55 protein-coding genes and 2 pseudogenes (1 of these 57 only partly in view) are annotated in these 55,014 nt (G+C 70.5%); 33 read left to right on the top strand and 24 right to left on the bottom strand.

Annotation, left to right across the window (positions count from 1 at the left end):
• Together ACZ5WE_RS34620 and ACZ5WE_RS34615 are read right to left on the bottom strand one after the other, a co-directional pair.
• A pseudogene (locus ACZ5WE_RS34620) lies at positions 1-468 on the bottom strand (SDR family oxidoreductase); its annotated part reaches 67 nt to the left of the window's first position; the annotation flags it as partial.
• 292 nt (positions 469-760) lie between these two features.
• Complete coding sequence (locus tag ACZ5WE_RS34615) at positions 761-1,930, bottom strand: hypothetical protein (protein WP_467694458.1); 1,170 nt, start codon at positions 1,928-1,930, stop codon at positions 761-763.
• Between the two features lie 417 nt (positions 1,931-2,347).
• Between ACZ5WE_RS34615 and ACZ5WE_RS34610 the strand changes: the two genes are divergently transcribed.
• The 3 genes from ACZ5WE_RS34610 (at position 2,348) to ACZ5WE_RS34600 (ending at position 4,525) form a co-directional block, all read left to right on the top strand.
• Positions 2,348-3,355: a hypothetical protein gene (locus ACZ5WE_RS34610; RefSeq protein WP_467694460.1), complete on the top strand. Its 1,008-nt coding sequence runs from the start codon at positions 2,348-2,350 to the stop codon at positions 3,353-3,355.
• Positions 3,336-3,659 carry a hypothetical protein gene (locus ACZ5WE_RS34605; RefSeq protein WP_467694462.1) on the top strand — a complete coding sequence of 108 codons (324 nt, stop codon included), beginning with the start codon at positions 3,336-3,338 and terminating at the stop codon, positions 3,657-3,659. Before ACZ5WE_RS34610 ends, ACZ5WE_RS34605 begins: the two co-directional genes overlap by 20 nt.
• Before the next feature lie 239 nt (positions 3,660-3,898).
• Entirely contained in the window at positions 3,899-4,525 is a 627-nt protein-coding gene (locus ACZ5WE_RS34600) for a GntR family transcriptional regulator (protein WP_467694561.1), read from the top strand.
• A gap of 103 nt (positions 4,526-4,628) precedes the next feature.
• Here the strand turns inward: ACZ5WE_RS34600 and ACZ5WE_RS34595 are convergent, their stop codons facing one another.
• Both ACZ5WE_RS34595 and ACZ5WE_RS34590 read right to left on the bottom strand, forming a co-directional pair.
• Positions 4,629-5,432, bottom strand: a complete 804-nt coding sequence (locus ACZ5WE_RS34595) for a carbon-nitrogen hydrolase family protein (RefSeq protein ID WP_467694464.1) — start codon at positions 5,430-5,432, stop codon at positions 4,629-4,631.
• Positions 5,433-5,487: 55 nt separating this feature from the next.
• Positions 5,488-6,852, bottom strand: a complete 1,365-nt coding sequence (locus ACZ5WE_RS34590) for an MFS transporter (protein WP_467694466.1) — start codon at positions 6,850-6,852, stop codon at positions 5,488-5,490.
• A gap of 156 nt (positions 6,853-7,008) precedes the next feature.
• Here ACZ5WE_RS34590 and ACZ5WE_RS34585 point away from each other — a divergent pair, with 156 nt between their 5' ends.
• The 3 genes from ACZ5WE_RS34585 to ACZ5WE_RS34575 all read left to right on the top strand — a co-directional run bounded on the left by ACZ5WE_RS34585 (position 7,009) and on the right by ACZ5WE_RS34575 (position 9,027).
• Positions 7,009-7,698, top strand: coding sequence for a DUF2848 domain-containing protein (locus tag ACZ5WE_RS34585; protein WP_467694468.1), 690 nt, complete (start codon positions 7,009-7,011; stop codon positions 7,696-7,698).
• A gap of 21 nt (positions 7,699-7,719) precedes the next feature.
• Positions 7,720-8,286 (top strand): class I SAM-dependent methyltransferase, encoded by a 567-nt coding sequence (locus tag ACZ5WE_RS34580; RefSeq protein ID WP_469157319.1) that lies wholly within the window; start codon positions 7,720-7,722, stop codon positions 8,284-8,286.
• Positions 8,287-8,373: 87 nt separating this feature from the next.
• The gene (locus tag ACZ5WE_RS34575; protein ID WP_467694470.1) at positions 8,374-9,027 is read left to right on the top strand and encodes a M15 family metallopeptidase; all 654 of its coding nucleotides are present in this window, start codon (positions 8,374-8,376) and stop codon (positions 9,025-9,027) included.
• A 287-nt stretch (positions 9,028-9,314) separates the two neighbouring features.
• On the opposite strand, the gene ACZ5WE_RS34570 is transcribed toward ACZ5WE_RS34575, so the two are convergent.
• Positions 9,315-10,244 (bottom strand): LysR family transcriptional regulator, encoded by a 930-nt coding sequence (locus ACZ5WE_RS34570; RefSeq protein ID WP_467694472.1) that lies wholly within the window; start codon positions 10,242-10,244, stop codon positions 9,315-9,317.
• A 170-nt stretch (positions 10,245-10,414) separates the two neighbouring features.
• On the opposite strand from ACZ5WE_RS34570, the gene ACZ5WE_RS34565 reads away from it, so the two are divergent.
• The 6 genes from ACZ5WE_RS34565 (at position 10,415) to ACZ5WE_RS34540 (ending at position 17,973) form a co-directional block, all read left to right on the top strand.
• On the top strand, positions 10,415-11,740 hold the full coding sequence (locus ACZ5WE_RS34565) for a cytochrome ubiquinol oxidase subunit I (RefSeq protein WP_467694474.1): 1,326 nt from the start codon (positions 10,415-10,417) through the stop codon (positions 11,738-11,740).
• Between the two features lie 5 nt (positions 11,741-11,745).
• Complete coding sequence (gene cydB, locus ACZ5WE_RS34560) at positions 11,746-12,774, top strand: cytochrome d ubiquinol oxidase subunit II (protein WP_467694476.1); 1,029 nt, start codon at positions 11,746-11,748, stop codon at positions 12,772-12,774.
• 87 nt (positions 12,775-12,861) lie between these two features.
• The gene (gene cydD, locus ACZ5WE_RS34555) at positions 12,862-14,628 is read left to right on the top strand and encodes a thiol reductant ABC exporter subunit CydD (protein ID WP_467694478.1); all 1,767 of its coding nucleotides are present in this window, start codon (positions 12,862-12,864) and stop codon (positions 14,626-14,628) included.
• Positions 14,625-16,337 (top strand): thiol reductant ABC exporter subunit CydC, encoded by a 1,713-nt coding sequence (gene cydC, locus ACZ5WE_RS34550; RefSeq protein ID WP_467694479.1) that lies wholly within the window; start codon positions 14,625-14,627, stop codon positions 16,335-16,337. Before cydD ends, cydC begins: the two co-directional genes overlap by 4 nt.
• A 62-nt stretch (positions 16,338-16,399) precedes the next feature.
• Positions 16,400-16,813, top strand: coding sequence for a VOC family protein (locus ACZ5WE_RS34545; protein ID WP_467694481.1), 414 nt, complete (start codon positions 16,400-16,402; stop codon positions 16,811-16,813).
• Positions 16,810-17,973 carry an FAD-dependent monooxygenase gene (locus ACZ5WE_RS34540; RefSeq protein ID WP_467694483.1) on the top strand — a complete coding sequence of 388 codons (1,164 nt, stop codon included), beginning with the start codon at positions 16,810-16,812 and terminating at the stop codon, positions 17,971-17,973. Before ACZ5WE_RS34545 ends, ACZ5WE_RS34540 begins: the two co-directional genes overlap by 4 nt.
• 67 nt (positions 17,974-18,040) lie before the next feature.
• Here the strand turns inward: ACZ5WE_RS34540 and ACZ5WE_RS34535 are convergent, their stop codons facing one another.
• Both ACZ5WE_RS34535 and ACZ5WE_RS34530 read right to left on the bottom strand, forming a co-directional pair.
• The gene (locus ACZ5WE_RS34535) at positions 18,041-18,385 is read right to left on the bottom strand and encodes a VOC family protein (RefSeq protein WP_467694485.1); all 345 of its coding nucleotides are present in this window, start codon (positions 18,383-18,385) and stop codon (positions 18,041-18,043) included.
• A gap of 81 nt (positions 18,386-18,466) precedes the next feature.
• Positions 18,467-19,084: a hypothetical protein gene (locus tag ACZ5WE_RS34530; protein WP_467694487.1), complete on the bottom strand. Its 618-nt coding sequence runs from the start codon at positions 19,082-19,084 to the stop codon at positions 18,467-18,469.
• A gap of 230 nt (positions 19,085-19,314) precedes the next feature.
• Here ACZ5WE_RS34530 and ACZ5WE_RS34525 point away from each other — a divergent pair, with 230 nt between their 5' ends.
• Positions 19,315-20,169, top strand: coding sequence for an alpha/beta fold hydrolase (locus tag ACZ5WE_RS34525; protein WP_467694489.1), 855 nt, complete (start codon positions 19,315-19,317; stop codon positions 20,167-20,169).
• A 75-nt stretch (positions 20,170-20,244) separates the two neighbouring features.
• On the opposite strand, the gene ACZ5WE_RS34520 is transcribed toward ACZ5WE_RS34525, so the two are convergent.
• The 4 genes from ACZ5WE_RS34520 to ACZ5WE_RS34505 all read right to left on the bottom strand — a co-directional run bounded on the left by ACZ5WE_RS34520 (position 20,245) and on the right by ACZ5WE_RS34505 (position 24,262).
• Complete coding sequence (locus tag ACZ5WE_RS34520) at positions 20,245-21,048, bottom strand: alpha/beta fold hydrolase (protein ID WP_467694491.1); 804 nt, start codon at positions 21,046-21,048, stop codon at positions 20,245-20,247.
• Positions 21,049-21,199: 151 nt separating this feature from the next.
• A complete protein-coding gene (gene ppk2, locus ACZ5WE_RS34515) occupies positions 21,200-22,153 on the bottom strand; it encodes a polyphosphate kinase 2 (RefSeq protein ID WP_467694492.1) in 954 nt (317 codons plus the stop codon).
• A 77-nt stretch (positions 22,154-22,230) separates the two neighbouring features.
• The gene (locus ACZ5WE_RS34510) at positions 22,231-23,370 is read right to left on the bottom strand and encodes an FAD-dependent oxidoreductase (RefSeq protein ID WP_467694494.1); all 1,140 of its coding nucleotides are present in this window, start codon (positions 23,368-23,370) and stop codon (positions 22,231-22,233) included.
• A 157-nt stretch (positions 23,371-23,527) separates the two neighbouring features.
• A complete protein-coding gene (locus ACZ5WE_RS34505; RefSeq protein WP_467694495.1) occupies positions 23,528-24,262 on the bottom strand; it encodes a TioE family transcriptional regulator in 735 nt (244 codons plus the stop codon).
• A 58-nt stretch (positions 24,263-24,320) separates the two neighbouring features.
• Between ACZ5WE_RS34505 and ACZ5WE_RS34500 the strand changes: the two genes are divergently transcribed.
• Complete coding sequence (locus tag ACZ5WE_RS34500) at positions 24,321-25,517, top strand: erythromycin esterase family protein (RefSeq protein ID WP_467694496.1); 1,197 nt, start codon at positions 24,321-24,323, stop codon at positions 25,515-25,517.
• Here the strand turns inward: ACZ5WE_RS34500 and ACZ5WE_RS34495 are convergent.
• Together ACZ5WE_RS34495 and ACZ5WE_RS34490 are read right to left on the bottom strand one after the other, a co-directional pair.
• Complete coding sequence (locus tag ACZ5WE_RS34495) at positions 25,472-26,071, bottom strand: hypothetical protein (RefSeq protein WP_467694498.1); 600 nt, start codon at positions 26,069-26,071, stop codon at positions 25,472-25,474. The two genes, ACZ5WE_RS34500 and ACZ5WE_RS34495, sit on opposite strands and share 46 nt — an antisense overlap.
• Before the next feature lie 58 nt (positions 26,072-26,129).
• The gene (locus ACZ5WE_RS34490) at positions 26,130-26,771 is read right to left on the bottom strand and encodes an acyl carrier protein (protein WP_467694500.1); all 642 of its coding nucleotides are present in this window, start codon (positions 26,769-26,771) and stop codon (positions 26,130-26,132) included.
• Between the two features lie 25 nt (positions 26,772-26,796).
• Between ACZ5WE_RS34490 and ACZ5WE_RS34485 the strand changes: the two genes are divergently transcribed.
• Positions 26,797-29,973, top strand: a complete 3,177-nt coding sequence (locus ACZ5WE_RS34485) for an ATP-binding protein (protein ID WP_467694502.1) — start codon at positions 26,797-26,799, stop codon at positions 29,971-29,973.
• Between the two features lie 31 nt (positions 29,974-30,004).
• Here ACZ5WE_RS34485 and ACZ5WE_RS34480 read toward each other — a convergent pair whose 3' ends face one another.
• From ACZ5WE_RS34480 to ACZ5WE_RS34465, 4 genes are all read right to left on the bottom strand, one after another.
• Entirely contained in the window at positions 30,005-30,802 is a 798-nt protein-coding gene (locus ACZ5WE_RS34480; protein WP_467694504.1) for an ABC transporter permease, read from the bottom strand.
• Positions 30,799-31,764 (bottom strand): ATP-binding cassette domain-containing protein, encoded by a 966-nt coding sequence (locus ACZ5WE_RS34475; protein ID WP_467694506.1) that lies wholly within the window; start codon positions 31,762-31,764, stop codon positions 30,799-30,801. The genes ACZ5WE_RS34480 and ACZ5WE_RS34475 overlap by 4 nt, the downstream gene beginning before the upstream one ends.
• Before the next feature lie 91 nt (positions 31,765-31,855).
• The gene (locus ACZ5WE_RS34470) at positions 31,856-33,562 is read right to left on the bottom strand and encodes an immunity 49 family protein (RefSeq protein ID WP_467694508.1); all 1,707 of its coding nucleotides are present in this window, start codon (positions 33,560-33,562) and stop codon (positions 31,856-31,858) included.
• A 108-nt stretch (positions 33,563-33,670) separates the two neighbouring features.
• Positions 33,671-33,949 (bottom strand): hypothetical protein, encoded by a 279-nt coding sequence (locus ACZ5WE_RS34465; RefSeq protein ID WP_467694510.1) that lies wholly within the window; start codon positions 33,947-33,949, stop codon positions 33,671-33,673.
• 159 nt (positions 33,950-34,108) lie between these two features.
• Between ACZ5WE_RS34465 and ACZ5WE_RS34460 the strand changes: the two genes are divergently transcribed.
• Both ACZ5WE_RS34460 and ACZ5WE_RS34455 read left to right on the top strand, forming a co-directional pair.
• Positions 34,109-35,194: a hypothetical protein gene (locus tag ACZ5WE_RS34460; RefSeq protein WP_467694512.1), complete on the top strand. Its 1,086-nt coding sequence runs from the start codon at positions 34,109-34,111 to the stop codon at positions 35,192-35,194.
• 2 nt (positions 35,195-35,196) lie between these two features.
• Positions 35,197-36,306 carry a WD40/YVTN/BNR-like repeat-containing protein gene (locus tag ACZ5WE_RS34455; RefSeq protein WP_467694514.1) on the top strand — a complete coding sequence of 370 codons (1,110 nt, stop codon included), beginning with the start codon at positions 35,197-35,199 and terminating at the stop codon, positions 36,304-36,306.
• Between the two features lie 83 nt (positions 36,307-36,389).
• On the opposite strand, the gene ACZ5WE_RS34450 is transcribed toward ACZ5WE_RS34455, so the two are convergent.
• On the bottom strand, positions 36,390-37,295 hold the full coding sequence (locus ACZ5WE_RS34450) for a LysR family transcriptional regulator (RefSeq protein ID WP_467694516.1): 906 nt from the start codon (positions 37,293-37,295) through the stop codon (positions 36,390-36,392).
• Between the two features lie 91 nt (positions 37,296-37,386).
• On the opposite strand from ACZ5WE_RS34450, the gene ACZ5WE_RS34445 reads away from it, so the two are divergent.
• Positions 37,387-38,715, top strand: a complete 1,329-nt coding sequence (locus ACZ5WE_RS34445) for an aspartate aminotransferase family protein (protein ID WP_467694518.1) — start codon at positions 37,387-37,389, stop codon at positions 38,713-38,715.
• A gap of 63 nt (positions 38,716-38,778) precedes the next feature.
• Here the strand turns inward: ACZ5WE_RS34445 and def are convergent, their stop codons facing one another.
• Positions 38,779-39,423 (bottom strand): peptide deformylase, encoded by a 645-nt coding sequence (gene def, locus ACZ5WE_RS34440; protein ID WP_467694520.1) that lies wholly within the window; start codon positions 39,421-39,423, stop codon positions 38,779-38,781.
• 62 nt (positions 39,424-39,485) lie between these two features.
• Here def and ACZ5WE_RS34435 point away from each other — a divergent pair, with 62 nt between their 5' ends.
• From ACZ5WE_RS34435 to ACZ5WE_RS34425, 3 genes are read left to right on the top strand one after another with little or no spacing between them, the layout of a single operon-like run.
• Positions 39,486-40,085 (top strand): winged helix-turn-helix domain-containing protein, encoded by a 600-nt coding sequence (locus ACZ5WE_RS34435; protein WP_467694522.1) that lies wholly within the window; start codon positions 39,486-39,488, stop codon positions 40,083-40,085.
• Positions 40,086-40,101: 16 nt separating this feature from the next.
• Positions 40,102-40,341 (top strand): hypothetical protein, encoded by a 240-nt coding sequence (locus ACZ5WE_RS34430; protein ID WP_344521400.1) that lies wholly within the window; start codon positions 40,102-40,104, stop codon positions 40,339-40,341.
• A complete protein-coding gene (locus ACZ5WE_RS34425) occupies positions 40,341-40,718 on the top strand; it encodes a toxin Doc (RefSeq protein WP_467694523.1) in 378 nt (125 codons plus the stop codon). The genes ACZ5WE_RS34430 and ACZ5WE_RS34425 overlap by 1 nt, the downstream gene beginning before the upstream one ends.
• 5 nt (positions 40,719-40,723) lie before the next feature.
• Here ACZ5WE_RS34425 and ACZ5WE_RS34420 read toward each other — a convergent pair whose 3' ends face one another.
• The 3 genes and pseudogenes from ACZ5WE_RS34420 to ACZ5WE_RS34410 all read right to left on the bottom strand — a co-directional run bounded on the left by ACZ5WE_RS34420 (position 40,724) and on the right by ACZ5WE_RS34410 (position 41,637).
• On the bottom strand, positions 40,724-40,846 hold the full coding sequence (locus ACZ5WE_RS34420; RefSeq protein ID WP_467694565.1) for a zinc-binding dehydrogenase: 123 nt from the start codon (positions 40,844-40,846) through the stop codon (positions 40,724-40,726).
• Positions 40,828-40,966: pseudogene (locus tag ACZ5WE_RS34415) on the bottom strand (NADP-dependent oxidoreductase); the annotation flags it as partial. The gene ACZ5WE_RS34420 and the pseudogene ACZ5WE_RS34415, both read right to left, overlap by 19 nt.
• Positions 40,966-41,637, bottom strand: a complete 672-nt coding sequence (locus ACZ5WE_RS34410) for an HAD family hydrolase (RefSeq protein ID WP_467694524.1) — start codon at positions 41,635-41,637, stop codon at positions 40,966-40,968. The pseudogene ACZ5WE_RS34415 and the gene ACZ5WE_RS34410, both read right to left, overlap by 1 nt.
• 204 nt (positions 41,638-41,841) lie before the next feature.
• Here ACZ5WE_RS34410 and ACZ5WE_RS34405 point away from each other — a divergent pair, with 204 nt between their 5' ends.
• The 10 genes from ACZ5WE_RS34405 (at position 41,842) to ACZ5WE_RS34360 (ending at position 50,939) form a co-directional block, all read left to right on the top strand.
• Complete coding sequence (locus tag ACZ5WE_RS34405) at positions 41,842-42,264, top strand: DUF2243 domain-containing protein (RefSeq protein WP_467694526.1); 423 nt, start codon at positions 41,842-41,844, stop codon at positions 42,262-42,264.
• A complete protein-coding gene (locus ACZ5WE_RS34400; RefSeq protein WP_467694528.1) occupies positions 42,261-43,079 on the top strand; it encodes a cytochrome c oxidase assembly protein in 819 nt (272 codons plus the stop codon). Before ACZ5WE_RS34405 ends, ACZ5WE_RS34400 begins: the two co-directional genes overlap by 4 nt.
• Positions 43,080-43,164: 85 nt before the next feature.
• Complete coding sequence (locus ACZ5WE_RS34395; RefSeq protein WP_467694529.1) at positions 43,165-43,815, top strand: dienelactone hydrolase family protein; 651 nt, start codon at positions 43,165-43,167, stop codon at positions 43,813-43,815.
• Between the two features lie 178 nt (positions 43,816-43,993).
• On the top strand, positions 43,994-44,947 hold the full coding sequence (gene ltnD, locus ACZ5WE_RS34390) for an L-threonate dehydrogenase (RefSeq protein WP_467694531.1): 954 nt from the start codon (positions 43,994-43,996) through the stop codon (positions 44,945-44,947).
• 19 nt (positions 44,948-44,966) lie between these two features.
• Positions 44,967-46,253, top strand: coding sequence for a 3-oxo-tetronate kinase (gene otnK, locus ACZ5WE_RS34385; protein ID WP_467694567.1), 1,287 nt, complete (start codon positions 44,967-44,969; stop codon positions 46,251-46,253).
• Positions 46,250-46,924, top strand: coding sequence for a class II aldolase/adducin family protein (locus ACZ5WE_RS34380; protein WP_467694533.1), 675 nt, complete (start codon positions 46,250-46,252; stop codon positions 46,922-46,924). Before otnK ends, ACZ5WE_RS34380 begins: the two co-directional genes overlap by 4 nt.
• Positions 46,925-46,973: 49 nt before the next feature.
• Positions 46,974-48,278 carry an MFS transporter gene (locus tag ACZ5WE_RS34375; RefSeq protein ID WP_467694535.1) on the top strand — a complete coding sequence of 435 codons (1,305 nt, stop codon included), beginning with the start codon at positions 46,974-46,976 and terminating at the stop codon, positions 48,276-48,278.
• A 35-nt stretch (positions 48,279-48,313) separates the two neighbouring features.
• Entirely contained in the window at positions 48,314-49,135 is an 822-nt protein-coding gene (otnI, locus tag ACZ5WE_RS34370) for a 2-oxo-tetronate isomerase (RefSeq protein ID WP_467694537.1), read from the top strand.
• Positions 49,132-50,172: a D-erythronate dehydrogenase gene (denD, locus tag ACZ5WE_RS34365; RefSeq protein WP_467694539.1), complete on the top strand. Its 1,041-nt coding sequence runs from the start codon at positions 49,132-49,134 to the stop codon at positions 50,170-50,172. Before otnI ends, denD begins: the two co-directional genes overlap by 4 nt.
• A gap of 17 nt (positions 50,173-50,189) precedes the next feature.
• On the top strand, positions 50,190-50,939 hold the full coding sequence (locus ACZ5WE_RS34360) for a FadR/GntR family transcriptional regulator (RefSeq protein WP_467694540.1): 750 nt from the start codon (positions 50,190-50,192) through the stop codon (positions 50,937-50,939).
• Positions 50,940-50,949: 10 nt separating this feature from the next.
• On the opposite strand, the gene glgX is transcribed toward ACZ5WE_RS34360, so the two are convergent.
• Entirely contained in the window at positions 50,950-53,055 is a 2,106-nt protein-coding gene (gene glgX, locus ACZ5WE_RS34355) for a glycogen debranching protein GlgX (protein WP_467694541.1), read from the bottom strand.
• Between the two features lie 105 nt (positions 53,056-53,160).
• Positions 53,161-53,679: a pep a2 gene (locus ACZ5WE_RS34350; protein WP_467694543.1), complete on the bottom strand. Its 519-nt coding sequence runs from the start codon at positions 53,677-53,679 to the stop codon at positions 53,161-53,163.
• A gap of 293 nt (positions 53,680-53,972) precedes the next feature.
• On the opposite strand from ACZ5WE_RS34350, the gene ACZ5WE_RS34345 reads away from it, so the two are divergent.
• Together ACZ5WE_RS34345 and ACZ5WE_RS34340 are read left to right on the top strand one after the other, a co-directional pair.
• A complete protein-coding gene (locus ACZ5WE_RS34345) occupies positions 53,973-54,176 on the top strand; it encodes a DUF5133 domain-containing protein (RefSeq protein ID WP_467694545.1) in 204 nt (67 codons plus the stop codon).
• Between the two features lie 71 nt (positions 54,177-54,247).
• The coding region (locus tag ACZ5WE_RS34340; RefSeq protein WP_467694547.1) for a maltotransferase domain-containing protein at positions 54,248-55,014 on the top strand (767 nt) is incomplete at its 3' end.

The following is a 55,014-nucleotide window of genomic DNA, read 5'->3' as shown; positions in this document are numbered from 1 at the left end:
AGTACGTCACCGACGACCGCCGCGAACATGCCCGCCTTCTCATCGGTGACGACGGTGCGGGGGTCCTTCCGGGCCGACAGCGTCAGACGGCCGAGGTCGCCGAGTGGGAAGACATCGGGCCCTGCGACGTCGAGCGTGCCGTTGAGGGGCTCGGCGGTGGCGACGTCGGCGAGGGCCTCGACCACCTCGGCTGTCGCGATGGGCTGAAGGCGCGTGGCGGGCAGCCGCACGGTCCGGTCGTCGGCGGTCCAGGACATGGCCGCGTCCATGAACTCGAAGAACTGAGTGGCGCGCACGATCGAGTACGCGGCGGGCCCCTGCCGCAGCAGGTCCTCCTGGAGGGCCTTCGCGCGGTAGTCAGTCCAGCTGCGGCACCTGGTCGACGCCGACGATGGAGAGAATGACCTGATGGCGGACGCCCGCACGCTCCCCCGCGTCTCGCAGGTGCCCCATGGTGGTGCGGAAGAAGTCGCCGATCTGGTCGGCTCGGTGGACAGGACAGCCGCCCGCAGGCTCTGCCGGCCATCGGAACGTGGCTCAACGCAGCGAACGGCTCCGGGCTGAGAAGCCGAGCGCGGAGCCGCTGGTGATGACGTCGACGTAGGACGTCAGGGAGCGCGGGGTCAAGGACCATCCTCGATGCGATGTGGTCCGGGACGACGTCAGCCGCGCCCCTCGGCCCTCGCCGCTGTGCTCGCGCTCTCCGGCTGAAGCCGGAGAGCGCGTGCACCTCGTCTCTTCGTCTTCTCCTCGTCCACGCCTAGAAGCGCGGGCCGGCCTTGCGGTTGGCCGCCGCTCTGAGGCCGGCGATCGTGAGCGCCAGGACCAGCACCGAGGCCAGCGCGGCGGCCACCGCCGCCAGGGTCGGGAGCGGCGCGGGCACCCCGTCGGGCCGCAGCACGTAGGCGAGCGTCCTGGAGTCGACCCGGTCGTCCACGAGGTGGCCGACGGTCAGCGCGCCGGCGACCAAGGTGCTCGCAACAGCCACGATCGGCGACCCGCTGAAGCACATCGCCGCGCCCGCCAGAGCACAGACGACGGAGGCGCCGAGCGCGGCGAAGAGACCGACGGTCGACACGTCCGACCAGTTCAGCGGGAAATGAGCCGCCGCACAAAGCAGAAGAAGTACGCCCGCCACGCGACGCAGCCACACCAGAGGTGTCTTGCCCTGCGCCTGCGTGGCCTCCGCTGCATCGGCGGCCGGGGCGGGCGAGGGGTGAGCCGCCGCGGCGGGCGGCGCGAGCGGCGGAGGCGGGGCCTCGACCTCGGGGTAGTCGGCGGCCCTGTGTTCCCTGAGGCTGCCGATCAGCTGCATCAGATCCTCGACAGATCTGGTCGTACCGGCGGCGTGCACCGCTTCGGCTCCGCTGTGTGGATCGTACGGAGGGCGGGACAGCAGATGGACGAGGCGGCCCACCTCCGGAACGGGCCGTTCCTCGGCGGCGTGCCGAATGGCCTCGTCCATGTGCTCGGCGGGGTGTTCCGGCGGGCCGAGCAGTTCCACCAGCCGGGTGACGTCGTCGACGGAGCGGGCCACGGCTGCCAGGCGGAGCACCGAGGCCGCGGTGGTCAAGCCGTCAGGTGACTGCTCCAGGAGGGTGACGAGATCGACGACATCGTCCAGGGGCCTGGACACCACGGCGACGCGTATGAGCTCTTCCACCGCGTCCTCGTCCGGGCCGGGCTCCGTCTGCGCCGATGGTTCGTCGTCAGTGTCGGGCGCCTCCTGCGGAGGCCCCTCATCGACACTGTCGGCGATCCGCTCCGGCGGAACGTCGTCGGCGTCGTGCTCGGCTGTCTGCGGCCACGGGGCGGGCTGATGGGCGGGTGGGGCGCCGAGCTGCGCGGTGCCCCAGTGAACCGAGGTCGCCACCAGAGGTTCGCCGGTACCGGAAGTGTCCCCAGCGGCAGAGAATGACTCAGCGGCCATTTTCGCTTCTCCATTTCAGCGGGACGTCCTCGCCCCGCACGTGATCGTGTCTCCCGTTCTATGCACGCTTCATGCGGCCCGCCACTGGAAGAGCCGCCCGGCGAGGCGACCAACCCCTCCGGGAACCTCCCGGGGGAGGCACCGGCGAATGCGTATTCCTGTACGAAAAATGCGTGACGGTGGGTCAGCCGCGTGCCGCGGTCATTGCTCCGTATGAGAAGGAACCGCCGCGTGAGCAAGGGCGGGCACGAACGGGGTGGCCGCGCACCTCCTGCCCGGCGTGCAATAGTCCAGCAAGCGCCCGTCCGAGAACCCAGAGCTTCGGGTATCCCTGGAATCGCTGCGCGCCGGCGAGATCGCGCACGGTGGTGCAGAGGCTTGTCGTCCCGCCGGCCTCTTCCGAGGTGGGGAATCTTCATGGCGTTCCGGGCGCTACGTTGCCGCAGCATCACCCTGGCTGTGGTCGGGCTCGTCGTGCTTGCCCTGACGGACACCGGCTGCACAGCACCCAAGTCCGCCACCGGCACTGCGGCGTTCGCGGACGCCGGGGCGCCGACACCGGGCGGGGTGCTCAGCCTCGACGAAACGGCCGACCGACTGCAGAAGGACGTGGCCGAGGTATGGCGTCACATGGACCGGATCTGGCCGGGCACCGACTATGCGGAGCATGCGCTGCTGGTCACCGACGGCAAGGCCGCAGGGGCGATCACCCCCGAGGGCACATCCCGTGTGCCACTCGCGGACTTGGAGCAGCAGAACATCGCGGTGCCCAGGGCCGGTGGGTTCACGATGACCGAAAGGGACGGGCGTGACGCAGTGGTCGTGGCATTGGAGGCGCAGGACTACGCGCGGGGGCTGCCCGACCGTGATCCCAGCGGCATGTTCCCCAAGGACGCCACGTCGCTGCTGTTCGACACCGCGACGCACGAACAGTTCCACGCCCACGTCCAACAAGACGGCGCCAAGGCCCGCTGGAAGGCCCTCGCCAAGCCACTTGAGGGCAGCGACGTCACAGGGCGTGCGACGTACTACCCCGTGCGCGAGCAGGAGACTCTGCTGGACGCCGGCCGCGACGAGCCCCGCCGCTCTCGCCATCTCCAGGCCGCGGCCTGGTGGGAGCAGCAGCTGGCCAGGACGCTGCCCGAGCAGCACCGAGCCCTCAGCCGTACGGACGTCCTGGAAGGGACGGCCAACTATGCGGGCAAGCTCGCCTTCGTCCGGCAGTTACTACATCGGGCTCGCCGCCCTGCTCCTGGCCGATCACCTCGGCTCCGGCGCCCGCGTCAAGCAGCAGAGCGAGTCCAGTGGGAAGACACCGCAACAACTGCTCCTCAAGGACGTCGCACCGAAACGGCAGCCTGTCCCAGCAGAACTCGACGCACGGGCGCGGGCTCAGGCCCAGGCGATGAACCAGCAGCTGGGTGAGGTGCTCGACCCGCTGGCGCAGGTGTACGCCGAGCCGTCGACCGTACTTCTCCGGCTGCCCGCGAAGGCGGTCCGCAGCGACTTCCAGTCAAACGGCTGCTACAAGGCCGCCAAACTGCCGTTCACCGTGGCACTGGGGAGCACTGGCTCACTCACGCTCACCGGCGGAAGCCTGGAGGTGAAGGACACCAGCGTCGGATTCGACGGGGCGAATCTCGTGGCAGCCGAAGCGACGGGCACCAGGTTTTCACCGCGCAGCTCGCCGACTGACGCGCGTCCTCTGCGTGCGTCCCGCCCGGGCTAGCTCCCCTCTCCCCCAGCGGGACGCACCCCCTCGACAGGCACCCAGGGGTGCGGGATCCCCTGTTCGGGACGGTGCCCAGAGGGCCCTCGGTACCCTCTCGTGCGGCGTTCCCTGCTGTGGCGGGCTGAACCTCGCCCAGGGGCACTAGTTGTAGCCGCGCTCCAGCTGTAGTCGCCCTCCGGAAAGCGGCTTCGTGGTAACTTCCGTATACAAGGTGTATGCGATCTCTGGGGGTAGTGGTGGCGTCGGGTCGGGAGAAGGCGTACGCGTACCTCAAGGAGACGGTCCTTACGGACCCCGCGATGCAGGGCGAGTTCCTCTCGGAGCAGGACATCGCCGATCGCATCGGGGTCTCGCGCACCCCGATCCGCGAGGCCCTGCTTCTTCTGGCCGCCGAGGACCTGGTCGAGTTGGTGCCCAAGCGCGGTGCGCGGGTGGCGCCGCTGTCGGGGCGTGAGATCTCCGAGCTGATGCAGCTGCGCGGGATCGTCGAGCGGTACGCGGCGCAGCACGTCATCGGCACGGGCCGTGCTCCGGTGCGGGAGTTGGGCGCATGCCTGGAACGGCAGCGCGCGCTGAGCGGGCCCGACCAGGCCAAGGAGTTCATCGACGTGGACCACCTCTTCCACTCGTCGCTCGTGTCGGCCGTGGGCAATTCACTGCTCGACCGGCATTACGAGGGGTTGCGCAGCCGCCAGGTGAGGGCCGGTGTCGTGGCCCTCTATAACCAGCAGGGCCGGCAGGAAGCGGTGCTCGACGAGCACAGGGCGATCGTGGACGCCCTCACGACCGGTGACGCGCAGGCCGCCTGCGCCGCGATCGACAGCCACCTGGAGTCGACGCTGAAGGTGCTGCTCGCCGGATAGGCACGCGCAGTTGTGGGGTTCTGGGCCCCGCTCCGCGGGCTGGAGGGCTCTGGCGGGAGCCCTCCAGCCCTCCGGGGGAGAGGGAATTGCCAGCCCGGTCAGCTCAACGCGGCCCCGCCAGACGGCGGTTGGCCAGCACCGGGATGTTCTTGCGGACCGCAGCGACCTCGTCGGCGTCCACCTCGACCAGCATGAGCTCCGGCTCGGCCCCCAGGCGGTGGCGGACGGTTCCGTCGGGGCCGACGAGCATGCTGTGCCCCACTCCGGTGGGCGCCGTGCCCCCGGCCGCCACCCGCCTGGCGGCCGGGTCCGCCTGGTCGACGGCCGCGACCCACAGCGTGGCGTCCAGTGCGCGGGCCCGTACGAGCAGCTCCCACTGATCGAGCTTGCTGGGGCCCGCGCCCCAGGAGGCCGCCAGCAGGGTCGCGGCGGCTCCCGCGTCGGCATGGGCCCGGAACAGCTCCGGGAAGCGCACGTCGTAACAGGTGGCCAGGCCCAGGCGTACGCCGGCCACGTCGATGGTGACTACCCGGGACCCGGCGGCCACGCTGTCGGACTCGGCATAGCCGAACGCGTCGTAGAGATGGATCTTGTCGTACGTCGCTTCGACGCCGCGTCCGGTGGCCAGCAGGGTGTTGGCCACCCGGCCGCCCGACGCCGGGGTGAACATGCCCGCCACCACGGTGATGCCCGCGGCCTCGGCGATGGCGCGGACCGCGGTGGCCCAGGGGCCGTCCAGGGGCTCGGCGATCGGTGCCAGAGGGGTGCCGAAGCAGGCCATCGACGCCTCGGGGAACACGACGATGTCCGCGCCGGTGTCCGCCGCGCGCGTGGTCCATTCCTCGATGAGAGCGAGGTTCTTGCCGGGCTCGGGGCCGGTGGTGAGCTGACTCAGTGCAATGCGCACTAGGGCCGCCTTTCGGAGTCGGGAGGGCGGGCGGGGCGGTATGGGGGGCTTGAGGTTACGGAACGCGGGCGGCGGGCACGGACTCCGGGGCCGCGGCGCCGGCGAGCAGCTCGTCCTCCTTCTCGGCGTGGGCGGAGTCCCTTCCCAGGCAGAGCCCGATGAGGGTCACGGCTGCCGATGCGGCGAGGTAGAGCGCCAGCGGGACCCAGCTGCCGTACGCACTGAGCAGGGCGGTGAACAGCAGCGGGGCGACCGCTCCACCGATGAGCCCCGCCAGGGTGTAGGCGAGGGACGAGCCCGTGTAGCGCAGGCGGGGCGAGAACTGCTCGGCGACGAATGCCGCTTGCGGGCCGTACATGAAGGAGTGGATGGCCAGGGCCACCACGACGCCGCACACCAGCAGGATCCAGCTGCCGCCGTCGACCACGAGGAAGAACACGAACGGCCACACCCCCGCGGCGAGGGCGGAGCAGCCGTACAGCAGACGCCGGTTGACCCGGTCCGACAGGGCGCCGGCCAGCGGGATGAGGAAGATCTGCAGGAAGGAGCCGACCAGGACGGCCGTCAGGGCGGACCCGCGCGACATGCCCAGTTCGTCGGTGGAGTAGGTGAGGACGAACACGGTGAACATCGCGTACAGCACGTCGGGGGCGACCCGGCTGAGGATCGCGGCGCACAGCGCGCGGGGCTGGGTCGTGAAGACCTCGCGGATCGGCGCCTGGGGCCGGGACTCCTCGGCCTCCATGGCCTTGAAGACGGGGGTCTCCTCCAGCTTCGCCCTGATCCACAGCCCGAAGGCGACCAGGGCGCCGGACAGCAGGAAGGCCACGCGCCAGCCCCAGGACAGGAACTGCTCCTCGGTGCACAGCACCCCGAGGGCGGCCAACACGCCGTTGGCCAGGAGGTTTCCGGCGGGCGGTCCGATCTGCGCGGCGGAGGCGTAGAAGCCGCGGCGGCGCGGGTCGCCGAACTCGCTGGACAGCAGGACCGCGCCGCCCCACTCGCCGCCGACGCCGACGCCCTGCGCGAACCGCAGCAGGACCAGGGCGATGGGGGCGGTGATGCCGGCGGTGCCGTACGTGGGCAGGACGCCGATGAGGAACGTGGCGGCGCCGATGAGGACCAGGGTGGCGATGAGGACCTTCTTGCGGCCGATCACGTCGCCGAGGCGTCCGAAGACGAAACCGCCCAGCGGGCGCGAGACGTAGCCGACGGCATACGTGGAGAACGCCAGGAGGGTGCCGGTGAGAGGGTCCTGCGAGGGGAAGAAGAGATCACCGAAGACGAGGGCCGCCGCGGCGGAGTAGACCGCGAAGTCGTACCACTCCAGAGCGGTGCCGGTGAGGCTGGCGAAGAAGGCCCGGCGGATGCCGGAACGGCCCGGTGAAACCGCCGGTGGGCCCTGAGAGGTGTGCTGCATGCTTCCGGATCCTTGCGTCGAGGGGACATCGACCTGGACATCGACCTTCCGGCATACTTCTTGTATACAGGTCGTATGCGCAACCCCCGCGCCAGAAGTTGACCGTGTCGAGACTGTCGAGACCCATGTCGAGACCTGCCCCCTTTGGAGTGCCTCATGGCCGTGCTGACCTTCGAACTCCCTGATGGCTCCACCCGTGACGTCGATGTCGTCCAGGTACTGAACGCCGGATACGCCGGGCGCGAGCAGACCGATGTCGCCGCACACGTCGCCGAGCTCGCCCACCTCGGGGTGCCCGCACCGTCGGTGACCCCGGCGCTCTACCCCGTCTCTCCCTACCTGGCCCAGCAGACCGACCGGGTCGCCGCCCCGCACGCCCGCACGTCCGGCGAGGCGGAATGGGCGCTGGTCGTCGCGGACGGCGGTGAGCTGCTGCTGACCGCTGCCTGCGATCACACCGACCGCGACCTCGAGGTCCACGGTGTGGCCTGGAGCAAGAACGCGGCACCTGATGTCCTGGCTCGGCAGGCCTGGCCCCTGGCCGATGTCGAGTCGCGCATCGACGCACTGACCCTGCGCGCCTGGGTCACCCACGCCGACGGCCGGGAGACCGAGATCCAGCACGGCACGCTGGCCGAACTCCTCACCCCCGGTTACTGGACCGGCGTACTGCGCGAGCGCGGCGGCCTGACACCCGGCACCGTACTGATCTCGGGGACCATCCCCATGGCCGAGGGCGTGGACCAGTTCGCCGAGGGCTGGCGCGTGGAGCTCGGCGACCCCGCCACGGGCAGCACGATCCGGCTCGCCTACCAGGTGGTGCCGCTGCCCGAGCCCATCGGCTGACTCCGCACGCTTCTCGACACCCTGCGAGCGGCGTTCGGGCTCGACGGCGACGACTCCGTACTGGAGCTCGGCTGCGGCACCGGCGAACTGGCCCTGCCGATCGCGGCGCGGGTCGGCTCGGTCATCGGCATGGACCCCGAGCCCGACATGCTCCGGCCGGCCCGGGAAGCGGCCGCCGCTCGAGGCGTGTGCAACGCGACATGGACGCTCGGCGCCGACACCGATGTCCCTGCGCTGGGCACGCTGAGGGGCGAACGGTCGCTCGCGGTCACGGTCATCGGCCAAGCGCCGCACTGGACGCAACACGAGGAGCTGTTCCGGGCGTTGGCGCCCCTGCCGCGGCCTGGCGGCGGCATCGCCGTGATCGCCAACGGCACCCCGCTGTGGCTGCAGGACAGCGCCTGGTCACGCGCGCTGCGCGCCAGCCTGGAGGAACACTTCGACACCGAACCGACGGCGTCGCGCGGCACCGGCCCCCACGCCCCTGACGAGAGGCTCGCCTTCGCCGAACGCGTCAGGCTGGCACTTCCACCGACCCCCTTCATGGAAGAGGGGAGGGTGTCCGCGCTTGTGGGGCACGTCAGGTAGAGGCGCCGGCCGGCGTAGGCCGGCCTCGATGCCTACCGCTGACCTGAACGCCTACCGCTGAGGGGAATGATCGACAATGATCAGCGCATGAACAAGATCGTGCTGATGTCGGATCCGAAGATCGCGGCGATCCCGGTGGCCGACTGCGGTGAAGTGCTCGTTGACGTCCGGCAAGAGGAATCCCTTGCCGTCGGGTCTCTCAAGGTCGACCCGTCAGGGGCCTTCGCGTATCTACGAGAAGGCGTACTGTCCCGTCTACTGAAGGCACAGCACCTGCTCCCTGACGGCATCAAGCTGCTGTTCATCGAGGGGTACCGGCCACCTGGGTTGCAACGCCACTACTTCGAGAGCTACGCCGACGAACTGCGGGTCGGCCATCCGGGCTGGTCGCCGACGCAGGTTCGCGAGGCAGCGAGCCGGTACGTCTCGCCACCGGAGATCGCACCGCACAGTGCCGGCGCCGCAGTCGACCTCACCCTCGTGTCCGCCGACGGGCAGGAGCTCGACATGGGGACCCCCGTGAACGCCAGCCCTGAAGAGAGCGACGGAGCCTGCTACACGGAGGCCCAGAACATCAGCCCCGGGGCGCGGGCCAACCGGAGGGTGCTCGGTTCGGCCCTGGCTGCCGCCGGCATGGTGAACTACCCCACCGAGTGGTGGCATTGGTCCTACGGCGACCGCTACTGGGCCCTTGCCTCCGGTGCGGACAGCGCACTGTACGGGCCACGGGAGCTCGACTGAACCGACCAGTCAGAAGCGCGTCCTCGACCGCCAACAACCCCTCCGGAGGCATGAAGGTGATCGGCCCCCAGCCCGTGTAACAGGCGGGAAACAGCTCCGGGCTGTGTTCGGTTGGGCCCCAGGAAGATCCCGACACCGGTGATGCCGACCGACGACTCCACCCGTGGCGGCGCATCCCTTGGCCTGTTCGTCGGTGATGTTGCGGGGTGGTCCCAGCCCGCGCGCATGCAGGAGTGGCTGTAGATCACCGGCTGTTCGGAGACCTCGCACACCCGCACGCAGGCGCGTCAGGGCGGATCGAGGGCACCCTCGCCGCGCGCTGCGGGCACACGGTGGGCCATGAAGGGCCGGCTGGTGATGAACTCCCTGAATTTCAGGGCGGCTTCGGACAGATGGCTGTCACGGTTCCACACCAGGGTGAGCACCCGCTCGCAGTCGGGCGCGTCCAGGTGGACCCAGACGACAGGAACCTGTGTCTCCGTGCCGACCCGGCGGGAGATCGTCGGAATGAGACCGATGCCGAGGCCCGCGCTGATCATGTCCTGGCTGGCGCCCGGTTCGTCGCCCTCGCAGGACAACAGCGGTGTGAGCCCCTCCGCCGCGAACAGTCGGTCCAGGAGGGTGCGCTGCCAGTGGCCAGGGCGTGTGGTGACGAAGGGCTCGTCGGCGATCTCGGGGATCGTCACTCTCTCGCGCCCCTCCAGCCAGTGACCGGGTGGCACCGCGAGCAGCACCTCCTCGCGAGCGAGCTCGACCGACTCGAGGTTCGTGCCGGTCAGCGGCTGCGAGGCCACGCAGAAGTCGACCTCTCTGGTGCGCAGCCGACGGTCCATCTCCTGCGCGGTCGACTGGAAGAGCCGTACGTCGGCACGGGGATGACCGGCCCGGAAGCTGCCCAGAAGGTGAGTGACCGTCAGAAGCGTCTCGGAGGCCACGCTTACGCGCCCGAGCCCGGTGTCACGGGCCTCACGCACAGCCCTGCGGCCGTCGTCGAGCTCGCTCAGGGCGCGCTCCACATGCCGCAGGAACATCGCACCGTACGGGTTGAGCCGGATGCGGCGCCCCTGCCGGTCGAAGAGTGGCGAGCCGAGCTCGGACTCCAGGCGGGCGATGGTGCGGCTCAACGAAGGCTGGGCGACGCGCAGTTCCTGTGCGGCTCGGCTGATGTGCTCGAAACGGGCCACGGCCTGGAAGTAGCGCAGCTGCAGGAGATCCATGATCCATCCACCTTCACTTATGCCTTTCGGGTCATCTTCACATGGCAGAACAAGTCTTGGAATGCATAAGGGATTCTTCCTACGGTCTTCCTCAAGGCCACCGCGCAGGCGATACCCGCAACAGGGTCGCCGAGCGGGTACGGCCGCCCGTCCCCCAGGAAGGTCCCACCATGAGCGCTGCGGATCTGGCCCGACTCCAGTTCGCGGCCACGACCGGCATCCACTGGCTGTTCGTGATCCTGACCATGGGGCTCGTCCCCCTCGTGGCGATCATGCACACCCGGGCCGCCTACACCCGTGACCCCGTCAAGAAGGCCGTCCGGGAGCGCATGACCCGCTTCTGGGGCCAGCTCTACGTCATCAACTACGCGGTCGGCATCGTCACCGGCCTGGTCATGGAGTTCCAGTTCGGGCTCAGCTGGAGCGGCCTGAGCAAGTTCGCGGGCAATGTCTTCGGCGCCCCACTGGCACTCGAGACCCTCATCGCCTTCTTCGCCGAATCCACCTTCCTCGGCATGTGGATCTTCGGCTGGGGCCGTATGCGCAGGGGCGTGCATGTCACGCTCATCTGGCTGGTCGCCCTGACCGCGTACGCCTCCGGCTACTGGATCATGGTCGCCAACGGCTTCATGCAGAACCCGGTCGGTTACGAAGTGCGCGACGGAGCGGCCTACTTGACCGATTTCGGGGCGCTGCTGACCAACTCCAGCGCTTTGGTCGCGCTCTTGCACATCGCGCTGGCCGCGCTGACGACGGGCGGTGTCTTCATCGCCGGGGTCAGCGCCTACCACTTCCTCCGGCGCACCGAGGAGACCGAGCTGTTCGGCGGTTCGATGCGCCTGGGCCTGTGGGTGGCCACGGTCACTTCCTTCTTCGTCGTCATCGTCGGCGAGATGCAGCGGCCCGTGATCGAGCGGACCCAGCCCATGAAGGACGCGGTCCTGGAGAACAGCGGAGTCGCCGAGTTGCAGGCACAGCTCGTCAAGGAGCACGGGCCCGGCGACTACGTGCCCTGGCAGGACACGATGCGCGTCTCGATGGACGTGATGACGATCATCGGGAACACCGTGTCCACCATCACGTTCATCGCCGTCATCCTCCTGTGGAAGAACCGGCTGATGCGTTGGCGCCCCGCCCTGTGGGTGCTGGTCGCCATGGTGCCGTTCCCCTTCGTCGCCTCAGCGGGAGGCTGGGTCGTCCGTGAGGTCGGCCGCCAACCTTGGCTCGTCTACGGCGAGTTGACGGTCGAGCACGCGCTTTCCCGCGTCAGCACGGCTTCGCTGGCCGTGTCCTGTGTCGTCTTCATCGCCATCTTCCTCGCCTTGGCGGTGGCGAACTGGACCCTGATCACCCGCTTCGCCCTCCGAGGACCCGGCGCCACTCAGCTCGGCACCACCGAACCGCTCACCGAGGACCCGCCCCAGGGGCCCGGAGGGCCTGGTGGCGGCTCCGAGATCACCTCCCTGTCGTACTCCCCCGCGGTAACGGAAAGTTGAGCGAGATGACTCTGGAGACCGCCTGGCTGGCCCTCCTCGGCCTGCTTCTCGCCGGGTACTTCGTACTCGGCGGTTACGACTACGGCGTACAGATGCTGCACCCGTTCCTCGGCGGCCGAGATGATCCCGGCGAAAAGGAGCGCACCGGTCATAACGCCGCCCTGGACGCCATCGCGCCGTTCTTCCTGGGCAACGAGGTCTGGCTGGTCGCCTTCGCCGGCGTCCTGTTCGGCGCCTTCCCGCACCTCGAAGGCACCCTGCTGTCCGGCCTGTACCCGCTGATCGTGGCGATCCTCGTCGGCCTGGTCCTCGGCAACGCGGCCGTCCAACTGCGGCGTCGCGCCCGCAGCGTGCGCGGGCGTCGATGGTGGGACGTCCTGATCGTGTTCGGCGGGGCGCTGCCCGCCGTGTGCTGGGGACTCGTCGTCGGACTGCTGCTCCACGGCGTGCCCCGCCGGGCCGACGGAAGCTTCCACATCGGGTTCGGCGACGTGTTCTCGCCGTTCACGCTGGCCTGCGGCAGCACCACCGCGCTGCTCTTCGCGGCGCACGGCGCGGCCTTCGTGGCGCTGCGCTCGTCCCCCGAACTCGCCTCCAGGGCACGGTGGTCGGGTGCCGGACTGCTCCGTGGGGCCGCGGCCGCGGGCGCGCTCGCGGTGCTCCTCACACTCTTCGGCGCGGGCGCCTCGATGACGAACCGCGCGACCTCGACGGCCATCGCAGTCCTGTTCGCGGCGGCGCTCGCCGGTGCCTGGTGGTACTTCTCCCGCGGACACAACGTGCGGGCGTTCGCGGCCACTTGCTGCGCGACGGCGCTGCCGGTGCTGCTCGTGGGGGCGGGCCACTACCCGTACCTCCTGATCAGTTCGGCGGGTGAGGGGCTGAGCATCGGGCACGCCGTCACGGACGACGCCACATTGAAGATCCTGAGCGCGTTCGGGGTCCTGGTGGTTCCGACGATCCTCGCGTACCAGACGTGGAGCTGGTGGGCCTTCCGAGGGCGGACGGGCCGCCGTCACCCCAGCTACTTCTGAACCACATCACCCCAGCTACTTCTGAACCACGTCACCCCACCTGCTGCCGAGCCTCGGAAAGCGACGAGAGGGAAGAGAGCCCCCAGGATGAAACCCGTCGAACGACGCCTGATACGGGAACTCCCGGTGCTGCGGCGCCACATGACGTACTCCCCGGCACTCGCGCTCCTCGCCGCCGGTCTCACCGTCGCCCAGGCGGTCCTCCTCGCGGCGGTTCTCGCGGACGGCTTCGCCGGGCGGCCGTTGCGGGGCGCGTCGCCGGCCGCACTGGGCGTGGTCATGGTGCTGCGCGCGCTGCTCGCCTGGGCTCGCGGGGTGCTCGCGCAACGCGCCGCGGCCGATACCAAACGCCTACTGCGCCAGAGAGTCACCGGTCGGCTGCGGCGCACCGATCCGCTACGGCTCACCGCCGGACGCCACGGCGAGACGGCCACTCTGCTCACGCGCGGCCTCGACGCCCTCGACGCGTACGTCGTGGGCTACCTGCCCACGATGGCGGCCACGGCGGTCGTGCCCCTCGCGGTCGTCGGGTGGTTGGCGTGGACGGACTGGACCTCCGCGCTGATCATCATCGTGACGCTGCCGCTGATCCCCGTGTTCGGAGCGCTGGTCGGAGCCCATACCGCCCGGCGCACCGCCCGGCAATGGCAGTTGCTGGCCCGGCTCGGCGGTCACTTCCTGGATGTGGTGGCCGGGTTGCCGACGCTGCGCGCGTTCGGGCGCGAGCGGCAACAGGCGCGTGTGGTCCACGAGATGGCCGACGCCCACCGGCAGGCCACGATGCGCACGCTGCGCGTGGCGTTCCTCTCCTCCTTCGTCCTGGAGACGGTCGCGACCCTCTCCGTGGCGCTGGTGGCGGTGCCTGTCGGGCTGCGGCTGCTCGACGGCGAGCTGGACCTCCGTACGGCCCTGGTCGTGCTCTTCCTGGCCCCCGAGGCCTACCTGCCGCTGCGTGCGGCCGGGGCGGCCTTCCACGACAGCGCCGAGGGCATCGCCGTGGCCGAGCGGGTCTTCGCCATCCTCGATGACACCGACGAAGCCGGTGGCGGCCGGGGAGCCTCCACGGCGTGCGCCGCCGCCCGTGCCCCGGCGCCCGACGCCCGCGAGGCGCACCTGTGTCTGGAGGGCGTCACGGTCCAGTACCCGGGCCGTGCCGCCCCGGCCCTTCGTGACGTCTCCCTCTCCCTGCGCCCCGGCGAACACATCGCCCTGGTCGGGCCGAGCGGCGCGGGCAAGTCCACCCTCCTCGCACTGCTCCTCGGCTTCACGCGACCCGCGTCGGGGTGCGTCACGGTCGGCGGAACCGACCTCGCGGACCTCGACGGCGACGGGTGGCGCACCCAGGTCGCGTGGGTGCCTCAGCGCCCGCACTTGTTCGCGGCCACCGTCGCGGACAACATCCGCCTGGCACGCCCCGACGCGAGCGACGCGGAGGTGCGGCACGCGGCACGCGCCGCCTGCGCCGGTCACTTCATCGAGGAACTGCCCCAGGCGTACGACACGCTGCTCGGCGAGCACGGCGCGGGGCTCTCCGTGGGCCAGCGCCAGCGGATCGCCCTGGCCCGCGCCTTCCTCAAGGACGCCCCTGTACTCCTCCTGGACGAACCGACCGCCCACCTCGATCCCGAGAGCGAGGCCACGGTCACACGCGCCACGGTCCGCCTCATGCGCGGCAAGACCGCGGTTGTGGTCGCCCACCGTACGAGCATGCTGCCTCACGCCGACCGGATCATCACCGTAGAAGAGGGCCGCCTCACCGGGACCCAAGTGCCCCACCCGGCCCCAGCGGTCCAGGAGATCCGAACGGCCCCCATGACCCGACCGGCCCTCGCGGAAGGACTGATGGCTCGATGACCCTCCACGCCGATGCCACCGTCCTCCCCCCGGCACGATCGCCCCGCCCCACCCTCCGCCTCCTGCGCCGGCTCCTGCCGTACTGGCGCCGGCTGCTGCCCGCCGCGCTCGCCGCGGCCGGCAGCGAACTGGCGGCCGCCGCGCTGATGGCCACTGCCGCCTGGCTGATCACCCGCGCCGCCGAGCACCCCCCGCTCGCCTCGGTGAGCCTGGCGATCGTCGCCGTCCGGGCCCTGGCTCTGGGGCGTGGCGCGCTGCGCTACATCGACCGGCTCCTGGGCCACGACGGCGTGCTGCGGGCCGTCGCGGGCTTCCGCACCCAGGTGTACGAGGCCCTCGTGCCCCTCGCTCCCGCGGGCATCCCCGCCTTCCGCAGCGGCGACCTCCTCACCCGCCTGGTCGACGACGTCGATGCCGCGCAGAACCTCCTGCTACGAGTCCTGATCCCGGCCGCGGCCGCCTGCGCGGTTGCCGCCGCTGCCACAACCGTCGCTACGGCGCTGCTGCCTACTGCAGGCTTTCTGCTGGGGCTGCTCCTGGCCGTGGCGGGTCTCCTCGTACCCGCCTCGGTGCTCGCACTGTCCCGCCGTACGAGCCGCGCGGAGAGGGCAGCGAGAGCTGAACTAAGCGCTCTCACCCTGGACTTGACCCAGGGTGCGGCGGACCTCGCCGCGTACGGAGCCCTGGGCCGCGCCCATGAGGAGACGCTCCGCGCCGCCACCCGGATCGCCGCGCTGGAGCGCCGGGCAGCCTGGACCACTTCGATCGCCTCCACCACGGTCCTGCTCCTCCAGGCGGCGGCGACAGTCGGCGTGACCTGGCTGGCGCTGCGCGCCCATGCGGCGGGGGAACTGCCCGCCGTGCAGCTCACCGTCCTCGCGGTCCTCGCACTGGTCTCCTTCGAGGCCCTGACGCCGTTGCCCACTGCCGCACGGCACCTCGCCGAAGTACGGGTCAGCGCACGGAGGTTGGCCGACCTCCTCGACACCCCACCGCCCGTCACCGACCCGCGCGCCCCGGCTCCGCTCACCCCCCACACCCCGGTCGGCGTGGACATCACCGACCTGCGCGTACGCCACCTCCCCCAGGCCTCTCCGGCCCTGGACGGAGTGAGCCTGCGCCTGCCGCCCGGTCGCCTGACGGTGCTTCTGGGCGCCAGCGGCTCCGGCAAGTCGACGCTGGTCGCCGCGCTCATGCGGTTCCTCCCCTACGAGGGCGGAAGCATCCGTATCGGCGGACGCGAACTGCGCGACTGCGCGGGCGCCGACGCCCGCCGCGCGATCACCGGCATGACCCAGGACGCCCACGTCTTCCGCACCACCCTGCGCGCCAACCTCCTCGTGGCCCGCCCCGCGGCGACCGAGGCCGACCTGCGCGAAGCTGCCGGCAGAGCCCAGCTTCTGGGCTGGATCGAATCCCTCCCCGACGGCTGGGACACCCTCCTCGGCGAGAGAGGTTCCGCCATGTCCGGCGGCCAGCGCCAACGCCTCCTCCTGGCCCGAGCCCTGCTCGCCGACCCGCCCGTACTCGTCCTGGACGAGCCCACCGAAGGGCTGGACCCCGAGACGGCCGACGCCGTACTCACCGACATCCTCAACGCCACCCGCGGCCGTACGACTCTCTTGATCACTCACAACACCTCGGGCCTCACCGCCGCCGACCAGATCCTCACACTCGATCACGGCCGCATCCAACCACCCACGCGGTGATGCCGGTTCGGGGCTCTGCGACCGCGCGGACCTCCCAGTGGCTGCACTACAGTTGGCCGACCATGCCTGATCTCCTCGGTATCAACCATCTGACGCTGTCCACGACCGACCTCGACCGGCTCGTGCGGTACTACACGGAGCTGCTCGGCGCGACGCTCGCGTTCGAGCGTGCCGCGGCCCCTCCCGATCCTCGGATCGCGGTCCTCGATGTCGGTGGGCACGACCACCTGATGATCGTTGAAACCGCTGCTCCCCCCGCCACTGATCTCGATCCCCTGAGCCAGGCGGGATGGGGTCTGCGCGTCGGAACCCAACGGCAGCTGCGTGAGGTCCGCGAGCGCATGTCGGGAGCCGGGTGGCCGGTCGGGCAGATCGAGACACTGCCCACGCAGTGGACGATGACAGCTCGCGACCCCGACGGGCGCCCTGTGGACATCAGGGCTCACCGCCCCCGCACCGTATCGGCGGCCACGTGACCGGGTGTGGCGCCGCGACCATCATCGGCGGCGGGGTCGGCGGCCTCGCGGCGGCCATCGCCCTGCATCGCCGGGGCTGGCGCGTCGAAGTGCTGGAACGGGCCCCGGAGTTCACCGAGATCGGCGCCGGCATCTCCCTGTGGCCGAACGCGCTGCGCGCCCTCGAAGTGCTCGGCTTGGCCGACACCGTCCAGGCACTCGGCACCGTCGAGGCCAGCGGCGGCGTCCGCGACCGTCGGGGCCGCTGGCTGTCCCGTACGGACAATGCGGAGCTGTTCCGCCGCTTCGGCCATCCCTTGGTGGTCCTGCACCGCGCGGACTTGCTGCGGGCGCTCACCGAGGCGCTGCCCGCCGACAGTCTGCGGCCGGGCAGCGAGGTGTCCATGGTCCGCGACGACGACCACGGCCTTGTCGTCGAGCATTCCGGCGGCGAGTCCAGGCCCGACCTCGTGATCGGCGCCGACGGGCTGCGCAGTGCCGTCCGCGGTGCGCTCTGGCCCGATGCGGCGGGCCCCCGGTACGCCGGGTACACCGCCTGGCGCATGGTCACCGAGCCGCTGACCGCGCCGCCGGCCGAGGGCGGCGCGACCTGGGGCCGTGGGGAGAGGTTCGGCTACGCGGCGTTGCCGGGCGGGCGGATGTACTGCTTCGGGACCGCCTCTTTGCCCGCCGGGGCCGGGGTACCTCCCGGGACCTCCGAACACGGCGAACTGTTGCGCCGGTTCGGGGCCTGGCCGGACCCCATCCCGGCGCTCCTGGCCGCCGTCCCCGCGAACGCGGTGCTCCGGCACGATCTGTACGACCTGCCGCCGCTGCCCACCTTCGTCCGGGGCCGGGTCGCGCTCCTGGGCGACGCGGCCCATGCCATGACCCCGAACCTGGGCCAAGGCGCGTGCCAGGCCCTGGAGGACGCGGTCACCCTGGCCCACTGCCTCGACGGCACAACGGCCGTGGCCTCCGCGCTCCACTCGTACGACCTGCTGCGCCGCCCGCGGACCCAGGCCATCGCGCGTCGCTCCGCCCGGCTCGGCACTGTCGGCCAGCTGTCGTGGCCGCCTGCCGTGCTGCTGCGCGACGCGGCCGCCCGGCTGATGCCGGCGCGGGCGACGCTGCGTTCCATGACGCCGGTTCTCGGTTGGACGGCACCCGGCGACCAGTGACCAGGTGACCGCGCCGCGGAGCTGGTCGGTCCGCTCCGCTCCGCTCGGCCGGAGTCAGTCGTCCCGGTCAGGCCGTCGGGGCGCCGCCGAATCCGATCTCGTTGCCGTCCGGGTCGCGGAAGGTGACCTTGCGGACGCCATTGGCGTAGGTCTCGCGCGTGTCCGGTTTCAGGCCCCTCTCGGCGATCCCGGAGACGCGCGCGTCGAGGTCCTCCACGAAGACGGTGTGCAGGGCGTGCCCGGCATGACCGGGCCGCACCTCGATGAACATGTACCGGTGTTCGGCGAGCTCCCACACCGCCTCGGTGTCATTGGGCAGGAAGGCCGGCGGCCCGCCGAACAGGCGCTGGTACCAGGCCACCGCGGTGGTGTAGTCGCGGACGGGAATGCCCGCGAACAGGTCTACGGTCATGAGGCCATGCTATGCACGACGGCGTCCGCGCAGGGCCCCCGTACGTACGTGGCGGGTCTGCCGCGTCCGCGCTCCGCCGCATCACCCGTGCCGCGCGAAGACGTCCCGGGCAGCGGCCAGCGCTTCGTCCTTCTCCGCGGAGGTGTCGTACCAGTCGTCGGCGTCCCGGTACGCGATGAAGGTCTCCGCGGTGAACTCCCGGCCGAACAGGTAGTCGTCGAGGCAGTAGTCGAATCCAGAATCGGCCATGGGGTCCAGACCCTCCTGCTCGCAGTGGTCCAGGAATCCTGCGGCGGCCTGCCACCGCGTGCCGTCGAACCAGAACACGCCGCCGGCGTAGTGGATCGTCTCGTCCGTCTCCGGAGCGGTGAGGTTCAGGGATTCGTAGGTCTCGGGACGGTCGCGTACCAGCTGGACGAGATCCGCGGGGACTCCGCCGTAAAGCGACTCCTGCGCGGCGTAGGTACCTTCGGCATAGAGGTTCAGCACCGTCTCGTGGTCGAAGGTCATCAGCATCGCTCGACCGTCCGGCGTGAAGTACCACACGGCCGACTGCCCACCACTGTCGTTCCAGGCGAACCGCTCCGCGCCCTCCACCGTCACCGGTTCGACCTCGACAAGGGTGTTGATGATCACGGCGCGTCGCCGGATCTCCGCGATCGGAGTCGCCTTCAGGGCGTTCCAGGTGTCGTCACTCATGAGCAAAGGCTAATGATCGCCTTCCATCGCTCCGCGGCAGGGCTGAAATAATGGCGGATCGCTCCGCGGCCGGTCGGCATGGTGTCTGACCTGGCCTGTTGCGTACGCGAACACGGAGACGCACAGGTACGCGAACGCTGCGGGCCAAGGTCATGTCGCGGGCCGGGCGTTGGCACAGAAATATCCGAACCGTGCTTGTCCCGAAGATCGTTCCGTTGGAGGCTACGGGCATGCAAAATCAGCCGACATTCGTATTTGTTCATGGCGCCTTCGCGAACTCGTTCTCGTTCGCGCCGCTGCAGGCCGAGCTCGGCCTCCTCGGGCACCGCTCGGTCGCCGTCGACCTCCCGGGGCACGGGTTCGAGGCGACCTACGCCGCGGCCTACCAGGCCCCGCAGGATCTCGACGCGCTCGCCGGAGTACCGGGAAGCATCAAGGGGGTCACCCTCGCCGACAACGCCGCCCGTGTGATCGAGGTCCTCGAGAGAGCGAGACAGAACGGACCGACCATCCTTGTCGGCCACAGCAGAGGTGGCGCCACGATCACCGCGGTCGGCAACGCCCGCCCCGACCTGATCGACCGGATCGCTTACGTCTCCGCCTGGTGCCCCGTCGACCTGGATGTCAGCGACTACTACGCCGAGCCGGAGATGGCGAGTGTCGACCCGGGGGCCTTCGCTCCGGCGTTCGTCGGGAACCCGGCCGAGCTCGGTCTGCTCCGGGTCAACTTCCGCACTGCCGCCCCGGCCACGATCGCCGCGATGAAGCAGGCCTTCGCCGCCGACCTCACCGACGACGAGTTCCTGACGTTCCTGAACTCCTTCCAGCCCGACGAGAACCTCGATATCGGCACGTCCGCCGACCGGACCCGGGCCGCGACGTGGGGGGGCATTCCGAAGACCTATGTGCGCCTGACCGGCGATGCAAGCATCCCCCTCGCCATGCAGGACCGCATGATCCGCGAGGCCGACGCTCTCACTCCCGACAACACCTTCGATGTCGGGACCCTCGAGGGAAGCCACTTGCGCTGGCTCGTCCACCCGAAGCCCGCGGCCCAGCTGCTCGCGGACCTCGCGGCGCGCTGACGGTCCGCTGTCCCGACTTCGCGGTACGCGATGCGGTTCGGCGCGCAGTGGCCGCGCGCCGAACCGCTTCGCGGCCTAACCCCATAGATCGCGCAAGGCAGCGTTGACCGTGGCGAATTGCTGGGTGTGCGGGTAGTAGCCGGGCACACGGAGCAGGCGGGCACCAACGGCGTCCGCCACGGCTTCGGCGCAGGCGATCAGCGGTTCGCCCGCGTACTTGCGGTACGTCTCCGGCGCGTCCTGCCAGGTCCCGCAGATCACCAGCGTCGGCCAAGGCGCGGCCCGCAAGGGCGCCAGGGGCACTGTCGCTTCCCATACAGGACGTTCGCGCATCGACGTGGCCACGGCACGAAGGCGCTGCGGGGTGGGGTCGGGCAGGGGCATGCCCTGGCCTTCGGTGGAGGCGCGCAGGTACTGCTCCGGCGTCACCGAATCCGGCACACCGGCACTGTCCCGCACCCGGCCCAGCATGGCCTCGACCACCGGGTGACCGGCGGCCGCGGAGAACGCGGAAGGCTGGATCAGCGTCAGGGAACGCACGAGGTCGGGTCTGCGCCCGGCAGCGAGCATGGCTGCGAGGCCGCCGTTGCCGTGGCCGACCAGGTGCGCGCCCGCGTCCTGCTGCCGCAGCAGTTCCACCAGGTCGTCGGCGTCGGTGTCGAAGTCGCTGCGGTCGGTGTCGGGGCTGCGGCCGTAACCACGGCGGTCCACAAGGAGCAGGCGGTAGCGGTCGGCGAGCGACCGCTGGGCGGCGAACCCGTACGCCTCGTCACTGCCCCATGTGAAAATGCTGTGCGCGAAGACCGCAGGGGTCACTGGGGCCACAGGGGCTCCCGCACCACCGGTCTGGTCCCACACCGTCACGTGTAACGCGGTCATCAGAGATCTCCCCCTCCCGAGCCGGCGGCATCGTGGCGGATGTACCACTCGGTGGAGAGTAGTTGTTCCCGTTCGGATGCCGGAAGGCCCGCGATCAGTCCCGGGGCGGCCCGTTCAAGTCCCGCCGCGTGGCAGGCGAGCAGGCTCGGCGTCACGGGTGTTGACCAGGGCCTTGCTCATTCTCGGCGAGTCGGCTTGGCGACAGGTCCGTCGGGTCCTCATCCGCTTCCAGCAGCGTGTCGGCCGGACCGATGATGAGCGGGTCCGCCTCCCCCACCGCGTCTTTGTCCATCGACTCGTAGTCGACACTCAGCAGCAGGTGCCGGATCGCTTCGAGGCGCCCGCGGCGCTTGTCGTTGAACTTGATCACCGACCACGGTGCGTGGACGGTGTCCGTGGCGCGGAACATGTCCACCTTGGCGCGGGTGTAGGCGTCCCACAGATCCAGCGAGGCCAGATCCGTGGGTGAAAGCTTCCACTGCCGTACGGGATCGACCTGGCGGATGGCGAAGCGTGTGCGTTGCTCCGCCCGGGAGACGGAGAACCAGAACTTGACCAGCACGATGCCGTCATCGGTGATCATCTTCTCGAACAGCGGTGCCTGCTGCAGGAATTCGTCGTGCTGCCGTGGGGTGCAGAAGCCCATGACGGGCTCGACGCCGGCTCGGTTGTACCAGGAGCGATCGAAGAAGACGATCTCACCCGCGGACGGCAGTTGCGCCACGTAACGCTGGAAGTACCACTGGCCCGCCTCGCGTTCAGTGGGCTTGTCCAACGCCACGATGCGGGCCCCGCGGGGGTTGAGGCGCTCGGTGAAGCGCTTGATCGTGCCGCCCTTGCCTGCCGCGTCGCGTCCCTCGCACACGACCACGATGCGCTGGCCCTGCTCGCGCACCGACCTCTGCAACTTCAGCAGCTCGATCTGCAGGATCCGCTTCCGACGCTCGTACTCCCCCCGCTTCAGCCTTTCCGGGTAGGGATAGTTCTCCCGCCACGTCCGCAGCGGCTCTCCCTCCGCGTCGAGCAGTACAGGACGCTCCGGCCGGGCCTCATCCACCGACAACCCGTCCAGCAAACGCTCCGGGTCCTTGTCGTCCGACGCCACACCGTCTCCTCTCATCGACGCGTGTCACCTTCCTACCCACTTCGAACGCTACTCCGCACCATTGGAGAGAGCTCGCCCTAACTACCCTCGGTCCCCTGCTCGACGAGCCTCTTGAGCAGGGCCTCCGCCGCGCCGTTCTCGGAGTCGGCCCCGTGGGCCTCGACCCCTTCGAACATGACTGGCGCGGCGCTGCGGGGGAACAGGGCCTCTTCGTACGCGGTGAGGGCGGTCTCGATGTCGTCGGGGTGAGTGGCGATGGCCCTGCCGAGTTCGGCGCCGTCGTACATGGCCAGGTTGGCGCCCTCGCCGTTCGGGGCCGAGAGGTGGGCGGCGTCGCCGAGCAGGGTCACGCCCGGCACCCGGTCCCACCGGTGCTCGGTGGGCAGAGCGAAGAGAGGGCGCAGGATCGGCGCTGTGTCGCTGTCGGTGATCAGCGCGGTGAGCTCCGGCGCCCAGCCCGCGAACTCCTGCGCGATCCGCGCGGTGGCCGCCGCGCCCTCGGTGAAATCGATGGCCGCGAACCAGTCCTGCGGCTCGGACACCCCCACGTAGGCGTGCAGAGTGTCGCCCTTCTCCCGGTGGGCGAAGATCTCCCTGCCCGGCGAGAGCGCGATCATCGCCCCGCCGCCGACCGTCTTGGCCGCGGCCGGGTGCCGGGTGTCGGCATCGAACAGGTACGTCTCGACGACCGACTTTCCGGTGTACTCGGGTGTGGCGGTGGACAGCAGCGGCCTGACCCGTGACCACGCGCCGTCCGCGCCGACCAACAGGCCCGTGATGACGGTGGCACCGTCGGCGAAAATCACTTCGTGGCGGCCCTCGACGACGGTACGGGCGCCGCTGACCTTGTGCCCCCACCGGACGGTGCCGGCCGGGAGCGAGTCGAGCAGGATCTGTCGCAGCTCACCGCGCTGCACCTCGGGACGTCCTCCCGTGCCGTCGTCGGCCATCTCGTGCAGGACGTTCCCTTCCGGGGCAAGGACTCGCATCGCCTGGCGGCCCTCCAGGATGAGGCCACGGAACTCGTTCATCAAGTCGGCTTCCTGGACGGCGAGTTGTCCGTTGTAGTCGTGGATGTCGAGCATCCCGCCCTGCGAACGCGCCGCCGGGGAGGCCTCCGCCTCGTACACCGTGACCGGGATGTCGTGGAGGTACAGGACGCGGGCCAGTGTGAGTCCGCCGAGTCCGGCGCCGATGACCGTGACGGGGGTATGCATGGGGGCTCCTCGGGGTCGGGGCCACCCAAGTGATCTCCGGCGGCCGGTACTCGAAAGATGCCGGGCCACTCCGACAAGCCACCGACAGGTCACCGACGGTGGACCCACGGCCCCGACAGCCGACCGACGCCCACGCCAAGGTCGGGACCACCCCAGGTCAAGGGCCTGTTGGTCCGCTCTCGCTCAGGTACGTCTCCAGTCCGGCGGCGCCGGTCAGCATCGCCCGCCCCCGGGTGGACAGCCGACCGCGCCAGTCGCTCAACGCGGCTTCCAGAGGCTCAAGACCGCCGGCCGCCCGGACCTGGTCGATCAGCGGCGCGATCTGCTCCAACAGGTAGCCTCCCCTCCTGAGTTGGTGCACCAGACGCGCATCCCGTACGTCGGCCTCGTCGTAGACGCGGTAGCCGGTCCGCGGGTCCCGGCGCGGGCTCACCAACCCGGCCAACTCCCATTTGCGCAGGGTCGCGGGCCGGATCCCGAGCTTCCCGGCCAGTGGCCCGACGAACATGCCGTCCGAACCGGCCCCTGCCACCGGCGTCGTGGACCCCAGGTCTCGCAGTGCCCTCTCCACGGCCTGGAGGGTCCGTCGGTCCTCAAGAAGCTGGACGTGGCTCTCGTCGATGAGGCGGAACGCCTCCTCGGCCTCGCCCTGGTTCACGGCCCGCATGATCGACGTCGCGGTCCGGTGGCCATGGCCGGGCACCAGGGCGAGAAACGCGCGCAGGGCCCGCGCGTGCAGCGAGGTGTAGGTGCGGTAGCCGTGAAGCGTGCGATCAGCGGCCGGGAGGATTCCTGCCTCCTCGTAGTTCCTGATCGCCTGCGTGGACAGACCGTGCCCGCGCGCCAGGTCAACCGGCCTGAGCCGCTCCCCACTTTGAAGGTTTCGCCCCATGAGACCGCCCATACCGCAGAAAAGTTTCAACCGAGGGTTCAACGATAGCGTTTAAGGCATGGCTACAGACATCAAGGACACCATCCATGCCGTCGAGGCGGCCGCCGTCATGAGTCTCCTCCGGACTCGGCCACAGCTGCTCGCCCTGGGCGAGCCCACCCACTGCGAGGACGATCTGCTCGACCTGCGCAACGAGCTCTTCCAGCAGCTCGTCGAGCAGGAGGGCTACCGGACGATCGCGATCGAGAGCGACTGCATGATGGGTCTGGTCGTGGACGACTACGTCACCTCGGGCACAGGCACCCTCGACGAGGTCATGGAGCACGGCTTCAGCCACGGCTGGGACACCGCCGAGCCCAACCGCGAACTCGTGCGCTGGATAAGGGAGTTCAACCGAGGCCGACCCGCGCGCGAGCAGGTCCGCTTCGCGGGTTTCGACGGTCCGCTGGAGATCACCCACGCCGCGAGCCCCCGCCAGGCCCTCACCGCACTCCACAGTTACCTCTCGGCCCACCTGGACGCGGGCCTGCTCCCCACAACGACGGACGCGCTCGACCACCTGCTCGGCGCCGACGACCCGTGGACCAGTCCCGCCGCGATCATGGACCCGGCCCAGTCCGTGGGACAGTCACCCGAGGCGGGGCGGCTACGGCTGCTCGCCGACGACCTCGTGACCCTGCTCGACACGCAGACCCCGCACCTGCTCACGGCATCCTCGCCCGACGACTTGGACCGAGCGCGCCTGTACGGGCGCACCGCCACCGGCCTGCTGCGGTACCACCACTGGATGGCCGACGCCTCGCCGAGCCGGATGACCCGCCTTCTGGGGCTGCGGGACCAGATGATGGCCCACAACCTCCTCGCCCTCGCCGAGCGCGGCCCGACCTTCGTCCACGCCCACAACAGCCATCTGCAACGGGACAAGAGCACGATGCGCATGTGGAACCAGCCACTGCTGGAGTGGTGGAGCGCCGGCGCGCTCGTCAGCGCCCGCCTCGGCAAGGAGTACGCCTTCCTGGCCACAGCCCTCGGCACCATCCGGCACCAGGGAGTGGACACACCGCAACAGGACACCCTCGAAGGACTCCTGTACGCGCTCCCGAAGGACCGCTACGTCATCGACGCCGCGCAGCTGGCCACCACCCTCGGCGACACACCGCCCGCACCCCGCGTATCACCCTGGTTCGGCTACGCCCCGCTCGACCCGGCTCACCTGAGCGGGATTGACGGGCTGGTGTTCGTCAAAGGTGACTGAGCGTCGGGATGCAGTGGCGCCGGTCGGCGTGAGCCTGGGAGCCAACGGGCTGCCGCCAGGGCTGTGGCGAGGGTGACGATGCCCGCGAGGGTGGCTGTCACGGTGAGGCCGGAGATGAAGGATTCCTTTGCGGTGCTGATGAGTTGGAGGGCTGGGGGCTTCGGGAGATGGGAGGCCAGGACCCGTACGGCGAGGATGTTGTCGCCCGCTCCTGGGGGGCTGTCGGCCATGCGGTCGTGGTAGACCGAACTGAGGAGGGAGCCCTGGACGGCGACTCCGAGGGAGGGGCCGACTTGACGGGTGGCGTCGTTGACCGCTGAGCCGAGGCCCGCGTGGTCGCCGGGGACGGCGCTCATGACGGACTCGGTACCCGCCGCGGCCGTTGCCCCCGCGCCCAAGCCTGCCACGGTCTGGAAGAGCATCAGGTGTGCGTAGCCGTCGGCCGCGGTGGTCGTGGCCAGGATCGCGAAGGCGGCCGTGCGCGCTCGGGCCTCGGGGCGCCGATCGAGGACGGTGAGGACCGGCTGGCCGAAGGGCGGGCTGGAAGGGGACATGGTGTTCCTGGTGTCGGGTTGGCCGCGCCCGCCCTCTGGAGGGCTGCGCTGATGGGTGTCAGGCGGGGTTCGACCGGTGACGGCCGAGGTGACCGGCGATGCGATGGGCGAGCGCGGTGAGGCTGCCGGCCGAGATCAGTTCCATGACGGGGATCTCGTAGCCGATCTGTTCGCGTACGGCGGTGGTGAACTCGACGGCCATCAGGGAGTCCACGCCCAGCTGGTCGAAACGGCGCTGGCGGTCGATGCGTTCGGGGGTGGTCTGCAGGATGCCGGCGAGCAGTTCGGCCAGGGCGTCCTCAGTCAGGCGCACAGCGTCTTCGGGGCTCGCACCCTTCAGGGCCGTGTGGAGACGGGCGGAGGCCTCACACCGCTCGCGGTGGGGCAGGAGCGTCGCCGTGCGGGGCATGGCGAGCCGGGGGAGCACGGACAGTCCTCGTTCCAGACCCGCGCCAGTACCCACCACGACTGTGGCAACTCGGGGGTGTCCCAGGAAATCATCGAAAGCGGTGAGGGCATCGCTGCTGCTCAGGCTGGTCCAGCCTGCCTTGACGAGTTCGTCGGTGCGGGCGGCGCGGTGAACGTACCCGGTGTCGCCGATGACTCCCCACCGGTACGCCTGGCCGGGCAGCCCGGCTCTGCGGCGTTCTTTGACCAGGGCCGACGGGGCGACGACGGCCGCGACCATGCTGCTCGGCACGGAGGGCCTTGGCTAACCTGCACGGGTGACCACCGAACTGACCCTGCTGCCGCGTGTCGCCCTTCGCGGGCGGGAGGTCACCGCGCCCCGGCTGCGCGGCCTCATCGCACTACTCGCGGGCGACCTGCGTACGGGGTGCGGTACCGAGCGGCTGGTGGCAGGGCTGTGGCCGGACGCGTTGCCGGAGCGGCCGGGAAAGGCGCTGCAGGTCCTTGTGTCCAGGGCGCGGGCGCAGCTGGGTGCCGACGTCATCGCGAGCACGCCGACGGGTTACCGGCTCACCCTCGCCGAGGATCAGGTCGACAGTTCCGCCGTGCTGCTGCACGCCGCCGCGAGCGCGGAGCGGGCCAGGGCCGGGGACCAGGCGGGAGCGCTGGCCGCTGCCGGGGCCGGGCTGGCTCTGTGGGAGGGCGCCCCCGGCGAGGCGGTCGGCATCCCTGGCGAAACGCCCGCCAACGGCGACCCCGTCGCAGCGTTGCGCGCCGAGCGTGCCCCCGTCCGCGGCACTCTCGTCCGCGCACAGGCGCTCGCGCTCGCCCGTCTCGGACGGCATGCGGAGGCGGCGGGGCCACTGGCCGAGGTCGCAGTGGAGCATCCGCGCGACGAGGAGGTGCTCGCCGAGTTGCTGCGCGGCGAGGCTGCGACGGCTGGCCCGTCCGCCGCGCTCACGCGCTATGAGGCGTACCGCCGTGAGCTGCGCGACGTGCTCGGCACGGATCCCGGCGCCGGACTCAGGGCCGTGCACCAGGAGTTGCTGCGCGGCGAGGCGCCGGTCACCCGGCATGGTGTGCCGCACGAGCCGAATCCCCTCCTCGGCCGTGAGGCGGACATCGCGGCGGTGGAGCGGCTGTTGCGCACCTCCCGTGCCGTCACGGTCGTCGGTCCTGGCGGCCTCGGCAAGACCCGGCTCGCCCACGCCGTGAGCCGCCGGGCCGAGCAGCGCGTGGTGTACTTCGTGCCGCTCGCCGCCGTCACCGCGGACGCGGACGTGGCCACGCAGGTGGCCGCCGCGCTGGGTGCGGGCGAGGGGCGGCACGGTGTCGTGAGCGGCCCCGTCGCGGCCGACCCGGTGTCCGGCATCCTCGGCGTGCTCGGCCCCGGTCCCGCTCTGCTGGTGCTCGACAACTGCGAGCAGGTCGTCCGGGGCGCCGCCGATCTCGTACGGGCCCTGGTCGCGTCCTCGAAGGAGCTGCGGGTGCTCGCCACGAGCCGGGCTTCGCTGGACCTCACGTCGGAGGCCGTCTACGCGTTGCCGGAGCTCGGTCTCGCCACCTCGGTCGAGCTGTTCACGCAGCGCGCACGGGCCGCCAGGACCGGCGTGGAGCTGCCGCCGCACGCGGTGGCCGGGCTCTGCCGCCACCTCGACGGCCTGCCGCTCGCCGTGGAGTTGGCGGCGGCGCGGGTGCGGGTGTTGTCGGTGCCGGAGATCGCCCGCCGGCTCGGCGACCGGTTCGCGCTGCTGCGGGGCGGGGCGCGGGACGTGCCGGAGCGCCACCGCACGCTGCACGCGGTCGTGGAGTGGAGCTGGAACCTGCTCGCGCAGGACGCCAGGGGTGCGCTGCGCACGCTGTCGGTCTTCCCCGGGGGGTTCTCCGGGGAGGCGGCGGAGCATGTACTCGGCGGCGACGCACTGTTGCTCCTGGAGCAGTTGGCGGGTCAGTCGCTGCTCACCGTCGCCGACACCCCGGTCGGCGTGCGCTTCCGGATGCTGGAGGCCGTACGGGAGTTCAGCGCGGCCCGCCGTGCGGAGGCCGGCGAGGAGGACGCGGCGGTGGGCCGATTCCTCTCCTGGGCACGGGACTTCGGGCTCGCGCACCACGACGTGCTCTTCGGCCCGGAACCTTCCCCGCGCTCCCCACTTCGCCCGAGTGAGGGCGGCCACGTCGCCGCCAGGGAGCGGATCAGGGCCGAGCAGGACAACCTCGCGCCAGCCCTGCGGCACGCCCTGGCCCGTACGGACGGACCCACGATCGCCGCCCTCACCGCCGTCCTCGCCGCCCTGTGGTCCACCGACTCCAACTACCCCCGCCTCGCCACCCTCGCCGCGGACACCGGCCCACCGCTGTCGCACTACCACCCCGGGCCCGAGTACGTCGAAGTCGCCCGCACGTCGGCGGTGTTGTGCGCGGCGGGCCTGTTCATGAACCTCGGGCCACATGGCGTACGCCAGCTCGTCACTCTCCGCCGACTGCCCGCGGCTCCGCCTGACACGTTGCCGCGCGCCACCGCGGCGGTCCTGAGCGCACTCCCCGAGATGCGCCCGCCCGACTACGCCGTGCTGCGAACACTCTGTGACAGCCGACAGCCCCTGGTCGCCTGCGTCGCCGAGTGCGTGGCCACCTACGTAGGGGAGTACGAGCACGACATCGACCGCGCGCTCGCTTCGGCCCACCGGATGATCACCGCGCTCGCCTCCGTCGACCATCCGCCCCTCCAGCTCATGGGCCACTCCCGGCTGAGTGAACTGTCCTTGCGGATGGGGCACGGCGAGACCGCCTACGAGCACCTCACAGCGGCACTGAAGGCGCTGCCGCGGCTCGGTGACGAACTCGACCACATCGGCATCCGCTCGGCCCTCGTCCTCGCCTGCCTGCAGCGCGGCGATCCCGACGAGGCCGAGTACTGGCTGCGGCAGACCGAGGGCGCCAACAACCCGCAGGAGTACGACTTCTACAGCCCGGACCTCGGGGGACGCGCGGAGATCGCCCTCACCCGCGGGCGCACGGAGGCCGGGCTCGGCCTGTGGCGCGGCGCCGTGGAGCGGATGCCCGAGGCGGGCTCACTGCACAGCGGCGACCCGTGGCTCGACCCGTGGGCGCTGCAGATCCAGTCGGCGGCCGTGACGGCCCACGCGCACGCCGGCCGCCTCGACCTGGTCGCGGAACCGGTCCACCGGCTGTGGCAGCGGCTGCGGACGCTGCTCGACGGCCCTCCCCGCTCCCCCATGGTCCTGCCGGTGTTCGGGACGGTGCTGCACGCGCTCGGTATGGCCGGGCTGGCGTCCGGCGACACCTCCGCCGTACGGATGATCGCGCTGGCCGAACGGCTGCGTGTGCTGCGCGAGTTCCAGCCCACGATGTCGGCGGCCCGCGCCCGGCAGGCGGCAGAGCACGCCGACCGGGCGGCGTACGCCGACGCCGTGTCTCAGTACGCCGCCCTGGAGCGGGACCAACTGTGGGAGGCGGCCCGCGCGCTTACTTGATGCGGCCCGCGCGCTCGATGCGCCCGCGCGCCTATTTCGGGTCGCGGTTGAACAACGAGGTCGACCAGCGATAACCGAGCGCGGCCAGGCCCAGGCACCAGACAACCGTGACCCATCCGTTGTTGCCGATCTCGCTGCCGAGCAACAGCCCGCGCAGGGTCTCGATGGCCGGTGTGAACGGCTGGTACTCGGCGATCGGCCGGAACCAGCCCGGCATCGCGTCGACCGGGACGAAGGCGCTCGAGATGAGCGGCAGGATCATCAGCGGCAGCGCGTTGTTGCTGGCCGCCTCGGCATTCGGGCTCGCCATCCCCATCCCGACCGCGATCCAGGTGAAGGCGAGCGCGACGAGCGCGAGCAGCCCGAACGCCGCCAGCCACTCCACGACCGTGGCATCGGTGGACCTGAACCCGATGGCCACGGCGACGGCGCCCACGAGGAGCACGCTGAGGATGGCCTGCAGCACGCTGCCGACGACGTGCCCGATGAGCACGGAGCCTCTGTGGATCGCCATCGTACGGAAGCGGGCGATGATGCCCTCGGTCATGTCCATGGAGACGGACACCGCGGTACCTGCCGGGGTGGCGCCGATGGTCATCAGCAGGATGCCCGGGACCAGATAGGCGATGTAGTCCGAGCGGTCGGCGCCGCCGCCACCGATGCCCGCACTCATCACGTCGCCGAAGACGTAGACGAAGAGCAGCAGCAGGACGATCGGCGTCAGCAGGATGTTCAGGGTGAGGGAGGGGTAGCGCCGGGCGTGCAGGAGGTTGCGGCGCAGCATGGTGATCGAGTCGTGTGCGGCGAGGGAGAGGGTGCGAGAGCTCATCGGACGGCCTCCTTGGGCTGGTCGGCGCTGCCGGTGAGGGCGAAGAAGACGTCGTCGAGGTCGGGGGTGTGGACGGTGAGTTCGTCGGCCTCGATGCCGACGGAGTCGAGCCAGTCGAGGATGGAGCGCAGCTCGCGCTGGCTGCCGTCGCTGGGGAGTTGGAGGGTGAGGGCCCCGTCGTCCGCGTGGGCTTCGTTCAGGGCGGTGGCGGCGGCGCGGTAGGCGTCGGGGTCGGTGAAGCGGAGGCGCACGTGGCCGCCGGGGATGAGCCGCTTGAGCTCGTCGGAGCTGCCTTCGGCGGCGATCTCGCCGTCGCTCAACACCGCGATGCGGTCGGCCAGTTCGTCGGCTTCTTCCAGATACTGGGTGGTGAGAAAGACGGTCACCCCGCCGGAGACCAGCTCCCGGATGATCGCCCACATGTTGTGGCGTGAGCGGGGGTCGAGTCCGGTGGTGGGTTCGTCGAGGAAGATGATCCGCGGGTTGCCGACCAGGGTCATGGCGATGTCCAGGCGCCGCTTCATGCCGCCGGAGTAGGTGGATGCGGGCCTCTTTGCGGCCTGGGTGAGATCGAAGCGCTCAAGGAGTTCAGCGGCGATCCGGTTGCCCTCGCAGCGGGAGAAATGGTGGAGGTCCGCCATGAGGAGCATGTTCTCCTCGCCGGTGATCAGACCGTCCACGGCCGAGAACTGACCCGTGACACCGATCACGGCACGCACGGCCTGCGGTTCGGCGGCCAGGTCGTGGCCACCGACGTGCAGGGACCCGGCGTCGGCCGTGATGAGCGTGGAGAGGATCTTCACGGCGGTGGTCTTGCCCGCCCCGTTCGGACCGAGCAGCGCGAATACCGTTCCGGCCGGCACCGCGAGGTCGATGCCGTCCAGGACCGTCTTGTCCCCGTAAGTCTTGCGCATCCCCGTGGCGGCGATGGCGAGTGAGGACGGTGTCGTTGTCGTCGTCATGCCGCAGAGGCTGCGGCAGGGCGCATTCAGCGCGGTTTCACGAGGGTTTCAGCGCGATGCCCCAGCACGATGCCTCAGCGCGGTAGGTGCCTCAGCCCGCCGGCATCTCCTCGATCCGTTCGCGGTTGAGCAGGTACGTCGGCAGGTACGGCTGGGGCAGGGCGATGGGAAAGCCGTAGTCGTACGCCAGACTCGCGATCGCCAGCGGCCCCAGCGCCACCCGCGCGCGCGGCGCCGCCGAGTCGCCCCAGTAGGTGCCGTGGTGCGCGACAGCTTCGGCCAGGGCGTTGGCGAAGGCGTCGTGGTCGCGGGCGATCAGGCGGTGGAAGAGGGCGACGGGCTGATAGTCGATCAGGTCAGCGAAGTCCTTGGGCGTGTGGGTCAGGGACTTTGGATGAGACGTTTCCATGGTCGTGAGTAGCTTTGCCACGACGTCGTCCATGGGGCGCTCGGCCCAGTAGGTCTGCAGCGTGTCGATCCAGTGCAGTACGAAGGCGTCGACGGAATCGTCCTGCCGCAACACCTCCAGCGGCACCTCGCACAGCCGGTCGGCCCTGTCCTTCTGGCGGCACGCGACCGCTGCGTAGAAGGCATCGAGCCAGGCACGGGCGTCCGCGGGCGGCGCGGCCGGGGTCGCGGGCAACTGCCGCACGACGTCCTCGCCCAGGCGGCACTCCTGGGCCTGCGCACCGCTGAACAACGCCGTGCCGAGCTGTACGGCGATGGCCCAGGCGTCCCAGGTGTCGACGTGAGCCGCTCCGGGGTCGGCCGCGCAGTGGGCGTGACCGAGCGTGAGAGCCGACGTGAAGGCGTCGCTCAGTCCAGCCGGGTTCTCGGTGAGAGCGGCCAGGGCATCGGCCGTGGCGTGGGTGAGGGCCGCCACGTCGGGCGCCTTGGCCGCGGCGGCGGTGTCGAGTCGTCCGGCACGATCGAGGCGGACCAGGCCCTTCATGCGGGCGAGCAGTTCCGGTGGCGGCTGCAGGGAGAAGGAACGGGTGTCGTGGTCGATGACCGTGAGCGAGGTCAGGCGGCCCTGGTGCCACCAGTAGACGCGGGGGGGGACAGCTCGCCCGGCCCGTCCTCGTGGGCGCCGAGGCCGTACGCCGCAAGGCCGTTGACGGCGTCGACCACGGAACCGTCGACGATCGGGTGGTACGCCCAGCAAGTGCCGGGTGGGCACGACGAAGAGGGCTCCGGCATCCGGAAGCGACTCGCCGGTGACCTGCCGGACCGCTTCGGACAGGAACAGGGCCTTGCTCGCTATGAAGGGCGATTCGCCGTACAGGGAGTGCAGCAACGCGCCTCCCTCGATGGGTACTTCGTCGTGCTCGACGGGCACGCGCATCAAGTTCGCGTACGCCGCCTGCCCCAACTCCTGCGCCCCGACGCGCTCCACGTCGGAGTCGGTGAGCATGCGCACGCTGGTGGGCATGTCCAGGGCGTAGGCGAAGACGAGCCCCTCGGCCACCACGCGCGCGTAACTCATGGCCCCGGCGATCTCCGGCGTGAGCGAATCCGTGGGCAGCAGCCGCGCGTGCACACCGTCAAGAAGCTCCGCGGGACTCTCGCCGCCCTTGCTCCCCTCCTCCAAGCGGGCGAAATGGCCCTCGACCAGCTCGGGCCAGTGCTCCTGCGGCGCCTGGCGGCATATCTGCGCCAGGTTGTGAAGGGAGTAGTTGCGCCCTTCCCGTGCGTACGGGGCGGCCAGTGCCCGCAGGTGGGCGGACTGGGTAATGGTCAGCATCGGCAGGTCACGGTCAGGAGTGTCCGGTGTGCCAAAAGTGTTCTCTACGTTCACCGTTGCGACTCTACGAGACGTTCACCCGCAGCGACTCCACGAGCTGTGTGCGTGCGCTTCTGACGCCTGGGCGCACAGGTGGGCCTGCCCCGCGTAGCCGGAGAATCGTCAGGGAGTGTCACCGGACCAGTCCCAGCGACGCCGCCGGTCGCCGGGGCGCGGGTCGTACATCGCCCGCCCACCGGCACCGAACTTCCCCAGTTCCGTGGGCAGGGCGACGCCGGTGTCCATCTCACCCCTCGTCCAGCCGGTGATGTCGAGCAGCAGGCCGTCCAGCGGGCCGCCGACCAGCTCGGCGTAGTCCCGTCCCGGCTGCGGGCCCTGCCGGGGGTCGTCATGGTCCTGGCCGTAGATCCGGCCGCGCAGCAACTCCTCATCCCTGTCCATGCCCCCACACTCCCAGCCACCACTGACAATCCGGCTCCGCCCCAGGTCGCCGGGGGGCCGGAACCAGGCACTGGGCTCGCGGTGATCGGCCGGATGCCGTCTGTTCACGAGCGGGTGAGCGCCAATAGCCTGTGCGACCTTCGCGTACTGGGGGGTCTTGTGAACGGTCTCCGTGCAGTCGTTGTCTGCCTTGTGCTCACGTGTGCCGCGGTGGTGTCGCCGGCCGCCGCCGTGACGCCGAGCGGGACGTCGAACGCAGCGACGGACGCAGCGCCGAGCTGGTCGGCGCTGCAGGTGCCGGCGGCGGCCCCTCCGGTGACCGTGTCCGACCTCGCCGCCCGGGGGCGGGGCGAGGCCTGGGCGACTGGTTACGAGCACGCAGCCGATGGGCTGCGGCCGATGTTGTACCGGTGGGACGGCAAGACGTGGAGCCGGGACACGGCCTTCCCCGGTGCCGGTGAGCCGGGCTGGCTCGGCAAGGTGCAGTTCGTGGGCGAGGAAGTGTGGATCTTCCACAACCGCGAGGGTGCGGGAGAGATCCTGCGCCGGTCGGCGGGAGCGTGGAGTACCGTCCCGCTGCCGCAAACCCTGTCGGTCTACCAGGACTTCGCCGCGGTACCTGGCGCCGCGTGGGTGGTCGGTGAGGACGAGACCGGGCTGAAGGTGTTGCACTACGACGGTGCCGAGTGGACCACGCAGTCCGCCCCGGACGGTGTGCTCTACCTGATGGGGATCACGGCGCGTACGTCCACCGATGCCTGGGCCTGGGCGGATACCACTACCGGTACCGCCATCCTGCGCCGGGACGGCACGGCATGGCGGGACGCGAAGGTGCCGCTGCCGCCGAACAGCAACGTGCACACCATCCTGCTCGAACCGTCCGGCCGGGTCACGATCGGCGGCAGCCAGTACACCGATGGCGTGGCCCGCACCTACCTGATGACCTTCAACGGGCGGACCTGGCGCACCACTTACCCACCGCTGGGCGACACCTACACCGAGGCCGTGGTGCGCGGCCCGGACGGCGCGCTGTGGCTGCCGGTGCGCAGCGACCGCGCGTTCCAGTCGAAGTACGCGCGAGTGGACGGCACGCGCACCACCTTCTCCTACGGCCCGAAGCGCACCAACGCGATCGACGTCAAACCGCGTGCGCTGGCAAGGGCCGGGTCCGCACTGCTGTCCTTCGGGACTGTCGAGATCTACGGCTCGAAACCAAACCTGATGAGCGAGCGGCTGGGAGGCTGACCATGGTACGCAGACTTCTCGTCGCGGCCCTCGCCGTTGCCATGACCCTCATCACCGTCATGAGCTCGGCCGCGGCGGAAACCAAGTCCTGGCAACACGTTCCGGTCCCGGCCCAGGTACGACCCCAGGCCGGTCTCAACGAGGCTGTGGTGTTCGGGCCGAGCCGGGCGTGGGCGGTGGGCACCGACGCCGTCGGTCGCGAGGCGCCGGGCTACCCGCTGATGCTGCGCTGGGACGGAACCGCGTGGCAGCGCCGGAATCTGCCCGGGGTCCGCTGGCAGGGAGAGCTGCTGTCCATCGCCGCGACCTCACCGTCCGCGGTCTGGGCGGTCGGCCGCGACTCGGCGGGCGGCGCCCGCCTGCTCCGCCACGACGGCGACGCCTGGTCCGAGAGCCGGCCCCCGGGCGGTGTCGTGCTGACCAAGGTCGTCGCCGGTGGCGGCGAGACCTGGCTGATCGGTTCACGGGACGGCGCGCAGGTGTTGCTGCGCCGGGACGGGCGCGGCTGGCAGGAGGTGCCGGCGCCGCCGGGAGCCGTGTACGGCCTGCACATCCTGGCGGCCGACGACGTCTGGGCCGCGGGCGAGTCCAACTCGGGCGCCGCCGTGTCGCGTTGGAACGGGCGGGAGTGGCAGCAGACGATCGTGCACGGATTCCCGCGAGCGGCCGTGGGCAGTGTGCTCGCGGTCTCGCCGACAGAGGTCTGGGCGGGTGGCACGGACGGGTTCGTCGGTGGCCCGGTCGGCAAGCCGATTCCGCCCCTGCTGGTCCGCTTCGACGGACAGAAGTGGAGTCGGGTGGCCGTGCCCACCGACTTCGGCTCGATCAGCTCACTGGCGGCCGGCGCGTCCGGCGAGCTCGCCTGGGTCGCGGTGGTCCGCTCGCAGAAGTACGGCCCGCCGGGCAGCTGGCCGCCGTTCGTCCCGGGGCCGGACTTCCTTTCCTGGAACGGCCAGTCGTTCACCGAGTACAGCGAACCGGCGGTGGGCGGGGAGGGCGACTCCTCGCGGCTGCACCTGGCGCCGGTGCCGGGCACGGCGAAGGTGTGGTCGGTCGGCAGGGCCGCCGGACCTGAGGGCACCTTCGCTCCGCGTATCCTGCGGTTCGGCTGAGAGGCGCTGCCGTGCGGTTCGGCTGAGAGGGCGCTGCTGCTCGTCCTTGTCACCTCGGGTCTTCGTTCATCCCGGACCGGGACTCACTCCCCTCCCGGCAGCGGCAGTTCCGGATGGTGGCGCAGTGCCTCCAGTACGGCGCGTACCGCCGCGCGAGGCGGTGAGCCGCGGCGGATCGCCGCCGTGATGGAGCGGGTCACGGGAGTGGCCAGTTCCCTGGTGGCGACGCGGTAGCGGCGGTCGACCGCTAGGCCGGGCAGCAGCGCGATCGACAGTCCCGCCTCGACGTGCTGCAGCGTCATCATGTAATTGCTGAACCGGCACACCACGCGCGGTTCGAAGCTCGACTGACGGCACAGGCGCAGCGCGAGATTGGCCATGTACGACTGCGGAATGTCGAACGCCCACGACTCGTCCGCGTACGCCGCGAGGTCCGCGGCACCGCGGCCGACCGCCGGATGCCCGGGCGGGACCACCAGCAGGATCGGGTCCGTGGCCAGCGGCACGAGGTCGAGGTCCGGTCCGAGTGGCAGCTCGTCGAAGTCCGTGGTCGTGATGATGATGTCCGCGTCGCCGCCTCGCAGCGCGGGCATGCTCGCGTGCGGCTCCAGTTCGAGGAGTTCGACGTCGAGGTGCGGATGCTCGCGCGCGAGGCGGCCCACCGCCGGCACGGCCATGGTGTGGATCGCGCTCTGGAAAGCCCCGAGACGCACCAGGCCGGCTGGTTCGTCGCCGAACCCGCGCAGCTCCGCCTCCACGCTGTTCATGTGGTCGAGGATCGTCCGCGCCCGGCGCGCGAGGATCAGCCCGGCCGGGGTCAGCCGCACCCGGCGCCCCGTGCGTTCGAGCAGCTGCGTGCGCGTCTCCGTCTCGAGCACGGCCAGCTGCTGGGACACGCTCGACGGGCTCAGGTTGGCGGCCTGGGCGACCGCCCGGACGGTGCCCAGTGTGTCGAGCTGGCTGAGGAGCCGCAGCCTCCAGGGGTTCATCACGCCCCTCATTGTTGTGCGGTTTTCCCGAACAGGAAAGCCGGAATCGTGAGATGGACGTGTCGCTCGGCTGCCGCCTACCGTCGACGGCATGACCGCTTCGACCACCGCCCTGCCGTCCACCGACACCTTCTGGGCCGATGCCGAGAGGCATCTCGTGCGCTACGGCGGCGAGTTCACCCCCGAGGTCATCGACAGCGCCGCCGGAAGCTTCGTGTTCACCGCGAGCGGCCGGAAGATCCTCGACTTCACGTCCGGCCAGATGAGCGCGATCCTCGGCCACTCGCACCCGGAGATCGTCGCGACCGTCCAGCAGCAGGTCGCGACCCTGGACCACCTCTTCAGCGGCATGCTCAGCCGCCCGGTGGTCGACCTCGCCCGGCGTCTCGCGGACACCCTGCCCGCGCCACTGGAGAAGGCGCTGCTCCTGACGACCGGCGCCGAGTCCAACGAGGCCGCCATCCGGATGGCCAAGCTCGTCACCGGCAAGCACGAGATCGTCTCGTTCGCGCGCTCCTGGCACGGCATGACACAGGCTGCCGCGTCAGCCACGTACAGCGCGGGGCGCAAGGGCTACGGGCCCGGAGCACCCGGTAATTTCGCCATCCCCGTGCCGAACTCCTACCGGCCCGACTTCACCACGGACGACGGCTCCCTGGACTGGCGGCGCCAACTGGACTTCGCCTTCGACCTGATCGACGCCCAGTCGACCGGCAGCCTGGCCGCGTGCCTCGTCGAACCGATCCTCAGCTCCGGCGGCATCATCGAGCCGCCGGCCGGATACTTCGCGGCGCTGAAGGCCAAATGCCATGAACGCGGCATGCTGCTGATCCTCGACGAGGCCCAGACCGGCCTGTGCCGCACAGGGACCTGGTACGCGTTCGAGCGCGACGGCGTCGTCCCCGACATCCTCACGCTCTCCAAGACGCTGGGCGCGGGGCTGCCCCTGGCCGCCGTGGTGACCAGCGCCGAGATCGAGCAGGAGGCGCACGAGCGCGGGTTCCTGTTCTTCACGACGCACGTCGCCGACCCGCTGGTGGCCGCGGTCGGCAACACCGTCCTCGACGTCCTGAGCCGCGACAGGCTCGACGAGCGGGCGCGGTCGCTCGGCGCGTTCCTCCACCGAGGCCTGACGGACATCGCCTCGCGGCACACGGTCGTCGGCGACATCCGCGGCCGTGGCCTGCTTGCCGGGCTCGAACTCGTCGTCGACCGCGACACCAAGGAGCACTCGAACGAGCTGGGCGCGCTGGTCACCCGACGCTGCCTCGAACTCGGGCTGCATATGAACATCGTCCAACTCCCCGGTATGGGCGGGGTGTTGCGGATGGCGCCGCCACTGACCGCCACCGAGGATGAGCTGTCGCTCGGCCTGACGATGCTTGACCAGGCGATCGGCGAAGCCTGCGCCGCCCTCTGAGGTTCAGCGGCTGGTTCGACGACTGGTTCGACGGCTGATCCGACGGCTGATCCGACGGCTGGTTCAACGCCGCAGACTGCCGGCGTTGGACTCGCGCTGCGCGAAGACGTCCTCGCGGCGCTCTTCCATCTGCCGCAAGGCGTCCTTGCGGTGCCGCTTGGAGAGCCGGTCGAGATACGTGTGTCCGACGAGGTGGTCGGCCTCGTGCTGCAGGCACCGGGCGAAGTAGCCCGTGCCCTCGATGACGAGAGGGGTGCCGTCCTTGTCGAGACCACGGACAAGGGCACGGTCGGTCCGTGGAACTGCCATGGTCGCACCCGGCACGGACAGGCAGCCCTCGAATTCGTCGACCAGACGGCGGCTGCCCGGACCGGGCAGCTCCAGGACGGGGTTGATGATGTGGCCGACGTGCCGGATCCCGTCGTCGTCCGGGCAGTCGTAGACGAACAGCCGCAGGTCGACGTCCACTTGGTTGGCGGCGAGGCCCGCGCCGTCGGCCACGTACATCGTCAGGAACATGTCGTCGATGAGAGCCGACAGTTCCGCGGTGCCGAACTCGGTCACCTCCCGGCACGGACGGCTCAGGATCTCCTCGCCGACCACCGTGACCCGGCGCACCGCACCGCGTTCCGCCTCCGGTGGCAGTGCGGGATACGTGTCGACGGGCCGGCCTTGCACACGGACGAACCGGTCGTGACTGACGGACATCTCTGTCTCCCCACACTTCCCGCGACTTGCCAAGACCTTTGCAAAGTAGCAGAGTTTGCAAAGTGACTGAAGATGACCTCACTTCCTCCCCCGCCACCGGCGACGGCACGAGTGGCGCCCTGCGCGAGCACGAGGTCCGTACGGCCCTGATGGACCTGCTGGCCGAAGTCGGCACCGTGACGGCGACCGAAGCCGCCGCCCGGCTGGGCTACAGCTCGGGGCTCTGCTCGTTTCACCTCCGGCAGCTCGCACGTCACGGACGCATCGAGGAGGCCCCTCACCACGGGGGCCGCGCACGCCCCTGGCGCCTCAGGCAGGACGCCCCCACGGACGGCGGGACCGTGCGGGACGCTTTCGGCGACCTGGCCCGCGGCCTGGAGGACGAGAGCTGGCAGCGATGGCTCGCCCAGCGCGACGGGGCGCCGGCCGAATGGCGCCGTGACGAAGCCTTCAGCGCGATCGCCTACCTGACGCCGGAGGAGATGAGCCGGGTCGCGGACACCGTCCGCCGGGCGCTCGCTCCCTACCAGGACCGCGAGCAACGCCCCCTCGCCAGGCCTGACGGAGCCCGCCCGGTGGCTCTCATCACCCGGCTGTTCCCCCTCCTTTCGCAGCCCGGTCCCGATGCGACCGGGGGAGGCACTCCCCCGGCAGGTACCTAGTTGGTACCTTGGAGGCATGCCGTCTCTGAACGTGACCTTCACCGACGAGGAGCTCAAGGGTGTCCGCGCGGCCGCGGCGGCCGAGGGCAAGAGCCTCAAGCAGTACCTGCACGACCTCGGGGTACGGGAAATGGAGCGCCAGAAGTTCGTCGCGGGCGCCTCCACCTGGGCCGACAGGCTGCGGGCCGAGTTCGACGCGGCCAACCCCGAGGAGATTCCGCCCTCCGCCCGTCACGAGGGGTCCGCGGCCGCCTGATGGTTCTGTACGTAGACGTGTCCTGGCTCCTGGATGTCCAGGAGTTCGCTGTCGCCCCCGAGGACATGACGGTGTCGGACTACTCCGCGCTGGTCGCCGCGGTCGCACGCCACAAGACGAAGCTGCCGACCCTGGAGTCCGCCGACCCGGACGCCGCCTGGCGTGCCGCCGCCCTGCTGCACACCATCGTGCGCCTGGAACCACTGCCCTACCGCAACAGCCTGTACGCGGCGTTAGTCGCGGCCCAGTACATGGACCAGTCGGGCGAGGGCATCGATCCGCCCTACGGAGCACTGTCCGACCTCATCCGAAAGATCCGTGACAGCCGGATGAGCGTCTACGCGGTCGCCGACCGGATCAGGTCCTACAAGGTCTGATCCGGTCACCCCACCAGCAGCACGAGCTTCCCGCGCACGTGACCGCCCTCGCCCGCGCGGTGCGCTGCCGCGATCTCCGTGAGTGGGAAGGTCCGCGCGACCGGGAGTGGCCCTCGCGCTTCTTCCAGTCACTCGCCGGACGCACGCACGGCGATCCGGGCTTCGCCGGGACCTGGGTGCGGGTCGGGGAGATCCACGATCTCGAGGACTTCCGGGCCCCCGAACCGACTGGAACGAGCCGCCCTCATCATTCGCTCCCCCGACGAGCGAACGCGCTGCTCTTGAGCGAGGACAGCAGGTGGGCTGTGTCGTCGTACACCTCAGTCGCTCCGGCCCGGGAGAGGTCGTCCCGGGGGATGCCGCCGCTGAGCACGGCCAGGGGGGTGACGCCCGCGCGACGTGCGGACTTCATGTCCCAGACCGAGTCGCCGACGAACACGCTGTCCCGCGCCTTCGCACCCGCCAGGTCGAGCGCGTGGGAGACGGGCTCCGCGGCGGGTTTGCCCTCGTCGACGTCGTCGGCGCTCGCCGTCGCGGTGATGACGTCGTCCGCGTCGACGGCGGCGCGCAGCGCGTCGAGTTCGGCGCCGCCCGCGGAGGTGGCGAGGACGATGGTCCACCCCTCACCCGCGAGGGAACGGAGCAGCTGCCCCGCGTTCTCGAAGGCTTCGAGCCGGTCGAAGTGGGTGCCGTAGAGCGTCTTGTGCGCGGCGCTGATGGTGTCGTCCTGTTCCGGGTCGCGGTCATCGCCGAGGACGTGTTCGATCAGGTCGGTGCCACCCAGGCCGATGGCGTGGTGCACGGCGCGCATCGGCACCCGGTGACCTGCCTGCCGGAAGGCCTCCCACCAGGCCGTGACATGCAGGTAGTTGGTGTCGACGAGCGTTCCGTCGACGTCGAACAGGGCGGCACGCTTCACGAGGGCTCCCTTCACGATCTCTGTTCCCGGTCTTCCACAGTGGCGCAAAAGTGGCGGCCTGTCATTCCGCTTCGCGGGTACCCGGCGCCTCGCTTCCCGCTCGTCCCACCCGTTTGCCCACCCTGGCACCGAGGAGACCCGGATGACGTTCCACCGCCGTGAGCAGCAACGTGTTCGGCCGGAGCGGTACAGGGGCGCGGACCGTTGAGGCGGCGCTCCCTGCTCTCCGGGGCACTGGTCGGCGTCGGGACCGCGGCGTTCGTCGACGAGATGGTGTTCCATCAGCTGCTGCACTGGCACCACTTCTACGACAAGGCGTCGAGCGAGGCAGGTCTGGTCTCCGACGGGATCTTCCATGCCTTCGGCTGGCTGGCGATGGTGGCGGGCCTGTTCCTGTACGCGGATCTGTGGCGCCGTGGCGCCCGCCACCTCACCGCCTGGTGGTCGGGCCTGTGTCTGGGGCTCGGCGGCTTCCAGCTGTACGACGGCACGTTCCAGCACAAGGCGCTGGAGCTGCACCAGATCCGCTACGGCGTGGAGCTTGCGCCGTACGACTGGACCTGGAACGTGATCGCCGTACTGTTCCTGCTCGCCGGAGCGCTGCTGCTGGTCCGGGCCCGCCGATGACGGCTGTGGTTCTTCTCGTGGCCGTGGGCTGTCTCGGCTATCTGGCGGCGGCCCGGCAGCTGCGTCGGCGCGGCGACCGCTGGCCGCACCGGCGTGACGCGGCGGTCGGGGCGGGCGGTGCGACCCTCATGGTCTCGGCCGCCGCTCCGTGGGACCAATGGCCGCCGTTCACCGGGCACATGGCCGTCCATCTGGGCACCGGGATGATCGCGCCGCTGCTGTTCGTCCTTGGGCGGCCCGTGACGTTGGCGCTGCGCGCACTGCCGGTGGGGCCTCGGCGGCGGCTTCTCGCCTGCGTACGTTCCCGGCCCGCCGCCCTGCTCATGTGGCCGCTCCTGGCCGCGCTCCTGCACATCGCCGGGCTGTGGGCGGTGTACCGCACGCCGCTCATGGCCGCCGCGCATCACCGGCCGTGGCTGGACACGCTCGTCAGCGTGCACCTCCTGGCCTCCGGCACGCTGTTCGCCTTCGCCGTCCTGGCCCTGGATCCGCTGCGCCACCGCGCCGGATTCGCACTGCGGGGCGGGGCTCTCCTTGCCGCGTCGGCCGCGCACGGCATCCTGGCCAAGTCGCTCTACGCCGCGGGCCCGCCCGGCACCTCCTTCGCCGAGGCCGACCTGCACCTGGCGTCGTATGTCATGTACTACGGCGGGGACGTGGTCGGCGTCGCGCTGGCCGTGCTGCTCGGTCACCAGTGGTACGCGGCCGAGGGGCGAGCCCTGGTCCGGTCCCGGCGCACCCACCGCGCGAGCGCGGAGGGTCCAGGTGCGCCCCAATCGGGCCCACCTTCTCGGTCGCGCCCGGCTTCTTCGTAAATAGGTACGCCCTGTACCGCCGCCGCGTACCGGAGGCCCCGAGGGGTACCCGGCACGCACCCCGTTCCCGGAATCCGGAGGTCACATGCTGTCCGAGACCGTCACCGTACCCAGCGGCGAGGGGGCACTCATCGGTGAACTGACCGTCCCGGACACAGTGTTCGGCGTCGCCGTCCTCGCCCACGTCAGCGACAGTTCCCGGCACAACCACCGCAGCCGGGCCGTGGCCGGCACACTGCACGACTCCGCACTCGGGACACTGCGCATCGACCTGCTCACCGCCGACGAAGCGGCCGCTGACAGGGCAACCGGCGGACAGCACAGCGACGTCGATCTGCTGACGCATCGGCTGATCGCGTCCGTCGACTGGCTCGCCCCTCGCGTCTCCGATCTACCGGTCGGTCTGTTCGGTGCGAGCACGGGAGCGGCTGCCGCTCTCGGGGCCGCCGCCGCCAGGCCGGGCCTGGTGGACACGGTGGTGTGCCCCGACGGCCGCCCCGACCTGGCCGGAGACTACGTGCTGGGCCATGTGCACGCCCCGGTCCTGCTCCTCGTCGGGGGGCGCGACACCGAGGTCCTGCGACTCAACAGGGAAGTGGCCAACCGGCTTCGTGTCCTCAGCCGACTGCGCGTGATCCCCGACGCGACGCACCTGTTCGAGGAACCGGGAGCGTTGAACGAGGCCGCCTCCGTGGCGGCCCGGTGGTTCGCCGGTATGGGGCAGGCGGAGATCTGAGCGTCCCCGGCCACTGACGGAGGAGCACGCCACCCTGAATGTGACCGGCATCACAGTGCGCCATCCCACATCCTCAGGTCATCATATGACCCGATCGCCGCACGGATTCAGAGCCGGGCAGCACCCCCGGGCAGCAACCCGGGGCGGCTCGGCACAGCACAGCGAGACGAGGATGGGCATGGACGACCAGGACAGGCCGGCTCAGCCGCGCGTAGGCGTGGTGGGGCTCGGGGCCATGGGACTCGGCATGGCGCGGAGCCTGCGGGACGCGGGGTTCGATGTAGGTGTCCATGATCTGCGCCCCGACGTGGCCTCGGCCTTCGCCGAGGAGGGTGGCACCGCCTTCACCTCCGCCGGTGAACTGGCGGCCTGTGTCGACGTGCTGGTCGGCGTCGTGGTCAACGCGGCGCAGGTCGAGTCGGTCCTGTTCGGTGACCTCAGCGGTGGCGGCGCGGCCGAGCGGCTGCAGCCCGGTTCCGTCTATGTCATGTGTTCCACGGCCGACCCCTCCTGGTCCGCCGACCTGGAGCGGCGGCTGGCCGAGCAGGGCGTGCTCTACCTGGACGCTCCCATCTCAGGTGGCGCCGCGCGGGCGGCAAGTGGGCAGCTCACCATGATGACTTCGGGCGCTCCCACGGCGTACGCGATCGCCGATCCGGTGCTCGAGGCCATGAGCGGCACGGTCTACCGCCTGGGCGACGAGGCCGGGATCGGTTCCAAGGTCAAGGTCGTCAACCAACTGCTCGCGGGCGTGCACATCGCCGCGGCGGCGGAGGCCATGGCACTGGGCATCAAGGCGGGCGTACCCGCCGACGCGCTCTATGAAGTGATCACGCACAGCGCCGGCAACTCGTGGATGTTCGAGAACCGCATGGCGCACGTGCTCGCCGGTGACTACACGCCCCTTTCCGCGGTCGACATCTTCGTCAAGGACCTGGGTCTTGTGCTCGACGCGGCCCGGCCGGAGAAGTTCCCGCTCCCCCTGGCGGCCACCGCCCATCAGATGTTCCTGCAGGCGTCGGCCTCCGGCCTGGGCGGCGAGGACGACAGCGCGGTGATCAAGATCTTCCCGGGGGTCGAACTGCCAGGACAGGACGCGGACAGCGAGCCGACCGGACAGGAGGAGGTCTGACATGGAACTCCGACCCGACGTGGGACTCCGACTCGGCTGCATCGCCGATGACTTCACCGGCGCCACGGACCTGGCCAACAACCTGGTGCGCGCGGGCATGCGCGTCGTCCAGCTGATCGACGTGCCGCCCACCGGCACCGAAGGGGCTGTCGACGCGGACGCCGACGCCGTCGTCATCGCGCTCAAGTCGCGGACCACCCCGGCGTCCGAGGCCGTCACGGCTTCGCTGCGGGCGCTGGAGTGGCTGCGCTCCGCGGGCGCCGAGCAGATCTACTTCAAGTACTGCTCGACCTTCGACTCGACGCGGGCCGGCAACATCGGTCCCGTCACCGAGGCCTTGATGGACGCCCTCGGCACCGATTTCACGGTCGCCACCCCGGCGTTTCCCGACAACGGGCGCACCGTGTTCAAGGGCCATCTCTTCGTCGGCGACGTGCTCCTCGGCGAGAGCGGCATGCGGCATCACCCGCTGACGCCCATGACGGACTCCAACCTGGTGTCCGTGCTGGGTGCGCAGACCGCTCGTCCGGTCGGTCTCATCGACCACACCGTGGTCGCCGCAGGTGCCGAGGCGATCCGGGAACGCGTCGAGACGCTGCGCGGGGAGGGTGTCGGCGCCGCGATCGTCGACGCCGTGTCGAACGACGATCTTCTGCGGCTCGGTGCGGCGGTCAAGGGGCTGCCGCTGGTGACCGCCGGGTCGGGTCTGGCGATCGGCCTGCCCGCGAACTGGGGGTTCGAGCCGTCCCCCGCCGCCGCCCAACTGCCCCCGCCCGGCGGCCATCAGGCCATCGTCTCCGGGTCGGTGTCCACCGCCACCAACGGTCAGGTCAGGGAGTTCCTGCGCGGCGGCAGGCCCGCGTTCAGCGTGGACCCGCTGCGGATCGCGGCCGGCGAGGACGTGGCCGCGCAGGCTCTGGACTTCGCCGCCGCGCGGCTGGCCGACGGGCCGGTCCTCGTCTACTCCACCGAGGCACCCGAGGCGGTCAGGAACGTCCAGGGCCGCCTCGGTGTCACCGAGGCCGGTGAGCTCGTCGAGCAGACGCTGGCCCGCGTCGCCCGGGGGCTCGTGGAGCTGGGTGTCCGTCAGCTGGTCGTCGCCGGTGGCGAGACCTCGGGCGCGGTGGTCCAGGCCCTCGGCCTGACGGGCCTGCGCATCGGACCGCAGATCGACCCCGGCGTGCCCTGGTGTGCGGCGGCCCTGCCCGGCGGGGACCCGCTCCACATCACGCTGAAGTCCGGCAACTTCGGCGGCCCCGATTTCTTCACCGCTGCCTTCGCCCGCCTCGACGGGGCAAGGGCATGACCGATCCGTTGAGCGCCGAAGTGGCCGCGGCACGCGCCGAGATCGTCCGTGTGGGTACCAGCCTGTTCACCCGGGGGTACGTCCACGCGAGCGCCGGCAACATCAGTGCGCGGCTCGGCGACTCCCACCTGATCACGCCCACTGACGCCGCCCTGGGTTTCCTGGAGCCGGAGCGCCTCGCCCTGGTCGGTGCCGGGGGCGTACAGATCGCGGGTGACCGCGCCAGCAAGACCCTCACCCTGCACCGGAGTATCTGTGCCGCCGACCCCACGGCACGGTTCGTCATCCACACCCACTCCACGCATCTCGTCGCGCTCACCCTGGCCGGCGTGTGGAGTCAGGACGATGTGCTCCCGCCCCTCACGCCGTACTACGTCATGAAGGTCGGGCACGTCCCGCTCATCCCCTACCACCGGCCCGGCGATCCCCGCGTGGCCCACCTGGTGGCCGGCCATATCGCTGATCGTGCGGCGGGAGGCACGCCGATCAGGGCCGTGCTGCTCGACCGTCTCGGCCCGGTGGTCTGGGGCCCGGACGCCGCTTCCGCTCTCGCCGTCCTCGAAGAACTCGAGGAAACGGCACGCCTCTGGCTCCTGACCGACCGTCGCCCCGAGCCGCTCCCCTCCCCCGCTCTCGACGAACTCAAGGACGTGTTCGGCGCCTCCTGGTGACCGCACGCCGCCCGTCGGAGAATCCCCTGAGCCGCAGTAAGGATTCCGCATGTCCACGTCCACCGAGACGGCCGAGACCCCCGATCTCGCCCGTGAGAACGCCGTGTTCCGCAAGGTCGTTCTCCGTATCGTCCCCTTCCTTGTCCTCTGTTACGTCTTCTCCTATCTGGACCGCGTCAACGTCGGCTTCGCGAAGCTGCAGATGTCCGACGACCTGGGCCTGAGCGAAGCGGCGTACGGCCTTGGCGCCGGTCTGTTCTTCATCGGCTACTTCATCTTCGAAGTCCCCTCGAACCTCATGCTGCAACGCGTGGGCGCGCGCACCTGGATCGCCCGGATCATGATCACGTGGGGCCTTGTCTCCGGGGCGTTCTCGTTCGTCACGAACGAGACGACGTTCTACGTGCTCCGCTTCCTCCTGGGAGCCGCGGAGGCCGGCTTCTACCCGGGTGTGATCCTCTACTGCACGTACTGGTTCCCCTCCCACCGCAGGGCCCGCGTCATCGCGATGTTCATGTCGGCGATCCCGGTGGCCGGCATCTTCGGCAACCCGCTCTCCGGCTGGATCATGGACACCTTCGACGGGGTCAGCGGATGGCAGGGCTGGCAGTGGATGTTCCTGCTCGAGGCGATTCCGGCGCTCCTCATCGGTGTCGCGACGATGTTCTACCTCGACAACGGCGTGCGCAGCGCCAAGTGGCTCTCCGATGACGAGAAGGACATCGTCGAGGCGGCGATCGCCAGGGACACCGCGCACCAGAAGCACGGCCGCGTATGGGACGGCTTCCGCGACGCCAAGGTGTGGCTGATGTGCCTCATCTACTTCTGCTTCGTGATGGGCCAGTACGCCCTGACGTTCTGGATGCCCACCTTCGTCAAGTCGACCGGCATCGACGACAACTTCACGATCGGTGTGCTCAGCGCCGTGCCGTTCGTGGCCGCGCTGATCGCGATGAACCTGTTCGGACGCTCCGCGGACAAGCGCCGCGAGCGCCGCTGGCACCTGGTCGTCCCCAGCCTCATGGGCGCCGTCGGCTTCTCCCTGGCCGCCGGCTGGAGCGGGTCGACCGTGCTGTCCCTGATCGCTCTGTCCTTCGCCGCGGCGGGCGTGCTCACCTGCGCGCCGCTGTTCTGGTCGCTGCCCACCGCGTTCCTCGGCGGCACCGCCGCGGCGGCCGGGCTCGCCCTGATCAACTCGGTGGGCAACCTCGCCGGCTTCGTCAGCCCGTACATGATCGGCGGGCTCAAGGACGCCACGGGCTCGACCTCCATCCCGATGTACGTCCTTGCCCTGAGTCTGGTGATCGGCGCGGCCGCCGTGCTGACCACCAAGAAGGACGTCGTCAACCGTTGACCGGGTCCGGTCCCGGCCCCATCACAGGAGCAAGCATGCCGAGGTTCGCCGCGAACCTGTCCATGATGTACACCGAGTACGACTTCCTCGACCGCTTCGCCGCGGCGTCGGCGGACGGCTTCGACGCCGTCGAGTACCTCTTCCCCTACGCCTACGAACCCGCCGAGCTGCGCCGTCGGCTCGACGAGCACGGCCTGCGGCAGGTGCTGTTCAACGCGCCTCCCGGCGACTGGGAGTTGGGGGAGCGTGGCATCGCGTCGCTGCCCGGCCGCGAGGAAGAGCTCCGCTCCGGGATCGAGCGGGCCCTGGAGTACGCCGACGCGCTCGGCTGCGGCCAGGTGCACGTGATGGCAGGTCTCCTGCCACCGGAAGCCGCCCCCACCCAGCGAGCCGCGCACCGCGCGACGTACCTGTCCAACCTGGCGTGGGCCGCCGAACGGGCTGCCGCCGTCAACGTCGACCTCCTGATCGAGCCGATCAACGGCCGTGACATGCCGGGCTACTTCCTGCACCAACAGGCCGATGCCCACGCTCTCGTACAGGAAGTGGGCGCGGCGAATCTCAAGGTGCAACTCGACCTGTACCACTGCCAGATCGTGGAGGGCGACCTCACCACGACACTGCGCCGCGACCTCCCCACAGGACGCGTCGGCCATCTGCAGGTCGCCGGAGTTCCCGACCGCCACGAGCCCGACCGGGGCGAACTCGATGTCCGCCATCTCTTCGACGTCATCGACGAGTTGGGCTTCGACGGGTGGATCGGCTGCGAGTACTTCCCGCTGGCCGGTACGACTGAGGGGCTCGGCTGGCTCAAGAACCATCGCTTGCTCAAGAACGACCGAGGAGAAAACGCATGAGGATCGTCATCACCGGTGGCTTCGGCTTCCTGGGACGGCGGGTCGCCGACGCCCTGCTTGAGCGGCGGACCCTGTGCGGGGCGCCCATCGGCCAACTGGTGCTCGCCGACCGGTTCGTGCCGGACGCGGCGCCGGTGGCCGCCGACCCGCTCGTGGACGTCGTCCAGGGCGACCTGAGCGAGCGCCTCGACGAGATCTTCGCGCGGCCGGTGGACGTCCTGATCCACCTGGCGTCGGCCGTCTCGGCCGAGTGCGAGGCCGACTTCGACCTCGGCATGAGCGCCAACCTGGACACCACCCGCGCGCTGCTGGACGCCGCCCGCGCGCAGTCTGCCGCCGGCGGGCCGACACCCCGGGTGGTGTTCTCCAGCAGCGTCGCGGTCTACGGCTCCGACCCCGCGCTGCCGCTGCCGCCCGTGGTCAGCGAGTCGACGCTGCCGACGCCGCAGTCCAGCTACGGAACCCAGAAGCGCGTCTGCGAGCAGCTGGTCGCCGAGTACACCCGGCGCGGTTTCGTCGATGGACGCGTGGCACGCCTGATGACCGTCGCGGTGCGTCCCGGCAAGCCGAACGCGGCCGCCTCCGGCTTCCTGTCCGGCATCATCCGCGAGCCCCTTTCCGGCCTGCCGGCCATCTGCCCGGTCAGCCCTGACCTGCGGGTCGCCCTGGCATCGCCGCGGCGCACCGTCGAGGGCATCCTGCGCATCGCCGAGGCCGGGCGCGGCAGCGGCACCGGCGAGCTGGAGGGCGGGCTTCCGGTCAACCTTCCGGCGCTGACGGTGACGGTCGCGGAGATGCTGGGCACGTTGCGCCAAGTGGCGGGCGATGCCGTCGCCGACCGGGTGACGATCAGGCCCGACCCCGCCGTCGAGGCCCTCGTCGGCTCGTGGCCGGCCGTCTTCGACAACGCGCGCGCCACAGCTCTCGGCCTGCGCCCCGACGAAAGCTTCGAGTCGGTCGTCCGGGCATACGTCGAGGACCACCCCGAGGCGGTCGCCGTCGGTGTGCTGCCCGCGGCCGGGGCGATCGGGGCCTGACGGATAGACTGATGAACATGTTCTCCAAGGTGAGTGGCCCCATTCGGCTCGCGGACCGGGTCGCCGCGATCCTCTCGGAGGAGATCGAGTCGGGGCGTCTCGCCGAGGGCGACAAGCTGCCGACCGAGGTCGAGTTGGTCAGGCAGCTGGGCGTCAGCCGCACCGTGATCCGCGAGGCCGTCTCCCGGCTCCGGAACGCGGGCCTGGTCGAACCACGTCAGGGCCGGGGTGTGTTCGTGATGCCCCGGCGCACCAGGCCGCTCGATCTGGAGGCCGAGGCCTCCGGCACCAAGTCCAAGGTGTTGCAGATCGTGGAGGTCCGCCGCGCCATGGAGGGCGAGGTGGCTTCCCTGGCGGCCACCCGGGCCACGGCGGACGATGTCGCCCGGATGCGGCAGTCGCTGGCCGCGATCGACGAGGCGGTGGCGGGCGGCGGCGACGGGGTGGACGAGGATCTGGCGTTCCACCAGTCGATCGCCGAGTCGACGGGCAACCCGGTGATGGTCTCGACCGTGCGGTACTTGGGCGAGGTCATGCGCGGCGGCATCCGGGTCACGCGGGCCAACGAGGCGCGGCGCGACGACTTCATCGAGGCGGTGCGGGTGGAGCACCACGCGATTTTGGCGGCCATCGAGTCGGGCGACACGGAGGCGGCCCGCAGCGCCGTACGCCGGCACATGAAGCACGCGGCGTCCCGGCTGCAGGACGCGGACGAAGGCTTCTGGACGGAGACGGACGATCTCAAGGTGGACTTGGACCACCGGTGACCTGCTCGCGTCACCTGCCCGAGGGGCGGGAGAGGACGACGAGGGACCGCGGGCCCACGCTCAGGGTCGTATCCGCCTTGTGCTCGGTCTCGTCCGGCGGGCCGGCGGCTTCGGTCGTGTCGAGCAGGGTCGTCCAGCACGATCCGTAGGTGGCATCGGGGAGCCGGAACTCCATGGGCTCCCAATAGCAGTTGAACAGTACGAGGAAGGAATCGTCGACGACGGTCCGGCCGACGCGGTCCGGTTCCGCGATGGCATCGCCGTTGAGGAAGACGGCGACCGCGTGTGCGTCGGGCCGGTCCCAGTCCGCCGTCGTCATCTCGGCTGCGTCCGGGCGCAGCCAGACCAGGTCCGGCAGCGGCTGCCCCTGGTGCGTGACGGTATCGCCACGGAAGAAGCGGCGGCGGCGCAGTATCGGGTGTTCGGTGCGCAGTGCCACCACCCGGCGGGTGAAGTCCAGCAGATCCGCGCGTTCCTCGTCGAGGTCCCAGTCGATCCACGACGTCTCGTTGTCCTGGCAGTACGCGTTGTTGTTGCCGAGCTGGGTGCGGCCGAGTTCGTCCCCGTGGCCGAGCATCGGAATGCCCTGGGACAGCATCAGTGTCGCGAGGAAGTTGCGCTGCTGCCGTGCGCGCAGGGCGCGTACCTCGGGGTTGCGTGTGGGGCCTTCCGCGCCGCAGTTCCAGGAGCGGTTGCTGCTCTCGCCGTCCCGGTTTCCCTCGCCGTTGGCCTCGTTGTGCTTGGTGTCGTACGAGACCAGATCGCGCAGGGTGAATCCGTCGTGGGCGGTGATGAAGTTGACGCTGGCGCGCGGACGGCGCCGGTCGCGCTGATAGAGGTCGGCGGATCCCGTAAGGCGCGAGGCGAACTCCGCGAGGGTGTGCTCGCCCCCGCGCCAGAAGTCCCTGACACAGTCGCGGTACTTTCCGTTCCATTCGGACCACAGCGGCGGGAAGTTGCCGACCTGGTAGCCGCCGTCACCGAGGTCCCACGGTTCGGCGATCAGTTTCACGCGGCTGATCACGGGGTCCTGCTGGATGAGGTCGAAGAAGGCCGAGAGCCGGTCCACCTCGTGGAACTGCCGGGCCAGGGTGGCGGCCAGGTCGAAGCGGAATCCGTCGACGTGGCACTCGGTGACCCAGTACCGCAGTGAATCCATCAGCAGCTGGAGGACGTTGGGGTGGCGCATCAGCAGGCTGTTGCCGGTCCCCGTGGTGTCGTAGTACCGACTGAAGTCCTCGTCGGACAGCCGGTAGTAGGACGCGTTGTCGATGCCGCGGAAGGAGAGGGTGGGGCCCTTCTCGTTGCCCTCCGCGGTGTGGTTGTACACCACGTCCAGGATCACTTCGAGGCCTGCCGCGTGCAGGGCCTTCACCATGGACTTGAACTCGGTGACCTGTTGCCCGAGCGTTCCGTGGGCCGCGTAGGTGTGATGCGGCGCGAAGAATCCGATCGTGTTGTAGCCCCAGTAGTTGGACAGGCCCTTGTCGAGCAGGAATCCGTCCTGGACGTACTGGTGCACCGGCATCAGTTCGACCGCGGTGACCCCCAGGGAGGTCAGGTGGTCGATGACGGCCGGTGCGGCCAGGCCCGCGTAGGTGCCGCGGAGTTCTTCGGGGACGCCGGGGTGGGTACGGCTCAGACCGCGTACGTGCGTCTCGTAGATGACCGAGTCGGCGTAGGCGTGCGAGGGCGGGCTGTCTCCGGTCCAGTCGAAGGACGGATCGACGACGACACCGCACAGGGCGGCCGGCCCGCCGCCGTCGCGGGACGCCGCGCCCCGAGCGGGCGCCCTCTTCCGCGGCCCGTCGTCGGCCAGGTCGTGGATCGCCCTGGCGTAGGGATCGAGCAGGAACTTCTCCGGGTCGCAGCGATGACCGGCGGTGGGCATCCACGGCCCGTGCACCCGGTATCCGTAGCGCTGGCCCGGGCCGACGTCCGGCAGGTAGCCGTGCCAAACCGAGCCGTCGGCCTCCGTGAGCGTCACGGCGCGCTCGGCACCGTCCGCGTCGAGCAGGACGAGGTCGATCTGCTCGGCCACCTCACTGAACAGGGCGAAGTTCGTACCGTCGCCGTCGTACGTGGCGCCGAGCGGGAAGGGTCGGCCGGTCCACACGCGCACAAGGTCTCCCGTCGTCGTCCGCTGGTGCCCCTGGTCCGACCATCGGGCATGCGGCGGGTGCGCGCCCTTTCGGGAGCGCACCCGCCGCACACGGTCCGGTCAGGCGGGACCGGCGACTTCGAGGGGCGTCGTCCGCTCCGGTGCACCCACGCCGACCGGCTGCGGAACGCCGCGGGGCAAGGGCCGTGCCTCGATCGTGATGGGTGCCGGGCCCTTGGGGACCAGCGGTTCGCGGACCTCCGTACGACTGCGCAGCGAGAACCAGACGATGTGCTTGTCGGCGGCGGTGCAGCTGCCCCACCCGTCACTGAGCGCCGCGATCTCGGCCAGGAAGTCCGGCTCGACGCGGTGCTCCCTCTCGGTGGCCGGGTCGCCGTGCGAGACCGCGGTGATCAGATGCTGTCCGGTCCACCATGTCTCGATCGCGGTCCGGCCCGCGGAGGTGTTCCGTGCCGCCGGCTCCAGGAGGAGACCGACACCCCGCGACACGTCCGGAACGAGCTGTTGGAGCCCCCAGTACCTCAAATGGGCGGCCAGGATGCGTCGGATCTGACCGACGCGTTCAGGCACCAGATCCACGTCGAGGTGGTAGTAGCGGGGCACTGCGTGGTGGTTCATCGTTGTTGCTCCTCACCGCGGAGCTCGCGCTTTTGACGCTTCGACGGAGCCGAAATGCGCACAGAGCGTGAGCAGTGTTCGCTTGAGAGTCAGCACCACCTTCACCCCTCTACTCCATTCGTGCAACACGAGAGTGATCGGCCGAGCGCGCTGCGTTCAACAGGACGGGGCGCGCTTCACCTCGCACCATGAGGGAGGGAGCAAACCCGCTGTGACGGCGCGCTCCCCCTCCGTGAACGGCCCGCGAGTCCCGCCGGGACTCGCCGTCGCGGGGGTCCGGGAGGTCGAGTGCGATGCGGATGGAGCGCGCCACAGAAGACGTCGATCGGCAACTGGTGAGGTACCGCGCGTGGCAGCGCCGCTTCCTCGCCTCACCCGGCGACCCCGCGGTGCGCGCGCGGTTCGAGGACGCCGTGGCCGCACTGTGCGCGGTGACGAGCGAACGCTGCGGGCGGGAGGCGGCCGAGGCCGCGGAACGCCCGCCGCGGGGCGACTGACGCAGGAGACGAAGCCGCAAGGAACGAAGTCGAGCCGAACAACGCACCGGAGGACCCCGGAGGTGGACAGCATGTCGGTGGACCCCAGCCACGTCCGCATCCCCATCGAGGATGTGCGGCCCTGTGTGCATGGCGGCCTGCGCCCGGCGAAGGCAGTGGTCGGCGAAGCCGTCGAGGTCACGGCCCTCGTGTTCGCCGAGGGCTCCGCCGTGATCGGCGCCGAGGCGGTCCTGTTCGCGCCCGACGGCCGCACCACTCGCCGCCGGGCCATGCGGGAGACGGAGGCGGGGACGGACCGGTGGGCCACGGATGTCACCCCGGACGCGGTCGGCCACTGGACCTTCACCGTCGCGGCGTGGACCGACCCCATGGCCGCCTGGCAGCGCGACGCGGTGATCAAGGTGCACGCCGACGTGGACACCGGAGTCACCCTCGAAGACGGGGTCCAGCTCTTCGAGCGGGCCGTCGACCAGGCACCCGACGACGCGGCGCGCTCCACCCTGCGGACGGCGCTCGGTCTGCTGCGCGATGACACCCGCACCCCGCTCGACCGCCTGGCGGCGGCCACGGCACCGGAGGTACGCGCGTTCCTGGCGGCCCACCCCTTGCGCGAACGCCTCACCGAGAGCGCGCCGTTGCCGCTGCTCGTGGAGCGGGAGCGGGCCTTGTTCGGGTCCTGGTACGAGTTCTTCCCGCGCTCGGAGGGCGCCGTCGTCCGCGAGGGCGAGCCCCCGCAGTCCGGCACCTTCCGCACCGCCGCCGAGCGCCTCCCGGCCATCGCCGCGATGGGCTTCGACGTCGTCTACCTGCCGCCCATCCACCCCATCGGCACCACCTT

The organism is Streptomyces sp. NPDC033180 (assembly GCF_055577645.1).
This window is presented reverse-complemented; position numbering and strand designations above follow the sequence as displayed.

Bases quoted from the DNA above. Each gene is read 5' to 3' on its own strand.
- ACZ5WE_RS34525 (WP_467694489.1), top strand. From the start codon at position 19,315: ATGCAAAATCAGCCGACATTCGTATTTGTTCATGGCGCCTTCGCGAAC.
- ACZ5WE_RS34585 (WP_467694468.1), top strand. From the start codon at position 7,009: ATGGCCGTGCTGACCTTCGAACTCCCTGATGGCTCCACCCGTGACGTC.
- ACZ5WE_RS34400 (WP_467694528.1), top strand. From the start codon at position 42,261: ATGACGGCTGTGGTTCTTCTCGTGGCCGTGGGCTGTCTCGGCTATCTG.
- ACZ5WE_RS34375 (WP_467694535.1), top strand. From the start codon at position 46,974: ATGTCCACGTCCACCGAGACGGCCGAGACCCCCGATCTCGCCCGTGAG.
- ACZ5WE_RS34345 (WP_467694545.1), top strand. From the start codon at position 53,973: ATGCGGATGGAGCGCGCCACAGAAGACGTCGATCGGCAACTGGTGAGG.
- ACZ5WE_RS34565 (WP_467694474.1), top strand. From the start codon at position 10,415: ATGAGCGCTGCGGATCTGGCCCGACTCCAGTTCGCGGCCACGACCGGC.
- ACZ5WE_RS34495 (WP_467694498.1), bottom strand. From the start codon at position 26,071: ATGTCCCCTTCCAGCCCGCCCTTCGGCCAGCCGGTCCTCACCGTCCTC.
- ACZ5WE_RS34570 (WP_467694472.1), bottom strand. From the start codon at position 10,244: ATGGATCTCCTGCAGCTGCGCTACTTCCAGGCCGTGGCCCGTTTCGAG.
- ACZ5WE_RS34395 (WP_467694529.1), top strand. From the start codon at position 43,165: ATGCTGTCCGAGACCGTCACCGTACCCAGCGGCGAGGGGGCACTCATC.
- ACZ5WE_RS34360 (WP_467694540.1), top strand. From the start codon at position 50,190: ATGTTCTCCAAGGTGAGTGGCCCCATTCGGCTCGCGGACCGGGTCGCC.
- cydB (WP_467694476.1), top strand. From the start codon at position 11,746: ATGACTCTGGAGACCGCCTGGCTGGCCCTCCTCGGCCTGCTTCTCGCC.
- ACZ5WE_RS34450 (WP_467694516.1), bottom strand. From the start codon at position 37,295: ATGAACCCCTGGAGGCTGCGGCTCCTCAGCCAGCTCGACACACTGGGC.
- ACZ5WE_RS34475 (WP_467694506.1), bottom strand. From the start codon at position 31,764: ATGACGACGACAACGACACCGTCCTCACTCGCCATCGCCGCCACGGGG.
- ACZ5WE_RS34500 (WP_467694496.1), top strand. From the start codon at position 24,321: ATGGCTACAGACATCAAGGACACCATCCATGCCGTCGAGGCGGCCGCC.
- ACZ5WE_RS34445 (WP_467694518.1), top strand. From the start codon at position 37,387: ATGACCGCTTCGACCACCGCCCTGCCGTCCACCGACACCTTCTGGGCC.
- ACZ5WE_RS34380 (WP_467694533.1), top strand. From the start codon at position 46,250: ATGACCGATCCGTTGAGCGCCGAAGTGGCCGCGGCACGCGCCGAGATC.
- ACZ5WE_RS34425 (WP_467694523.1), top strand. From the start codon at position 40,341: ATGGTTCTGTACGTAGACGTGTCCTGGCTCCTGGATGTCCAGGAGTTC.
- ACZ5WE_RS34605 (WP_467694462.1), top strand. From the start codon at position 3,336: ATGAACCAGCAGCTGGGTGAGGTGCTCGACCCGCTGGCGCAGGTGTAC.
- ACZ5WE_RS34465 (WP_467694510.1), bottom strand. From the start codon at position 33,949: ATGGACAGGGATGAGGAGTTGCTGCGCGGCCGGATCTACGGCCAGGAC.
- otnI (WP_467694537.1), top strand. From the start codon at position 48,314: ATGCCGAGGTTCGCCGCGAACCTGTCCATGATGTACACCGAGTACGAC.
- ACZ5WE_RS34530 (WP_467694487.1), bottom strand. From the start codon at position 19,084: ATGAGTGACGACACCTGGAACGCCCTGAAGGCGACTCCGATCGCGGAG.
- ACZ5WE_RS34520 (WP_467694491.1), bottom strand. From the start codon at position 21,048: ATGACCGCGTTACACGTGACGGTGTGGGACCAGACCGGTGGTGCGGGA.
- ACZ5WE_RS34455 (WP_467694514.1), top strand. From the start codon at position 35,197: ATGGTACGCAGACTTCTCGTCGCGGCCCTCGCCGTTGCCATGACCCTC.
- ACZ5WE_RS34350 (WP_467694543.1), bottom strand. From the start codon at position 53,679: ATGAACCACCACGCAGTGCCCCGCTACTACCACCTCGACGTGGATCTG.
- ACZ5WE_RS34590 (WP_467694466.1), bottom strand. From the start codon at position 6,852: ATGCAGCACACCTCTCAGGGCCCACCGGCGGTTTCACCGGGCCGTTCC.
- cydC (WP_467694479.1), top strand. From the start codon at position 14,625: ATGACCCTCCACGCCGATGCCACCGTCCTCCCCCCGGCACGATCGCCC.
- denD (WP_467694539.1), top strand. From the start codon at position 49,132: ATGAGGATCGTCATCACCGGTGGCTTCGGCTTCCTGGGACGGCGGGTC.
- ACZ5WE_RS34575 (WP_467694470.1), top strand. From the start codon at position 8,374: ATGAACAAGATCGTGCTGATGTCGGATCCGAAGATCGCGGCGATCCCG.
- cydD (WP_467694478.1), top strand. From the start codon at position 12,862: ATGAAACCCGTCGAACGACGCCTGATACGGGAACTCCCGGTGCTGCGG.
- ACZ5WE_RS34610 (WP_467694460.1), top strand. From the start codon at position 2,348: ATGGCGTTCCGGGCGCTACGTTGCCGCAGCATCACCCTGGCTGTGGTC.
- ACZ5WE_RS34480 (WP_467694504.1), bottom strand. From the start codon at position 30,802: ATGAGCTCTCGCACCCTCTCCCTCGCCGCACACGACTCGATCACCATG.
- ACZ5WE_RS34535 (WP_467694485.1), bottom strand. From the start codon at position 18,385: ATGACCGTAGACCTGTTCGCGGGCATTCCCGTCCGCGACTACACCACC.
- ACZ5WE_RS34510 (WP_467694494.1), bottom strand. From the start codon at position 23,370: ATGCATACCCCCGTCACGGTCATCGGCGCCGGACTCGGCGGACTCACA.
- ACZ5WE_RS34505 (WP_467694495.1), bottom strand. From the start codon at position 24,262: ATGGGGCGAAACCTTCAAAGTGGGGAGCGGCTCAGGCCGGTTGACCTG.
- ltnD (WP_467694531.1), top strand. From the start codon at position 43,994: ATGGACGACCAGGACAGGCCGGCTCAGCCGCGCGTAGGCGTGGTGGGG.
- ACZ5WE_RS34430 (WP_344521400.1), top strand. From the start codon at position 40,102: ATGCCGTCTCTGAACGTGACCTTCACCGACGAGGAGCTCAAGGGTGTC.
- def (WP_467694520.1), bottom strand. From the start codon at position 39,423: ATGTCCGTCAGTCACGACCGGTTCGTCCGTGTGCAAGGCCGGCCCGTC.
- ACZ5WE_RS34615 (WP_467694458.1), bottom strand. From the start codon at position 1,930: ATGGCCGCTGAGTCATTCTCTGCCGCTGGGGACACTTCCGGTACCGGC.
- ACZ5WE_RS34545 (WP_467694481.1), top strand. From the start codon at position 16,400: ATGCCTGATCTCCTCGGTATCAACCATCTGACGCTGTCCACGACCGAC.